At 37.4% G+C, this 57,671-nt stretch carries 52 protein-coding genes (1 of these 52 cut by a window edge); 50 read left to right on the top strand and 2 right to left on the bottom strand.

The window, feature by feature from the left end; genetic code table 11:
- The 41 genes from GQ46_RS15495 to GQ46_RS15300 all read left to right on the top strand — a co-directional run.
- Nucleotides 1-588, top strand: partial view of an efflux RND transporter periplasmic adaptor subunit gene (locus GQ46_RS15495; RefSeq protein ID WP_044403690.1) — the 3' portion only. Its footprint begins 612 nt before the window's first position; 588 of the gene's 1,200 nt are visible here — the last part of the coding sequence; its start codon lies beyond the left edge, outside the window; it ends in the stop codon at nucleotides 586-588.
- A 33-nt stretch (nucleotides 589-621) separates the two neighbouring features.
- Nucleotides 622-837: a hypothetical protein gene (locus GQ46_RS15490; RefSeq protein WP_044403688.1), complete on the top strand. Its 216-nt coding sequence runs from the start codon at nucleotides 622-624 to the stop codon at nucleotides 835-837.
- Nucleotides 838-890: 53 nt separating this feature from the next.
- Nucleotides 891-1,580, top strand: coding sequence for a HupE/UreJ family protein (locus GQ46_RS15485; protein ID WP_044403686.1), 690 nt, complete (start codon nucleotides 891-893; stop codon nucleotides 1,578-1,580).
- 12 nt (nucleotides 1,581-1,592) lie between these two features.
- The gene (locus GQ46_RS15480; protein ID WP_044403684.1) at nucleotides 1,593-2,225 is read left to right on the top strand and encodes a hypothetical protein; all 633 of its coding nucleotides are present in this window, start codon (nucleotides 1,593-1,595) and stop codon (nucleotides 2,223-2,225) included.
- A 106-nt stretch (nucleotides 2,226-2,331) separates the two neighbouring features.
- Complete coding sequence (locus tag GQ46_RS15475; protein ID WP_044403682.1) at nucleotides 2,332-3,564, top strand: MFS transporter; 1,233 nt, start codon at nucleotides 2,332-2,334, stop codon at nucleotides 3,562-3,564.
- 4 nt (nucleotides 3,565-3,568) lie between these two features.
- Nucleotides 3,569-3,817, top strand: a complete 249-nt coding sequence (locus GQ46_RS15470) for a (2Fe-2S) ferredoxin domain-containing protein (RefSeq protein ID WP_044403680.1) — start codon at nucleotides 3,569-3,571, stop codon at nucleotides 3,815-3,817.
- 967 nt (nucleotides 3,818-4,784) lie between these two features.
- Entirely contained in the window at nucleotides 4,785-5,120 is a 336-nt protein-coding gene (locus tag GQ46_RS15465; RefSeq protein WP_044403678.1) for a single-stranded DNA-binding protein, read from the top strand.
- A gap of 82 nt (nucleotides 5,121-5,202) precedes the next feature.
- Nucleotides 5,203-5,583 (top strand): DUF6876 family protein, encoded by a 381-nt coding sequence (locus GQ46_RS15460; RefSeq protein ID WP_044403677.1) that lies wholly within the window; start codon nucleotides 5,203-5,205, stop codon nucleotides 5,581-5,583.
- Between the two features lie 11 nt (nucleotides 5,584-5,594).
- Complete coding sequence (locus GQ46_RS15455; RefSeq protein ID WP_044403675.1) at nucleotides 5,595-5,792, top strand: hypothetical protein; 198 nt, start codon at nucleotides 5,595-5,597, stop codon at nucleotides 5,790-5,792.
- Nucleotides 5,793-6,323: 531 nt separating this feature from the next.
- Nucleotides 6,324-6,872 carry a BfmA/BtgA family mobilization protein gene (locus GQ46_RS15450; protein ID WP_044403673.1) on the top strand — a complete coding sequence of 183 codons (549 nt, stop codon included), beginning with the start codon at nucleotides 6,324-6,326 and terminating at the stop codon, nucleotides 6,870-6,872.
- 1 nt (nucleotide 6,873) lies between these two features.
- Complete coding sequence (mobB, locus tag GQ46_RS15445; protein WP_044405205.1) at nucleotides 6,874-7,902, top strand: MobB family relaxase; 1,029 nt, start codon at nucleotides 6,874-6,876, stop codon at nucleotides 7,900-7,902.
- Between the two features lie 2 nt (nucleotides 7,903-7,904).
- Entirely contained in the window at nucleotides 7,905-9,344 is a 1,440-nt protein-coding gene (locus GQ46_RS15440) for a type IV secretory system conjugative DNA transfer family protein (protein WP_369793450.1), read from the top strand.
- A 61-nt stretch (nucleotides 9,345-9,405) separates the two neighbouring features.
- Nucleotides 9,406-9,819 carry a hypothetical protein gene (locus tag GQ46_RS15435; protein ID WP_044403669.1) on the top strand — a complete coding sequence of 138 codons (414 nt, stop codon included), beginning with the start codon at nucleotides 9,406-9,408 and terminating at the stop codon, nucleotides 9,817-9,819.
- 119 nt (nucleotides 9,820-9,938) lie between these two features.
- Complete coding sequence (locus GQ46_RS15430) at nucleotides 9,939-13,718, top strand: efflux RND transporter permease subunit (RefSeq protein WP_044403667.1); 3,780 nt, start codon at nucleotides 9,939-9,941, stop codon at nucleotides 13,716-13,718.
- The gene (locus GQ46_RS15425; RefSeq protein ID WP_044403665.1) at nucleotides 13,715-14,950 is read left to right on the top strand and encodes a TolC family protein; all 1,236 of its coding nucleotides are present in this window, start codon (nucleotides 13,715-13,717) and stop codon (nucleotides 14,948-14,950) included. Before GQ46_RS15430 ends, GQ46_RS15425 begins: the two co-directional genes overlap by 4 nt.
- Nucleotides 14,951-14,952: 2 nt before the next feature.
- Entirely contained in the window at nucleotides 14,953-15,519 is a 567-nt protein-coding gene (locus GQ46_RS15420) for an AraC family transcriptional regulator (protein ID WP_044403664.1), read from the top strand.
- A gap of 68 nt (nucleotides 15,520-15,587) precedes the next feature.
- On the top strand, nucleotides 15,588-18,008 hold the full coding sequence (locus GQ46_RS15415; RefSeq protein ID WP_044405202.1) for a multicopper oxidase domain-containing protein: 2,421 nt from the start codon (nucleotides 15,588-15,590) through the stop codon (nucleotides 18,006-18,008).
- 42 nt (nucleotides 18,009-18,050) lie between these two features.
- Nucleotides 18,051-18,674, top strand: a complete 624-nt coding sequence (locus GQ46_RS15410; RefSeq protein WP_044403663.1) for a DUF3347 domain-containing protein — start codon at nucleotides 18,051-18,053, stop codon at nucleotides 18,672-18,674.
- Entirely contained in the window at nucleotides 18,675-19,130 is a 456-nt protein-coding gene (locus GQ46_RS15405) for a heme-binding domain-containing protein (RefSeq protein ID WP_044403662.1), read from the top strand.
- Between the two features lie 88 nt (nucleotides 19,131-19,218).
- Nucleotides 19,219-20,442: a permease gene (locus GQ46_RS15400; protein ID WP_044405199.1), complete on the top strand. Its 1,224-nt coding sequence runs from the start codon at nucleotides 19,219-19,221 to the stop codon at nucleotides 20,440-20,442.
- A gap of 11 nt (nucleotides 20,443-20,453) precedes the next feature.
- Nucleotides 20,454-20,747, top strand: coding sequence for a hypothetical protein (locus tag GQ46_RS15395; RefSeq protein WP_044403661.1), 294 nt, complete (start codon nucleotides 20,454-20,456; stop codon nucleotides 20,745-20,747).
- A gap of 1 nt (nucleotide 20,748) precedes the next feature.
- Nucleotides 20,749-23,250 carry a heavy metal translocating P-type ATPase gene (locus GQ46_RS15390; RefSeq protein ID WP_044403660.1) on the top strand — a complete coding sequence of 834 codons (2,502 nt, stop codon included), beginning with the start codon at nucleotides 20,749-20,751 and terminating at the stop codon, nucleotides 23,248-23,250.
- Nucleotides 23,251-23,269: 19 nt separating this feature from the next.
- Nucleotides 23,270-23,752: a DUF305 domain-containing protein gene (locus GQ46_RS15385; RefSeq protein ID WP_044403659.1), complete on the top strand. Its 483-nt coding sequence runs from the start codon at nucleotides 23,270-23,272 to the stop codon at nucleotides 23,750-23,752.
- A 68-nt stretch (nucleotides 23,753-23,820) separates the two neighbouring features.
- Nucleotides 23,821-25,611: an efflux RND transporter periplasmic adaptor subunit gene (locus tag GQ46_RS15380; protein ID WP_044403658.1), complete on the top strand. Its 1,791-nt coding sequence runs from the start codon at nucleotides 23,821-23,823 to the stop codon at nucleotides 25,609-25,611.
- Between the two features lie 77 nt (nucleotides 25,612-25,688).
- Nucleotides 25,689-26,060: a hypothetical protein gene (locus GQ46_RS15375; protein WP_044403657.1), complete on the top strand. Its 372-nt coding sequence runs from the start codon at nucleotides 25,689-25,691 to the stop codon at nucleotides 26,058-26,060.
- A gap of 117 nt (nucleotides 26,061-26,177) precedes the next feature.
- Nucleotides 26,178-30,593 (top strand): CusA/CzcA family heavy metal efflux RND transporter, encoded by a 4,416-nt coding sequence (locus GQ46_RS15370; RefSeq protein WP_044403656.1) that lies wholly within the window; start codon nucleotides 26,178-26,180, stop codon nucleotides 30,591-30,593.
- Nucleotides 30,594-30,609: 16 nt separating this feature from the next.
- Entirely contained in the window at nucleotides 30,610-31,866 is a 1,257-nt protein-coding gene (locus GQ46_RS15365) for an efflux RND transporter periplasmic adaptor subunit (protein ID WP_026775393.1), read from the top strand.
- 196 nt (nucleotides 31,867-32,062) lie between these two features.
- Nucleotides 32,063-32,401 (top strand): P-II family nitrogen regulator, encoded by a 339-nt coding sequence (locus GQ46_RS15360; protein WP_026775392.1) that lies wholly within the window; start codon nucleotides 32,063-32,065, stop codon nucleotides 32,399-32,401.
- 16 nt (nucleotides 32,402-32,417) lie between these two features.
- A complete protein-coding gene (locus tag GQ46_RS15355; protein ID WP_026775391.1) occupies nucleotides 32,418-32,834 on the top strand; it encodes a Fur family transcriptional regulator in 417 nt (138 codons plus the stop codon).
- Between the two features lie 50 nt (nucleotides 32,835-32,884).
- Complete coding sequence (locus GQ46_RS15350) at nucleotides 32,885-33,232, top strand: STAS/SEC14 domain-containing protein (RefSeq protein ID WP_028281653.1); 348 nt, start codon at nucleotides 32,885-32,887, stop codon at nucleotides 33,230-33,232.
- A 9-nt stretch (nucleotides 33,233-33,241) separates the two neighbouring features.
- Nucleotides 33,242-35,749, top strand: coding sequence for a heavy metal translocating P-type ATPase (locus GQ46_RS15345; protein WP_044403645.1), 2,508 nt, complete (start codon nucleotides 33,242-33,244; stop codon nucleotides 35,747-35,749).
- Nucleotides 35,750-35,785: 36 nt separating this feature from the next.
- Complete coding sequence (locus GQ46_RS15340; protein WP_026753622.1) at nucleotides 35,786-36,220, top strand: Fur family transcriptional regulator; 435 nt, start codon at nucleotides 35,786-35,788, stop codon at nucleotides 36,218-36,220.
- 80 nt (nucleotides 36,221-36,300) lie between these two features.
- Complete coding sequence (locus GQ46_RS15335; RefSeq protein WP_027126743.1) at nucleotides 36,301-37,617, top strand: APC family permease; 1,317 nt, start codon at nucleotides 36,301-36,303, stop codon at nucleotides 37,615-37,617.
- Between the two features lie 9 nt (nucleotides 37,618-37,626).
- A complete protein-coding gene (locus GQ46_RS17890; protein WP_164674149.1) occupies nucleotides 37,627-37,803 on the top strand; it encodes a hypothetical protein in 177 nt (58 codons plus the stop codon).
- 23 nt (nucleotides 37,804-37,826) lie between these two features.
- Nucleotides 37,827-38,186, top strand: a complete 360-nt coding sequence (locus GQ46_RS15330) for an STAS/SEC14 domain-containing protein (protein WP_027126742.1) — start codon at nucleotides 37,827-37,829, stop codon at nucleotides 38,184-38,186.
- Between the two features lie 459 nt (nucleotides 38,187-38,645).
- Nucleotides 38,646-39,188 carry a hypothetical protein gene (locus GQ46_RS15325; RefSeq protein WP_027126741.1) on the top strand — a complete coding sequence of 181 codons (543 nt, stop codon included), beginning with the start codon at nucleotides 38,646-38,648 and terminating at the stop codon, nucleotides 39,186-39,188.
- Between the two features lie 33 nt (nucleotides 39,189-39,221).
- Complete coding sequence (locus tag GQ46_RS15320) at nucleotides 39,222-41,180, top strand: heavy metal translocating P-type ATPase (RefSeq protein WP_027126740.1); 1,959 nt, start codon at nucleotides 39,222-39,224, stop codon at nucleotides 41,178-41,180.
- Nucleotides 41,181-41,686: 506 nt separating this feature from the next.
- Nucleotides 41,687-42,538, top strand: coding sequence for an RteC domain-containing protein (locus GQ46_RS15315; protein WP_027126739.1), 852 nt, complete (start codon nucleotides 41,687-41,689; stop codon nucleotides 42,536-42,538).
- Nucleotides 42,539-42,814: 276 nt separating this feature from the next.
- Entirely contained in the window at nucleotides 42,815-43,093 is a 279-nt protein-coding gene (locus tag GQ46_RS15310; RefSeq protein WP_025743375.1) for a helix-turn-helix domain-containing protein, read from the top strand.
- A 99-nt stretch (nucleotides 43,094-43,192) separates the two neighbouring features.
- Nucleotides 43,193-43,786, top strand: coding sequence for a hypothetical protein (locus tag GQ46_RS15305; RefSeq protein WP_231567362.1), 594 nt, complete (start codon nucleotides 43,193-43,195; stop codon nucleotides 43,784-43,786).
- A complete protein-coding gene (locus tag GQ46_RS15300) occupies nucleotides 43,783-44,445 on the top strand; it encodes an ATPase (RefSeq protein ID WP_110355858.1) in 663 nt (220 codons plus the stop codon). The genes GQ46_RS15305 and GQ46_RS15300 overlap by 4 nt, the downstream gene beginning before the upstream one ends.
- 2 nt (nucleotides 44,446-44,447) lie before the next feature.
- On the opposite strand, the gene GQ46_RS15295 is transcribed toward GQ46_RS15300, so the two are convergent.
- Nucleotides 44,448-44,873, bottom strand: a complete 426-nt coding sequence (locus GQ46_RS15295; RefSeq protein ID WP_027126737.1) for a hypothetical protein — start codon at nucleotides 44,871-44,873, stop codon at nucleotides 44,448-44,450.
- A 235-nt stretch (nucleotides 44,874-45,108) separates the two neighbouring features.
- Between GQ46_RS15295 and GQ46_RS15290 the strand changes: the two genes are divergently transcribed.
- From GQ46_RS15290 to GQ46_RS15280, 3 genes are read left to right on the top strand one after another with little or no spacing between them, the layout of a single operon-like run.
- Nucleotides 45,109-47,223, top strand: coding sequence for an ATP-dependent endonuclease (locus GQ46_RS15290; RefSeq protein WP_027126736.1), 2,115 nt, complete (start codon nucleotides 45,109-45,111; stop codon nucleotides 47,221-47,223).
- Nucleotides 47,220-48,995, top strand: a complete 1,776-nt coding sequence (locus GQ46_RS15285) for an ATP-dependent helicase (RefSeq protein ID WP_044403641.1) — start codon at nucleotides 47,220-47,222, stop codon at nucleotides 48,993-48,995. The genes GQ46_RS15290 and GQ46_RS15285 overlap by 4 nt, the downstream gene beginning before the upstream one ends.
- A gap of 60 nt (nucleotides 48,996-49,055) precedes the next feature.
- Nucleotides 49,056-50,765: a hypothetical protein gene (locus GQ46_RS15280; RefSeq protein WP_027126734.1), complete on the top strand. Its 1,710-nt coding sequence runs from the start codon at nucleotides 49,056-49,058 to the stop codon at nucleotides 50,763-50,765.
- 72 nt (nucleotides 50,766-50,837) lie between these two features.
- Here GQ46_RS15280 and GQ46_RS15275 read toward each other — a convergent pair whose 3' ends face one another.
- On the bottom strand, nucleotides 50,838-51,440 hold the full coding sequence (locus GQ46_RS15275) for an N-acetylmuramoyl-L-alanine amidase (protein ID WP_231567375.1): 603 nt from the start codon (nucleotides 51,438-51,440) through the stop codon (nucleotides 50,838-50,840).
- A gap of 229 nt (nucleotides 51,441-51,669) precedes the next feature.
- Here GQ46_RS15275 and GQ46_RS15270 point away from each other — a divergent pair, with 229 nt between their 5' ends.
- The 6 genes from GQ46_RS15270 to traM all read left to right on the top strand — a co-directional run bounded on the left by GQ46_RS15270 (nucleotide 51,670) and on the right by traM (nucleotide 57,665).
- On the top strand, nucleotides 51,670-51,957 hold the full coding sequence (locus GQ46_RS15270; RefSeq protein ID WP_025743366.1) for a hypothetical protein: 288 nt from the start codon (nucleotides 51,670-51,672) through the stop codon (nucleotides 51,955-51,957).
- Between the two features lie 270 nt (nucleotides 51,958-52,227).
- On the top strand, nucleotides 52,228-54,630 hold the full coding sequence (locus GQ46_RS15260) for a TraG family conjugative transposon ATPase (protein ID WP_044403639.1): 2,403 nt from the start codon (nucleotides 52,228-52,230) through the stop codon (nucleotides 54,628-54,630).
- Between the two features lie 35 nt (nucleotides 54,631-54,665).
- The gene (locus tag GQ46_RS15255) at nucleotides 54,666-55,223 is read left to right on the top strand and encodes a conjugal transfer protein (RefSeq protein ID WP_339917541.1); all 558 of its coding nucleotides are present in this window, start codon (nucleotides 54,666-54,668) and stop codon (nucleotides 55,221-55,223) included.
- On the top strand, nucleotides 55,223-56,062 hold the full coding sequence (locus GQ46_RS15250; RefSeq protein ID WP_034230060.1) for a hypothetical protein: 840 nt from the start codon (nucleotides 55,223-55,225) through the stop codon (nucleotides 56,060-56,062). The genes GQ46_RS15255 and GQ46_RS15250 overlap by 1 nt, the downstream gene beginning before the upstream one ends.
- A gap of 21 nt (nucleotides 56,063-56,083) precedes the next feature.
- Nucleotides 56,084-56,710, top strand: a complete 627-nt coding sequence (locus GQ46_RS15245; RefSeq protein WP_025743362.1) for a conjugal transfer protein TraK — start codon at nucleotides 56,084-56,086, stop codon at nucleotides 56,708-56,710.
- Nucleotides 56,691-57,665 (top strand): conjugative transposon protein TraM, encoded by a 975-nt coding sequence (gene traM / locus GQ46_RS15240; RefSeq protein WP_025743361.1) that lies wholly within the window; start codon nucleotides 56,691-56,693, stop codon nucleotides 57,663-57,665. The genes GQ46_RS15245 and traM overlap by 20 nt, the downstream gene beginning before the upstream one ends.
- Nucleotides 57,666-57,671: the final 6 nt, after the last annotated feature.

Raw genomic sequence — 57,671 nt, 5'->3', positions numbered from 1 at the left:
AATCTTTATGCACCAATTTCAGGTTTTATAAAAGCGAGTAATGTAAATATCGGTGATTATGTTTCCCCACAGGATGTGCTATTTGAACTGGTCGATTTAAACGATATTCATTTGGCATTGAATGCCTTTGAGAGAGATTTAGAAAAGTTAGAGATTGGCCAAACCGTTAAATTTTCGCTTTCTGATGACAATACCTTCAATCGTACTGCCGAGATTTTCTTAATTGGAAAAGCGACTGGTAATGACCGTATGACGCCAGTTTATAGCCATTTAAACAAAGAAGACAAAAAAGGATTATTACCAGGAATGTACGTAAAGGCTTGGGTAGAAAGCGGCACAAATAAGCAAAATGCAATCCCTTCAGAAGCTTTAGTTCAATATGAAGGAAAAGATTTTGTAGTTCTTCAAACCGAAGAAACCGAAGGTGGTTATACATTCAAATTAGAACAGGTTAAAAAAGGAATTGAGCAGGAAGGGTACACGGCTATAACATTTGCTGATGGTGCTACTGTTCAAAATTTTAAACCTGTTGTTAAAAACGCATATTCCATCTTGTCTGCATTAAGAAATTCTGAAGAGGAAGAATAATTTAAAAATCAATAACAATATAAATTAAACATTATGAAAAAAGTACTTTTTATCGCAATCATTAGCTTAACGCTATTAGCATCTTGCAGAGAAACCAATAAAAATAAGGACGTAGAAACTCAAAATACTGAAATAACCTTAAGCCCAGAAGAAATGAGCCAAAGAGAAGATAGCTTGAAAATGGTAAGGGAAGAAAATCGCAGATTGGACAGCATCCAACAAGTCAAATCCCACGGGCACGCCCATTAATAATCAAAGTCCCATTGTGCTGCAATGTGCAATGGGATTTAAATAAGTAAACTATGAAAATCAAAAAAATATATGCCTTTCTCATTCTTTTTCTATGTGGAGCATTTGGTTCAATGGCGTATGCTCACGGAGTAGATGAAGACACACAAACATTTTTATTAGGAAACAGTGGCGTGGCATTCGGCCCCTTTCTTTATATAGGAGCTAAACATATGATTACAGGTTATGACCATCTGTTATTTTTGGTCGGCGTTATTTTCTTCCTGTATAAACCGAAAGAAGTGCTTTTATATGTTAGCTTTTTTACCATTGGCCATAGTACAACGTTACTGTTAGGTGTTTTAGCCGATATAAATATTAATGCATATTTAATAGATGCTATCATTGCGCTATCCATTGTTTATAAAGGATTCGACAATTTGGGTGGCTTTAAACGTTTCTTTGGCAAACAACCTAACACGAAAGCAGCAGTTTTGATATTCGGTCTGTTTCACGGTTTTGGTCTTGCCAGTAAACTGCAAGAATTTAAATTTGATAAAGACGGCCTTTTTACTAATCTAATTGGTTTCAATATAGGTGTAGAAATAGGACAATTTATTGCTTTGGCAGTTGTGTTAATCCTTATTACAATTTGGAGAAGACAACCCAGTTTTATGAAATTTTCAACAATTACAAATACAGCACTTATGGCAGCAGGGTTTTTATTGCTCGGCTTCCAATTAACAGGCTATTTTACATCTTAAAAAAAAATTATTATGTCAGAAATGAAACATCCAATCTTGGAAAAAAGTAAAATTATAAAGGCAACCGTCATAGCATTAGTTGTTGGAGCACTTCTTTTGGTTGTAGCAGTATTACCTGCGGAATATGGTATAGACCCAACAGGAGCAGGTAAAGTTTTAGGGTTTAGCAAACTCTATATGCCTGAAAGCAATCAAACTGATGATTTGGGAATGATGGTCTCAACATCAAATCTTCCATTAATAAAACTCGAAAAAGCTGGGTCGGGACCCGATGTCGCTCGACCCGTTGAGGCAGATTTTCCAGCACCCGAAGAGCAATTAGCTGCACGCGAGGATGAAACTACAGTGATAGTTCCGGCAGGAAAAGGCATTGAATTTAAAATAAATATGCTCAAATACGGAACAATGAAATATGAATGGACAACAACCAATAACGAAGTTCTTTACTTTGATTTTCACGGCGAGGTAAAACAAAAAGAGGAGGTTAAAGAAGTTTATTTTGAAAGTTATACGATTTCAAATTCCCATAATATGGTTGGCACTTTTTTAGCCCCTTATGAAGGCAAACACGGTTGGTTTTTCAGAAATACGAGTAATGAAGATGTAACAGTAAACTTGAGGCTCAAAGGTCAGTATACATTATAACCTAAAGTCCTGCAATGGAAGGTCAATTTCTACGCCCAATTGAAATACCCTTCCATTCAGCAGGCACAAATTAAACTTTTGAACTCAATTAATATTTAGAGAATTAATGAAACTGTCAAAACTATTAGAGCCATTCCAAGCTTTAAGTAATCGTTTATTCGCAAAACTTTATTTGGCACAGACCATCAGTTTATTGGGCGATGCCTTTACGTGGGTCGGATTGGCTCTTTTGGCATATCAGTTTGGCGAAGAAAGGGCTGCGGTCATATTGGCAACAGCTCTTACTTTACGAGTTACTGCATTCATTATATTTTCGCCTTTTGCAGGTGTATTGGCAGATAGGGTAAGCCGAAAGAAAATTCTTTACATTACACACTTCATCAGAATGGCCATCGTAGGCTGCTTGCCTTTTGTAACTGAAGAATGGCAAATTTATGTGCTTATTTTTTTGATGAATATTTTCAATGCGTTTTTTAGCCCCACATACAGGTCTATCATTCCACAAATCGTTGATAAATCAATTTATAGACAAGCCATAGGCTTGTCGGCAGCCACGTATCAGCTTTTAGGTGTGTTGGGTCCCGGATTGGCAGGAATTTTAGCCATTTGGTTAGGTGCAAGGGAAATATTTTTTGTTGATGCTGCCACATTTGTTATCGCAGGTATTTTATTGTTAAGCCTTCCAAAAAGTAAGTTGGATGTTGTTCCAGACGAAATCGAGGGTAAGATAAAGCCAACCACTTGGCAAGATGTTTTAAAGGGAATGAAGTTATTATTTTCCAATCAATATGTGCGTTTCGCACTATTTATAGAATTGGTTTCTGCGGTTGCAGGTGCTCTTATTCTGGTCAACACTATAGTATTGGTAAAAGGCGGTTTGCAACTAACAGATAAGGATTACGGAATCATTATGGCAGCTTTCGGAATAGGTGCAACCGTAGCGGCATTTGTTTCCGGAGCAATTGATAAATCCAAATCAAGACGCATCTCACTTATTATTGGCGCACTTGTATTAGGAGTTGCTATTAGTGCTGCCAACTATTTGAATTTTTCAATGCTCTTCATAGTGTGGATTGTCGCAGGACTTGGTCAAAGCCTCGCAGAAATACCGTCCGAAACACTTATAGGCGAAACAGTTCCAGTTGAAGAACAAGGCAAGGTTTATGGTTCTCATTTTGCATTTTCCCATCTATGGTGGGCGTTTGCATATCCACTTGCAGGATTTTTAGGAACTACATTTCCCAATCAAAGTTTTTTATATGGTGGTATAATTACATTAGCAATATTAGTGCTGGTGGTTATTTTTTTAAGACCTAAAAACATTCATCGTAAACAATAAAATTATGGCAGATTCTAAAAATAACAAAATCATCATATATCGATGTGACGGCGTAAATTGCCGAAAGAAAAAAGGAAAGCTTTTAGATTATTATATAAAGAAATACAAGTTAAAAAATAAAATTGAGGTTGACGATATGGACTGCAACAACAAGTGCGAACAAGCACCCGTTATGCACCTTCATCCAGAGAATATATGGTTTTCGGAGAAAGATTTAGGAACAATAGTTAAAAGGCATATTTTAAATAAATAATCGGTTTAAATTCTGGAGCAAAAACATCTTCTTACTCTGGTAGGGAGGTTTTTTTTATGCTATCAAATTCAAAAACCCATTCAGCCCATTCCCCTGCATTTCGCGAAAAAGCTTCATTTCGGAAAATGAGCTGCTCTCAAAAAAGGTCTTGGACACAACTTCAAAGATTCCGATTTCCATTCCACTTGCCCACTCATTCCCGAGAAAATTCGGGAAGTGGTCAAACTCTATTCCAATCTACATCTTTAAAGTCAAGTCCGCTTTAAATCCTACTTCAAAAGAATAATTTGGTTCTATAAACCGTTCAGCACTTTACCGCTACATTTCGCGAAAAGCTACATTTCGGGCAAAGAGCTTCTCTATAAAAAATCTTGGACCCAATCCACGGTTTTGGTTTTTCATTCCGCTTCCCCTTCCCGCTTCGCTGGGAAGGAACGCTACATTCCCAAACCAAAACCGTGAATCCAGTCCGCTTGTAATCGGAAAGTCAAAGCATCAATTTTCTTAACAGAATTAACGGCAAAGCCTACTTTGGTCTTTGCTCGATAATTCTTAAAAACCGAACCTTTGCCTTACACATTTTAAGGGGTTTATAATAGATGAAGCCTTTATTGTTTTTCGGGACAGCGAAAAACAGGTATGGCATAACCAATTCTAAAATAAAGCCATTTGCTCTGTTCGCTTAACTGTCGGTACGCTCTCGCCACAAATGGCTTTATAAGAATTGCTAATACCATTATGGAACTTGTCAAGACTGTACAAGTTTTAGGCAAAAATAAGGTTTCTACTTCCTTGAAAATCCAAGGATTTTACTACGTCGCAAACACACCAGATTTATTCCCTAAAAGTCTTGACAAAACCCACTTCATCCATTGTGCGGAGCACGAAAGAAATCATACAAACACCCCTTAAAATTTAATTAAGTTTAAATCCAAAAGGGAAATATTAATCTTTTAAATCTTTTATTATGAGTACTATTAAAAATCACGTACAGTTAATCGGAAATGTTGGGCAAGAACCAACTATTACGAACCTTGAAAGCGGTAAGAAAGTAGCACGTTTATCATTGGCAACCAATGAATACTACAAAAACGGCAAGGGCGAAAAGCAAACGGACACCAATTGGCACACCGTTGTCGCTTGGGGAAAGACTGCTGAAATTATCGAAAAGTATGCCGAAAAGGGAAAAGAAATCGGAGTTGTTGGAAAACTAAAGACCCGAACCTATACCACGGACGATGGCAACCAACGCTATGTTACCGAAGTGGTAGCCGATGAAATCCTATTGATGGGTAGTAAGTAAAAAGTAAAGAGGGCACTAATACCAGTTTTCAATTAGTTTGTGCCCTCTTCTTTTCATCATTAAATCTAAAAAAGACATTACAATGAAAGCACAAGTTAACGAAATAAAAGAAGGATTGCAACATTTTCAAGGTTCTGAAATGTTATATCAAATCCCATTGATACGCACCCGATTTACAAACGGATTGAAATATTTAGCCAATGTGGCGGAATGCTTTTGGTTGATTACCGATACTTCTGTAATTGCCAAAAGTTTGCTGAACCGAAGCCATTTTATCACAATAGATTTTAAAAGGCTATCGGAAGATGAACAAGATTATACAGGCTATGAAGCTGAAATAATTTACAGCGATGGAAATGGAAATGTTTTTGAAACGCATCAATACAACTTTACTGATTTTCCTTTAGATGAATTGCGTTTATATTTTGTGGATAATACGCTGATGTTACCAAGTGAATACTAAAAACAAAGGCGATGATTTATCTAAATTATAACAATCTCGATGACGAAACCCAACAGCATCTACTTTCCGTTTCAAAAGAAGATATAGAAAGTAAATTTGGGAACGACCTTAAAGCCTACGCCAATAAACACCACATAGATTATGATAAAATATTGGACGAAGAAGCGATAAAAAACCTATACACTTATACCTATGTTTTTAATATCTAAATTGAAAACAAGAAATTGGACCTTTGAACTTTCAGAGGTCTATTTTTGTGCCTTATTTTTTCAAAATTTCAAGAGCCAATATTCCAAAACTCGACGTCCTAAATTTACATTTTCATAAAAATCCTATTTTTTGGTATCAAAACCTACCATTTGAAAACAATCCGTATTTGAATATTATTTGCAAATAGAATATCTTTAAAAGGCTTTTAAGCAGTACCATTTTAAGTATCGTTATCCCATTTTGATTTGACTTTCGCAGATAATGATACCCATCAAAAATTAAACATATCGGAATTTTTTATTCCGAAAAAAAGCAACTGACTTTTTAGTCAGGTTGTTTGAAAAATTTTGTCCCTGCGGGATGAATTTGGAGAAGCAAGAGGGTAACACGCCAAGGCGGTGTTAACGATTGGTTTTTAGTTGTAATTATTTGATATTCAAATAATTACTGTTTATATGAAATAGAGAAACAATAAAGTTTTACAGTAAATCCTTTTGAAACCCCTATAAAACGGCAATTTTTTACAGTAAATGAGTTCAAACCATCAAAAGAAATACAGTTTTTCTGCCATTAGTATCAAACCTAATGTGGCAACTCGTTTTCGGAAATTTTCCAAAAGAATTTCACGTTCGCATACCGATACGCTGGAAACAATGATGAACTTTTTTGATGTGAACGAGCTATCCCCAAATGAATCTTTGGGTGCGAATATGAGAACTTTGGAGAATAGCTTAAAAAAACGAATCAATGCCCTTGTAGCCATTATTAGGGATATTGAAAAAAACCAGACCAAGCCCACCAATGCAATGTTGGAATTGCTTTTCCAAGAAAACCCAAATGAGGAAGAACCCCAAGAAGAACTATATGAATTTGAGCAACAGGAACTGATTACGGAAAACGAGGAACTGAACCATTACCGAAATCGGTACGAAGAAGTTCGGCAACAATTCCATTCGGTAAAATATGATTTAGAAAAAATCATCAGTAAGACCACTTATGTAAAAGGCAGTTTTGGAGGAGGCTATTTAAAAGTGGATTTGAGCAAAGATGAATTTGAAAACATTAAACAAAAAATATAAAATGTATATCACGGTAACCAAACAGACATTAGACGGTAATTATGCACAGAGCGCTTCCGATTTTGTCGCATATCTCGAAAAAGAGAATGACGGAAAATCCATTGATGAAATGGAACATTTTTTCAATCAATATGGCGAAGAAATATCAGGAAAGGAAGTCGTCAAAGAAATCGACGGAAATACCGCTAAACTCAAAAAGACCGAACCCAAGTTTTATTCCATCACGGTTAATCCAAGTGCTTATGAATTGAAGCGATTGCAAAATCATTCCGAAGAACTAAAACAGTACACCCGAGAATTGATGAAAGAGTACGCTAAATCTTTTAATCGGGAAATAAACGGACGAGCTGTAACCGTAGATGACATTAAATATTACGCGAAGATTGAACATCAACGCACCTATAAAGGAACGGACAAGAAAATTCAGGAGAACCAACCTTATGCCACCAAGATACTTCAAATTAAGAACGATATCCGAAAAATTGAAAGTGGCGAATTAGAGGGAAATATTAAAAAATTACAGCAAACGATGTCCCGATTGGAGAAAGAAGCACCACATCAACAAGACGGAAAACGCATTGTTAGAGGGATGCCAAAAGATGGCTCTCAAAGCCATATTCATATTATTGTGAGCAGAAAGGATATGTCTAATAAATACAGTTTATCCCCAGGAAGCAGGTACAAGGCTTCGGAAACAGTTTTTAATGGCAAACCTGTAAAACGTGGTTTTGATAGGGACAAATTCTTTAAGGCATCCGAAAAGACCTTTGACACTTTATTTCAATACAAAAGAAATTATGTTGAAACCTATAAGGCACGCAAAACATTCCTTAAAAATCCAAAATTGTATTTCTCAATTCTTTCGGGATTGCCAACAAATGAAAAAGCTACAGCCTATAAAATACTTGCTAAAGCAGGTGTGCCCATAATGAATATTCCAACGAACAAAGTACAGTTAGCATTGAAGATAATTAACAAGTTTAAAAAAGGGATTGACCGAGCCATACAGTCGGGTTCTATTGGGATATGAGTATGTCAATACCACATATCATCCTTTTTATTGTTGTTCCGGTATTGTTTATCAGTACGGTTTTATATGTGTTTCTTCATCAAGAAGAGCCCAAAAACGGAGATAAGAAATATCAGGTACGCTTTAAACTTCGTCGTGGAAAATTTCAAATCGAAAATATCAAGCGAGGTGCATCGATTATTGGCTCTGCGGGAAGCGGTAAAACAGAAAGTGTTATCTATAATTTTTTACAGCATTTTAGTACCCATCAATTTTGTGGTATCATACACGATTACAAGGATTTTGAGCTTACGGAAATTGCCTATCCATTATTTAAAGAAAAGGATATTAAATTCTACACCATTGCCTTTGACCAAATCCATTATCGTGTAAACCCAATTGCCCCAAGATATTTGCCCAATGAGGAAAGTGTGAATGAATTATCCAAGGTACTCATTGAAAATCTTTTGGAGTTTAACGAATCCGATACAAACAGTACCACAAAATTCTTTAGTGATGCTGTTGAAGGTTTGATGGGTGGAATGATTTGGAAACTTAAAACGTCCTATCCTCAATATTGCACTCTGCCCCATTTGATTGCTATTTTTCAATCGATGACCACCAAGCAATTGATTTCTTTTTTGAGCTCAAATATCACATCCAAAAGTATGGCAAGTGCTTTTATCAATGGAATGGACTCTGACAAGCAAACAGCAGGTGTAAAAAGCACATTGGCCAATGCTTTTAAAAAAATAAGTTCACAGCAGTTGTTTATGGCGTTGTCAAAAGATGAAGTACCATTAAATATAAATAATCAGGAAAATTCAGCGGTAATTTCGATTGTAAATCATCCCAAATATGAATCGGCTTATTCGCCTATAATCGCAGCAATTATGCACACAGTCATCAAACAAATGAGCGTCAGAGATCAGCAGTCGTCATTTTTAATGATGGAAGAAGCCCCAACCATTAAACTACTCAATATGCATCGCATTCCAGCAACTTTACGAAGCTATGATATTGCCACAATTTACGTGATGCAAGATAAAATCCAGAATGATATGCTATATGGCGATAAAGCGAGTAAGGCTATTTTAAGCAATCTTTCCTATCAGTTTTTTGGTAAAGTTAATGACCCAGATACCGCCAAATACTATGAACGATTTTTTGAGATTGTCCGCAAGGAAACAACAAGTATCAACCGTGGCCATAACCTGAATTTTGATACAAGGATTACTACAGGCGAAAAAGAGGTTTCCAAACGTAGAGCAGATGTATTTTTCCGTTTAAAACAGGGCGAATTTATCACTTTTGCAGATGGTAAGGATAAAAGAGTTCAATTTAAACTACAGTATATTAAAAGGGAGATTCCTAAAATACAGCAACAATACACAGAGAATGAATTGAAACTGAACTTTGAAAGAATCTATCGAGAAGTTAAATCCCATTTCAAACTGAACTAAATTTCGATTTAACAAATTTTTTAACATAAATTATTTGAATTTATTTAACTTTGCAAAATTGATGAAACAAGCATTTTATAAAATATCATCCTTTTTAATGGCGATTGTAGTCCTGTTTTCTACGTTGTCATTTACTGTTGATATGCATTATTGTGGAGACACTTTAGTTGATACTTCAATTTTCCATAAAACAAAAGGTTGTGGAATGGAAATGCAAAACCCTTCCACCGAAGATTGTTCAGTTAAGGTAAAAGATTGTTGTTCGGATGAACAGCTTGTTGTTCAAGGTCAGGACGATTTGAAACTATCTTTTGACAAACTTACGTTTGACCAACAATTGTTTGTTGCATCATTTGTTTACACTTATATTAACCTTTTTGAAGGTTTAGAAGAAAATGTAACTTCATACAGAGATTACGTCCCCCCACTCGTCATAAGGCAAATCTACAAACTTGACGAGAGTTATTTAATTTGATTTTTAAACAGTAAAATTTTTGCCCTGCGGTACTTCCGTGTTGGGCTTGTTTTGTTGTGTTCAATTTCTTGAATTCAAGCTAAACAATCATTTTCATAACTGTTTAATTATCATAGTTTATGCTAAATAAAAGCATCAAATTTCTTATAGAGAACAAACTCGTTGCCGTTATATTGCTCGTCGTATTTGTGGGTTTTGGAACGGTGTACGCACCTTTTAAATGGGACACTGGATTTTTACCGACGGACCCCGTGGCAGTTGATGCCATTCCCGATATTGGCGAGAACCAACAAATCGTTTTTACCAAATGGGACGGTAGGTCGCCACAGGATATTGAGGACCAAATAACATATCCGCTAACTACGACCTTATTAGGTATTCCAGGAGTTAAAACTATCCGCAGTTCTTCAATGTTTGGCTTTTCGAGCATTTACATCATTTTTGATGAGGATATTGAATTTTACTGGAGCCGAAGTCGGATTCTGGAAAAACTCAATTCCTTGCCAAGTGGTCTTTTACCTGAAGGTGTTAACCCAGCTTTGGGTCCCGATGCTACGGGATTGGGTCAAATATTTTGGTACACGCTTGAAGGTCGCGATAAGGACGGCAACGTCACGGGCGGATGGGATTTGCAAGAACTACGAAGCATTCAGGATTATTACGTGAAATATGCCCTTGCTTCTGCGAGTGGCGTTTCCGAGGTGGCATCGATCGGTGGTTATGTAAAGGAATATCAAATAGATGTAAATCCAGAATTGATGCGCCAGTACAACATAGGTCTCAATCAAGTTGTAAAGGCGGTTAAGGAAAGTAATAAGGATATTGGTGCACAGACTTTGGAAATCAACCAAGCGGAATATCTCGTGCGTGGCTTGGGTTACGTAAAGTCCATTGAAGATATTGAAAATGCCGTAGTTACTTCCGAAAATTATACATCCATTAGATTAAAGGACATAGGAAAAGTGTCTTTGGGCCCAGCCACACGCAGGGGAATTTTGGACAAGGAAGGTGCGGAAGTAGTGGGCGCAGTTGTGGTCGCCCGATATGGCGCAAATCCATTAGAGGTCATAAATAATGTGAAGGAAAAAATTGCCGAGTTGAGCAAAGGGCTACCTTCCAAAGTGTTGAGTGATGGCAGGACTTCGCAATTGACAATCGTCCCTTTTTATGACCGAACAGAACTGATACAAGAAACCTTGGGAACGCTCAACGAGGCGTTAACCTTGGAAATCCTTATTACCATTTTGGTCATTATCGTAATGGTATTTAATCTTCGGGCATCCATACTTATATCTGGGTTATTGCCAGTTGCGGTGCTGATGGTCTTTATTGCAATGAAATTTTTTGGTGTGGATGCCAACATCGTGGCACTTTCGGGAATTGCAATTGCCATTGGTACTATGGTAGATGTGGGTATCATACTTGCCGAGAACATCATCAGGCATTTGGACGAAGACGATAAAAAAACACCAATAAATACCGTAGTGTACAATGCCACTGCGGAAGTTTCGGGGGCAATTGTTACCGCAGTAATGACCACCATCATCAGCTTTATACCTGTATTTACAATGATAGGTGCAGAAGGCAAATTGTTCAGACCCTTGGCGTTTACAAAAACCTTCGCATTGACGGCATCCATAATTATAGCTCTTTTCTTAATTCCACCGTTTGCGGCATTTTTCTTTAAAAACAGAAATATCCGAAAATCCACAAATTATGGTATCAGCAGTTTGTTGATTTTAGCTGGTTTTATTGCAGTCATTTTTGGCCATTGGATTGGTCTTATCCTTATTGGCTTTGGTTTTGTGGCTTTGGCGGTACTTAAGGAAAAACTTTCAAAAGAAAGGTCAAACAAATTCAATATTTATCTTTCCGCAGCTGCCATTGTCTTTCTATTAGCAGAATATTGGCGACCATTAGGTGTTGATAAAAGCGTTATCTGGAACCTTATTTTTGTGGGCATAATCTGTTTTGGCTTATTGGCAAGTTTTTCTCTTTTCAAAAACTATTACACCCAAATATTAAAATGGGCATTGGCAAATAAACTTCTGTTTTTGACCATTCCCACAGCCTTGCTAATTTCAGGTTTCATCATCTATAAAAATACCGGCAAGGAATTTATGCCTTCGTTGAATGAAGGCTCATTCCTCTTGATGCCCACTTCAATGCCACACGCTGGTATTGAGGAAAACAAAAGAGTGTTGCAACAGCTGGATATGGCCGTGGCAAGTATTCCCGAAATAGAAACTGTAGTCGGAAAATCAGGTAGAACGGAATCTGCCTTGGACCCAGCGCCACTTTCAATGTATGAAAATGTCATTCAGTATAAATCTGAATATATGTTGAACAGCGATGGAAAACGGCAACGCTTTCAAGTTGATGACAATGGATTTTTTATTCGGAAGGATAGCACGTATATCGCTAATCCAAGTACAGAAATAAGTTCAAGCACCATCGAGAACTACCGTGAAGATGGTAAAAAAGTTGTAGAAACCGTGGATGTTCCTTCCGAAAAATTAATTCCCAATGATGATGGCGAATTTTTTAGGAACTGGCGACCCGAAGTCAATTCGCCCGACGATATTTGGAACGAAATCGTAAAGGTTACCAAATTGCCTGGCGTTACCTCTGCCCCAAAATTGCAGCCCATTGAAACCCGTTTGGTTATGTTACAAACCGGAATGCGCGCACCAATGGGCATCAAGGTCAAAGGTCAGGATTTAAAACAGATTGAGGCGTTTGGCGTAGAATTGGAAACCATTCTAAAACAAGCGGAAGGCGTAAAACAGGAAGCCGTTTTTGCTGACCGAATTGTGGGAAAACCTTATTTGCTTATTGATATCAATAGGGAAAAATTGGCACGTTATGGCGTGACCATTGAGGAAGTTCAAAATGTACTGAAAGTGGCCGTGGGCGGAATGGTGTTGACCCAAACCGTTGAAGGTAGGGAACGTTATGGCGTTCGGGTACGCTATCCAAGGGAATTGCGGGGCGACCCATCCGATTTACAGAATATTTATGTTCCAGTTGAAAAAGGCAGTCCTGTACCATTGAGCGAGCTGGCAACCATCCGTTACGAACAAGGTCCGCAAGTGATAAAAAGCGAGGACACCTTTTTGGTAGGCTATGTATTGTTCGATAAACTTGACGGTTTTGCAGAAGTGAATGTGGTGGAAAACGCACAGGCACTCATTCAACAAAAAATTGACAGTGGCGAATTAATCGTTCCAAAAGGCATCAGTTATAAATTCACGGGAACCTATGAGAATCAATTACGTGCCGAAAAAACACTGTCTATTATCGTGCCTTTGGCCTTGTTGGTTATTTTCCTGATTCTATACTTCCAGTTCCGTTCTGTGTCCACAACGTTTATGGTATTTACGGGAATTGCCGTTGCCTTTGCAGGTGGTTTTGTAATGATTTGGCTGTATGGCCAAGATTGGTTCTTGAATTTCAATTTCTTTGGCGAAAACCTGCGAGACCTATTCAATATGCGGACGGTCAATTTGAGCGTTGCAGTTTGGGTGGGTTTTATTGCACTCTTTGGTATTGCAACGGACGATGGCGTTGTAATGGCAACCTATCTCACACAAACATTCGATAAAAACGACCCAACGGATAAAAATGAAATCCGCAAATCAACTTTAGAAGCTGCATCCAAAAGAATCCGCCCTTGTTTGATGACTACGGTTACGACTATTTTGGCATTATTGCCAGTATTGACATCCACTGGAAAAGGAAGTGATATTATGATACCAATGTCCATTCCAATCTTTGGCGGAATGCTACTCGATACCACATCTTATTTCCTCGTTCCTGTGCTTTACAGTTGGCGAAAAGAACGACTTGCAAAAAGAAGGTTAAAGCAAGAATCACAAACCATAACTATTGAGCAATGAAAAATAAGAAATCAGTTATAAAATATATCGTGTTTGTTGGGATTTACATCTTAAGTGTCAACAGCTATGGTCAGGATTTACAGACCTATATTGACGAAGCCATTTCCAACAGTCCGGAAATCCAGAAATTTCAATTGCGATATGATATTTCTTCTGAAAAGGTCAATGAAGCCAACTGGATTCCCAACACAGAAATCAGCGCAGGATATTTTGTAAGTGAGCCCGAAACACGAACAGGAGCACAACGAGCACGATTCTCATTAAAACAGATGTTACCTTGGTTTGGTACCATCACGGCAAGGGAAAATTATGCAAGTTCAATGGCGGAAGCGGACTATGTGGAAGTTACCATTGCCAAACGTAAACTTGCACTTTCAGTATCCCAATTCTATTATCAACTATATGAAATCAACACAAAACAGCTTGTACTTGACCAAAACATTGAGTTGTTGAAAACCTACGAACGCCTTGCCCTCACTTCCGTGGAAGTTGGTAAAGCATCGGCTGTGGATGTGCTTCGGTTGCAGATTAGACAGAATGAACTGCAACAGGAAAAAGAGGTGTTGACACAACAATCAAAGGGTTTCCAAGCTGCTGTGAACAGTTTATTGAATCGTGATTTTGATAATGACATTGTAGTGGTTGACACATTGGAAATGCCCATTGAAGATATTCAGTTTTCTTATGATGCACTTTCACTAAACCCTGAATTGTTGAAATATGACAGACTATACGAATCGGTTACGCAATCTGAACTGCTCAATCTTCGAGAAGCCCAGCCAATGTTTGGCTTTGGGTTGGATTACATTCCCGTTTCGGAACGCCCGGAAATGAATTTTTCTGACAATGGAAAGGATATTATAATGCCGATGATTTCAATTACAATTCCCATTTTCAACAACCGCTATAAGTCCATTACCAAACAGAACGATTTGCGTCAACAGGAAATCAAATCCCAAAAAGACGAACGCTTGAATATTTTGGAATCAGAATTGGCAAAAGCTATTTCACAACGAAACCAAGCAAGAATCAAATTCAACACCCAACAGAAAAATCTTGAACAGGCCGAGGATGCAGAGGAAATCCTGATAAAAAATTACGAAACGGGAACGATTGATTTTAATGATGTGCTGGACATTCAGGAACTGCAATTAAAATTCCAGATGAGCCAAATAGAATCGGTCAAGAGTTATTATGTACAATCGGCATTAATCAATTATCTAATCAATTAACGATGGAAAAAACTTTTTACATAAAAAATATGGTCTGTGATAGGTGTATCAAAGTAGTGACGGACGAATTAAAAGATAAGAATATCGATTTGCTCGAAATTGAATTGGGAAGAATAAAACTGAATATCAAAGATGCCAAATATCGAGAAACCTTGGTTTCGATTTTAGAGAAAAACGGATTTTCCTTGATAGAAAGCCCCGAAAAACAATTGGTGGAACAAGTAAAAATTGAGTTGATTAAGCTATTGAAAAATTTACCGTTGGATATAAACAGGAAACTTTCCACGTATCTCGAAGAAAAACTAAACAGGGAATATTCCAAAACGAGCAAATTGTTCTCAATAAAGGAAGGTATTACAATAGAAAAATATTTTATCAAATTGAAAATCGAAAAAGTAAAAGAGCTCATTCAAAACCAAGAATTCAATTTCACTGAAATTGGCCAGATTCTTAAATATAGCAACATAAACCATTTAAGCAGGCAATTTAAAACCGAAACAGGAATGAGCCTTACCATTTATAAATCACAACAAATAAATGACCGCACATCGTTAGACCGAATTATATAACTATGAACCAAGATTATGACACAAGCTACTGAATATCAATATTAATTTTGAAAAAAATGAATAATCCAATGAAGAAAATATGTTATGCTTTTATGCTCGTATTCTTTTACGTCAATACGGCATTCACACAAAATGAAGGAAATACAGATAATTTGCCAGTTCACGAATACACATTGACCATCAAGGAAGAAATGGTCAATAAGGCTGGTAAAGAGGTTAAGGGAATGACCGTAAACGGAACGATTCCAGGACCAACTCTGGAATTTATCGAAGGCGAATATGCCGTCATTTACGTAAAAAATGAAATGAGCGTTGAGACTTCCGTCCATTGGCACGGAATCTTATTGCCCAATATTCAAGATGGCGTTCCTTATTTATCCACGCCACCCATTAAGCCAGGAACCACTTTCAAATATGAATTCCCCATCAAGCAATCCGGAACCTATTGGTATCATTCCCATACGATGCTACAGGAGCAAAGTGGAGTTTTCGGTTCATTATTGATAAACCCCAAAGAGAAAACTTTGGATTACGATAAGGATTTGGTCTTGATGTTATCCGATTGGACGAACGAGAAACCAGTAAATGTAATGCGTAACCTAAAACGAGGTAATGAATGGTATGGCATAAAAAAAGGAACATCTACGCCGCTCAATCAAGTGATTGGACGTGGTGCATTTGGCGCACAGCTCGATTTTTGGCGACAACGGATGGAAGGTGCCGATATAGCGGATGTCTATTATCCGGCATTTCTGGTCAACGGGAAGCAAAAGCCTGAATATCCAGAATTTAAGGCGGGCGAAAAAGTCCGGCTACGTGTAATTAACGGCTCATCTTCCACACAATTTTGGATGACATTTGGAGGTGGAATACCAACCTTGGTTTCTGCCGATGGAAAAGATGTTGTGCCAGTAGAGCATAATAAAACCTTCATTGCCACCGCCGAAACGTATGATTTTATAGTGACAATTCCTGATAGCGGTAAAATTGAGTTTAGGGCAATGGCACAGGATGGTTCGGGAACTGCGATGGCTTACATTGGTAACGGAGAAATCCTTCCTGCTGAAATTGTACCACGGCCAGATAAAATAAAGATGATGCAGCAAATGGCAAAAATGGATATGAAAATGGGTGCACACGCCCTAAAATTTCAACCCAAAAAAGATGAACGATTTGAAATGAAGGAAGAATATGGTATGCAGATGGACGGAATGAACCCGCCTGCTGGACGGGCAGGAATGGATGGGATGAATGGAATGAAGATGAACAATGAAAAGATGAATATGCCAAAGGATTCAATGATGAACAAAAAAATGGCCCACTCTAAAATGGACCATTCAAAGATGGAAATGAAGAAGGATTCAACTGCAACTATGGATGAAATGAATATGAAGAATGATGATATGAAAATGAACCATTCAAAAATGGAAGGAATGAAAATGGACGATATGCAAATGGATGGAATGGATATGAATGCGGAATACAATTACGATTATTTGAAATCGCCAGAGAAAACAAGTTATGATAAGAGTCTTCCAGTAAAGGAAATATTGCTCAATCTTACCGGAAATATGCAACGTTATATTTGGAGTATGAATGGTGTCCCATTAAATGAGGCAGACAAAATAAAAATCAAAAAAGGAGAAATTACAAGAATTACCCTCAATAATCTCACGATGATGCACCATCCAATGCACCTTCACGGACATTTCTTTAGGGTTATCAATAAGAATGGGGAGTATTCGCCTTTAAAACACACCGTGAATGTTCCACCAATGAAAGAAGTAACCATAGAATTCAGCGGTAACGAAGGGGATGAATCTGGAGATTGGTTCTTTCACTGCCATATACTTTACCATATGATGAGCGGAATGGCCCGAATTTATAGTTACGATACCCCACGCGACCCAAGAATGGCAAATTATCCCGTTTCAAAGTTAATTAATGAGGGCGACAAATTTTACGCTTGGTCAATGGTTGATGCCGCTTCGCATATGACGGAATTTAATTTTGTGGCTTCGAATATTCGAAATCAATTTAATGTGATGGCAGAATACGGATGGAACCAAAATCTGGAAGCCGAAGTAACCTACGAACGCTACCTGCACGATTATTTAAGGGTTTTTGGTGGTGTGAACATTGAAAATGAAATGGAAGATAGTTTAGATGAAATTTCTACCACAGCCATTGCGGGTGTACGATTCTTAACCCCATATTTATTCAATCTCGATGTGCGAATGGATAGCAAATTACGGCCGCAAATAAGTTTGAGCCGTGAAATCATGATTTTCCCAAGAACGGCAATTTTCGGGATGTACGAGTACCAAGCAGATTTCGGGTGGGTAGATGACCTTCCAATGGGAGATAATTTCAGCAAGGAAGTCACTTGGAACGCAGGAATCGAATATTTTTTATCAAGAAACTTCTCATTGATGGCAAGCTACGACAACCGTTTTGGTGCAGGTGGTGGGCTTTCTGTGAGATTTTAAAAATAAGTTAAACACAAATATTAATCTTAAATGTAAATCAAAATGAAAAAAGTACGAGTAACAACAGTAATTATGCTAATGGCTTTTGTAAGCCTAACAGCAATGTCCTGTAAGGACAGTAAAAAAGAAGATTCGCAAGATGCAATGCATTCGGAAATGAATGAAGACGCACATCACGATGATTCGGCAATGGACCACGATAAAATGAGTGCGTCCGATGGTATGATGGATTCTAATGCACAGACTTCTGATGCAAAACAAGTATTGACAGATTATATGGCACTTAAAAATGCATTGGTGGCAACCAATAAAGAAGATGCCGCAAAAGCCGGAACGAAATTGGAAAGCACTTTGAACGGTTTTAATATGAGCAGCTATACTTCCGAAGAACAGAAAGAATTGAAAGACATTATTGCAGATGCAAAGGAACACGCAGAACACATAGGCAAAAGCGAAATGGACCACCAGCGCGAACATTTCAAAACATTGAGCAAGGATATAACCGATATGGTTGCCATTACTGGAACAGAAAATACGTTGTACCAACAATTTTGTCCAATGTATGATAAAGGCAGTGCGTGGTTAAGTATGGAAAAAGAAATCAGAAACCCCTATTATGGAAGCAAAATGATGGCTTGCGGAAAAGTGCAAAAGGAAATCAACTAAATGAAAATTGTAAAAATCATAGCATTGGTTTTATTGGTGGTCTTTGTGGGCATACAGTTTGTGACCACAGAGCGTAACCAAAGTGATGTCATACCAAAATCAGATTTTGTGATGGTCAACAAACCACCAAAAAATGTCAGTATGATATTGCAAGAATCCTGTTATGATTGCCACAGTAACAATACAGATTATCCTTGGTACAATAAAATTCAACCTGTTGCTTGGTTTTTGGAAGACCACATTAAAGAAGGCAAGGCCGAACTTAATTTTAACGAATGGGACTCGCTTTCAAGCCGAAGAAAATCAAGTAAACTTCGTTCAATTATCAAACAGATAGAAAGCGGAGAAATGCCTTTGTATTCTTACACTTTGATTCACAGGGATGCCATTTTATCAACATCTGAAAAAGAATTGGTTATAAACTATATGAAGCAAATAAAAGACAGTTTACAATAAAGTCCTGATGTGGGAAGGGAATGATTTTTTTTTCATTGATTGGTTAGTTAAAACCCTTCCCAAGTCAGGCACAAATAAATATAACGATATGGACAATTTTCTCAAACAATGGGCAGAAGCTGCATTTACCACCACAGGCTTTTTTTGGATGGCACTTTGGGCATTTGCACTTGGTTACATTATTAGTAGTATGATTCAGGTTTTTGTAATCGAAAAAAAGATGCAGGAAACAATGGGAGAAAATGAAGGCAAGGGTGTTTTGCTCGGTACATTTTTTGGCTTTATAAGCAGTTCGTGCAGTTTTGCTGCACTGGCATCCACAAAATCCCTATTTAAAAAAGGAGCAAGCTTTGTATCTTCCATTGCCTTTCTTTTGGCGTCAACAAATTTGGTCATCGAACTCGGAATTATCATTTCAATTTTCCTCGGATGGCAGTTTGTGGTTGGCGAATACGTTGGTGGCATTTTGTTGATACTGTTTTCTTGGCTATTGATACGGTTGATAAATCCAAAAAAACTCATAGAAAAAGCAAGAAAGAATTTAAAGGACAAGGATGATGATGAAATGGACGATTCCAAATCGTGGAAAAAGAAAATCCAATCTGAAAAAGGCTGGGCAAAGGTTTCCAAACAATACGGTATGGAATGGAAAATGGTGTGGAAGGACGTAACGGTAGGTTTTACAATTGCCGGAATTGTGGCAGCGTTTGTGCCAGATTCCTTCTTTCAAACCTTGTTCATCAATAGCGGTAACGGCAATACAGATTTCACTTTTTTTGAAATCCTCGAACATATAATCGTTGGACCTATCGCAGCATTTTTGACCTTTATTGGCTCAATGGGTAACATCCCGTTGGCAGCTTTGCTTTTTGGGAAAGGCGTAAGTTTTGCAGGTGTAATGGCATTTATCTTTAGCGATTTGGTCGTCTTTCCAATCCTACGTATCAATGCAAAATATTACGGCTGGAAAATGTCACTATTTATCCTCTTTTTGCTTTTTACGGCACTTATAGGAGCATCCTTGATTTTGCATTATTCTTTTGATTTGTTGAGCATTCTGCCAGACCCATCACAGGTAAAAATTCAGGATAGCGAATACTTTAAGTTGGACTATACATTCTATTTGAACATTGCCTTTTTAGCACTTTCTGGGTTTTTGATTTACCTCGGATTTTTCAAAAGAAAGGATGTAAAACAAATGAAGGAAATGGCACCAAAAAGCCAACTGTTGGAAAACATTTTAAAATACGCTGCATTGACGTGTTATGTTTGGCTTGCTGGCGGATTGATTGTTAAATTTTTTGTGAATTAATAACATAAAAAATGAAAAATTATGATACGCTTTCAGAAGCAATCACAGGATTACAGGCTGATGGCTACGTTTACGATTTTAACCTAAAATCGCATTGTTTGGAATGTGCAACATTAAAGCTGGAATTGAATCCAGAAGATTTTGAGGTCGATGGTATGTTTCGTTTTGAAGGAATGAGTAGCACAGATGACAATAGTGTACTATATGCCATTTCTTCCAAAAACGGAATAAAAGGTTTATTGGTGGATGCTTACGGAGTTTACGCCGAAAATATTTCTGAAGCAATGCGAAAAAAATTAAGATAAAATGAAACACACATATCATATTCACGGAATGACCTGCAACGGATGTCGCAGTCACGTAGAAGCCACACTTTCTAAAGTTGAAGGTGTACAGAATGCATCTGTAGATTTGGAAAAAGCCAACGCAGCTATTGAGATGAAAACCCATATTCCCATAGAAAAATTTCAAGAAGCCTTAAAAAAGGATGGTGGAAATTATAGCATCCACAATATGGGCGAACATCATCACGATTCAGAGGTAAAAGTAAAAGAAAAGCCTAAAGGGAAAGGAACTGGCACTTTCTATTGCCCAATGCACTGTGAAGGCGACAAGACCTACGACAAACCCGGCGATTGCCCAGTTTGCGGTATGGATTTGGTTGAGGAACAAAGTATTTCTTCGGGAGCATCACACCAATGGACTTGCCCAATGCACCCAGAAATTGTTCGCGATGAAGCTGGAAGCTGTCCCATCTGCGGAATGGATTTGGTGCCTATGCAACCAGACCTATCCGCAGAGGAAAAAACATATAAAAAACTATTAAAGAAGTTTTGGATAGCGGTTGCCTTTACCTTGCCCATTTTCCTGATGGCAATGAGCGAGATGATTCCGAACAATCCGTTGTACACTTTGATGGAACAAAAATATTGGAATTGGGTACAGTTTGCACTTTCAATTCCCGTTGTTTTTTATGCTACTTGGATGTTTTTTGAACGTGCCTACCGTAGCATCAAAACTTGGAACCTTAATATGTTCACACTTATCGGAATAGGTGCAGGTGCAGCGTGGCTTTTCAGTGTATTTGGAATGTTTTTCCCTGATTTTTTTCCACAGCAGTTTAAAACAGAATCAGGTGCTGTGCACGTTTATTTTGAAGCTGCCACAGTAATCCTAACTTTGGTTTTATTGGGACAAGTATTGGAAGCGCGTGCCCACAGCAAAACAAATTCCGCAGTTAAGGAATTGTTGAAGCTCGCACCCAATAAAGCAATTCTTGTAAAGGATGGCAAAGAGGAAGAAGTAATGATTGATACAATTCAAAAAGGCGATATACTTCGTGTAAAACCCGGCGATAAAATTCCCGTCGATGGAATAATAACCGACGGCCAAACTACTGTTGATGAATCGATGATTACTGGAGAACCCATTCCTGTAAATAAAAGTATGAATGACAAAGTAAGCAGCGGAACAATCAACGGCAATCAATCCTTTTTAATGAAAGCCGAAAAGGTAGGTTCAGACACCTTGCTGTCGCAAATCATCCAAATGGTCAACAATGCGAGCCGCAGTCGTGCGCCAATTCAAAAGTTGGCCGATACTGTTTCGGGTTATTTCGTTCCCATTGTAGTGCTTGTTTCTGTAATCACATTTATTGTATGGGCTATTTTTGGCCCAGAACCCGTTTATGTATATGCCTTTGTAAACGCCATTGCAGTCTTGATTATCGCCTGTCCGTGCGCCTTGGGATTGGCAACGCCAATGTCCGTGATGGTAGGTGTTGGCAAAGGCGCGCAAAATGGTGTGCTAATCAAAAATGCAGAGGCTTTGGAAAAAATGGATAAAGTGGACACACTTATTATTGATAAGACAGGTACAATAACCGAAGGAAAACCAACGGTTGAAAAAGTTGGTGCTTTTGGTACTGATTTTTCTGAAAATGAGGTTCTGCAATATATAGTGTCCCTAAACAAATCAAGCGAGCATCCACTTGCCGAAGCGACCGTTAAATATGGTAAAGAGCAAAAAGCAGATTTTTTGGATACTAAAAATTTTAGTGCCGTAACAGGAAAGGGCGTTGAAGGAACTATCAACGGAAAAAAAGTGGATTTGGGTAACGCCAAAATGATGGAATATGCCAAGGCTAAATTGACTTCAGAAATGGAAACTGAAGCACAAGCTTTTCAAAAGCAAGGGAAAACAGTTTCCTATTTATCCATCGATTCAAAAGTTGCAGGCTATGTTGTAATTGGCGATAAAATAAAAGCCACAAGTGCTAAAGCAATTAGAGAACTTCAAGATAAAGGTATCGCAGTGATTATGCTTACAGGCGATAATCACGACACCGCCCAAGCGGTAGCAAAGGAACTTAACCTTGCCGATTTCAAAGCAGGAATGTTGCCCGAAAACAAACTTCAGGAAGTAGAAAAATTACAGAACAGCGGAAAAGTTGTGGCAATGGCTGGCGATGGCATCAATGATGCACCAGCTTTGGCAAAAAGTGATGTGGGTATCGCAATGGGAACAGGAACTGATGTCGCCATAGAAAGTGCAATGATAACCTTGGTAAAAGGCGATTTGCACGGTATTGTAAAAGCTCGAAATTTAAGTGATGACGTAATGAAAAATATTAAGCAAAATTTATTTTTTGCTTTGGCATACAATGTTCTGGGAATACCAATAGCTGCGGGAGTATTATTTCCCGTTTTCGGATTGTTATTATCCCCAATGATTGCAGCCTTGGCAATGAGTTTTAGTTCCGTTTCAGTAATTATGAACTCATTAAGATTAAGAAATGTAAAAATTTAACCAACAAAAAATAAAAAAAATGGAACATTCAAATCAACACACAGGAAAAGGCAATTACACAAAATTTATTTTGATGCTCGCCGCATCATTTATTGCAATGTACATCACGATGTACCTCAATACATATTCAATCGACCACGTATATTTCAGTTTAACACGGTTTTATATGAGTTGTTTGGGCATCGCAGCAATGGCAGTAATAATGTGGTTTTTTATGCGAAAAATGTATCAGAATAAGAAAAAGAACATCGCCATTTTATTGGGAAGTTTGGTGCTTTTTGTTAGTGCACTTGGTTTGGTTAGGGCGCAAAGCCCAATCATTGGCGACATACTTTGGATGAAAGCAATGATTCCACACCATTCTATTGCTATTCTAACAAGTGAAAGAGCCGATATAAAAGACCCGGAAGTACGAAAATTAGCTGATGATATTATCGAAGCACAACGAAAAGAAATCGGCGAAATGAAAGAAATGATAAAGCGTTTGGAAGCAGCTAAATAATATTGAAAATCAATCCTGCAAGGTGTTTCCGCCGCAGCGGACACTTTGTAGGTTTAAACAAGTTAATTATGAAAAAATATATCATCTATATCGCCATATTGGTATTGGGCTTAATCTTGGGCTACGTGTTTTTCGGCAGTTCTACTGATAGTCTCGAAAACACCAAAAACGTTTCCGATATGAGCGAGAATTCAGCGACCCAAAAACAAATGTGGACCTGCTCAATGCATCCACAGATTATGCAACCCGAACCAGGCGATTGCCCTATTTGTGGTATGGATTTGATTCCTGCGGAAACAGGCGCAGACGGATTGGCAATGAACGAAATAAAAATGTCCGAAAACGCAATGGCATTGGCAAATATCCAAACAACAATCGTTGGGAATGTTTCCGGAACAGATGACAATACAATGCAACTTTCAGGAAAGATTATGGCAAACGAAGAAGCCAACGCAGTACAGGCAAGTTATTTTGAAGGCCGTATTGAAAAGCTGAATGTCAATTTCACGGGAGAAGAAGTTCGCAAAGGGCAATTGTTGGCAACTATTTATGCACCCACACTTGTTGCTGCACAACAAGAATTATTGACGGCAGCCTCAATGAAGGAATCCCAACCTGCACTTTACAATGCTGTTAGGAATAAGTTGAAACTATGGAAACTCTCTGAAAGCCAAATCAACCAAATTGAAAGCTCTGGGAAAGTGCGGGAAAATTTTCCCATTTACGCCACAGTTTCGGGCACGGTTTCGCAAAAAATGGCAGAGGAAGGTGACTACGTAAAGCAAGGACAACCCATCGTAAAAGTAAGCGATTTGGGAACGGTATGGGCAATGTTCGATGCCTATGAAAACCAAATTTCACAACTCAAGGAAGGTCAAAAAATAAAAGTGGCCACCAATGCCTACCTTAATAAAGAATTTGAGGCAACGGTATCGTTTATAGACCCAACCTTAAACACAAAATCAAGAACAGTTGCGGTTCGTGCCACATTGAACAACAAAGAAGATTTGTTGAAACCCGGAATGTTCGTTACTGCGAAAGTGCAGATGTCAAAAGGCAATGCCAACCAATCACAGATAACAGTTCCAGCCACAGCGGTTATGTGGACAGGCGAACGTTCATTGGTGTACGTAAAGACCAATCCCAACGAACCCGTTTTCGAAATGCGAGAAGTAACCTTGGGAACAAAAAACGGAAATGTTTACACCATTGATGAAGGATTGAACAACGGCGAAGAAGTAGTGACCAATGGTACATTTACAGTGGATGCAGCTGCACAGTTACAGGGCAAAAAAAGTATGATGAATGCCAGTGGTGGCAAGACAATGACAGGCCACGAAGGGCATTTGGGTATGGAAAATACAAATGACAGTACATCAAAAGACCATTCCTCAATGAACAAAAGACTGGAAGTTTCCAAAAAATTCAAGGAACAGCTCAACACTGTTTTTGAAAACTATGTTTTAATTGACCAAGCACTTGTAAATGATGATGCAGAAAAAGCGAAAAAATCTGCAAATGGGTTGCAGAAAAGTTTGGAAAAAATGGATATGAAGTTATTAAAGGGCGATGCGCACAACCATTGGATGACCCTTGAAAAGGAATTAAAAGCATCCACAAACGCAATGGCCAACACTTCTGACATCAAAAAACAACGGGGACATTTTGTCCATCTTTCGGCACATTTCATTAACACATTAAAAACTTTTGGCATCAACGAAAAAGTGTATGTGAATTTCTGCCCAATGGCAAACAATAATGTAGGAGCTTATTGGTTGAGCAAAGAAAGGGAAATTCGCAATCCGTATTTTGGAAAAGAAATGCTCGATTGTGGGAGTGTAACTGATGAAATTGAATAGACCTATCTTTGCACAACCTGTGCATCGATTAATTTGTATCTTTGTGAAACTTTATGAAAATATTCTTTTCCATATCAATGTCGTTTCTATCCTTTTTTCAAGGAATTAGCATTGATATGGATTTTTGTGGGCCAATTAAAGAAATTTCAAGCATTATTACCCATTATCAAGACCATAAAGTTTATGGAGACTCTTTCCTTGAATATGTAGTTGAAGATTACATTGACAATGATGCAAAAAATGAAGGGCATCATAATAACCCAGATAAGGAGAATACACCAGTCCATTCCCATCATCAATGTTGTCACCCTCTAGTATTAATTATTGCGAACAACAATTCGGCTTTAACCAATCAACTAAAGTTTGAAGGGAAAAAACAGTTTACCTTACATAAAGTAAACTTCACTTCCAGATATCTGGAATCGCTTTTCCAACCCCCTAAAGTATAATTCAGTTTTTTAAGGATAGCTATATCCTTACGTGATGCTTTTCAAAGTAAGCATCCCATTATAAACGCATTGCATCTAATTGCATTGCGAGGTTTAAACTGAATTAATACTTTTTCTATGATTAACAAAATCATTTCATTTTCCATTAATAACAAGTTTATTATTGGGCTCTTTATAGTGGCACTTGTAGGTACGGGCATTTGGTCTATGGCCACTATAAATCTGGGTTCTGTACCCGATATTACCAACAACCAAGTACAGGTTATTACAGTTGCCCCAAATTTAGGTACTGAAGATATTGAGCAATTTGTTACCTATCCGGTAGAATTGGCAATGGCAAACCTTCCTGATGTTATCGAGCTGCGTTCAGTATCCCGTTTTGGGCTGTCCGTGGTTACCATTGTATTTAAGGACGAGGCAGGCACATATCTTCCCCGGCAATTGGTACAAGAGAAATTAACCGAAGTTGCTGGAGAAATCCCCGAAGGCTTCGGCACGCCATTTATGGCACCAATAACTACAGGGCTTGGCGAAATCTACCAATACACCTTAAAATTAAAAGAGGGCTACGAAGATAAGTACGATGCAATGGAGCTTCGTACCATCCAAGATTGGATTGTAAAACGTCAAATGGCATTAGTCCCCGGAGTGGTCGAGGTCAATGCTTTTGGAGGTTATGTAAAACAGTATGAAGTTGCAATAAATCCTAATAAGCTGAAAAGTTTCGGTATTACAATGAATCAGGTCTTTGAAGCCTTGAAAGTCAACAATGCCAATACTGGTGGTGCTTACATTGAAAAAAACCACCAAGCCAATTTTATCCGTGGCGAAGGATTGGCACGAAGTATCGAGGATTTGGAAAACACAGTTGTGACGACTCAAAATGGAAGTCCTGTTTTAATCCGGGATGTCGCCGAAAAAGTAGGCTTTGGTAATCAGGTACGTTATGGTGCGTTTACCCAAGATGGACACGAAACTGTTGGTGGACAAATTTTAATGCTGAAAGGCGAAAGCCCAGGCAACGTAGTCGAAAATGTGGAGAAGCGCATTGTAGAAATACAAAAATCCCTACCCGAAGGCGTTTACATAGATACATTTTTAAGCCGAAGTGAACTCATTGGAAGAACCACAAGCACCGTTGAAAAAAACCTTATTGAAGGTTCATTGATTGTGATTTTTGTGCTTGTCTTGCTTTTGGGAAGTTTCCGTGGTGGCTTGATTACCGCTTCGGTAATCCCTTTATCATTACTCTTTGCATTTATCTTGATGAAACAATTTGGTGTATGGGCAAACTTAATGTCCTTGGGTGCAATCGATTTTGGAATCATCGTGGATGGTGCTGTAATCATTGTAGAAGGAATGGTATTCCACATTCATCAACGGATGAAAAAAACCACAACCGCCATAGACCAGTCTGAAATGGATGAAATAGCCTATGAATCGGCAAGTACGATGATGAATTCGGCATTTTTCGGACAGCTTATTATCCTTATCGTCTTTACACCAATTCTCTTTTTAACGGGTGTAGAAGGAAAAATGTTCCGTCCAATGGCATTTACCTTTGGATTTGCAGTTTTAGGAGCGATTATCCTTTGTCTTACGTATGTTCCAATGATTTCTGCAATGTTCCTAAAACCTGCTAAAAATCAGAATAGTTGGTTTGCCAAATTTGAAAACAAGATTGATAGGTTTAGTGATAGAATAATGTCCGGTTTAAACAGAGGTTATGTACCATTGCTCAATTTTGCACTTCGCTTTAGGGCTGGAGTCGTTATGGGCGCTGTTGCCCTGCTATTGATTGCGGGATTTATTTTCAGCAATATGGGTGGCGAATTTATTCCAAAATTTGATGAGGGCGATATTGCGTTTCAAGCGTTGATAAAACCGGGGAGCAGTCTAACAGAGTCCATTGAAGCTTCAAAAAAACTTCAAAATCTAATTAATGAATTTCCAGAAGTAAAAACGGTAGTTTCAAGGATTGGTGTGGCCGAAATACCAACAGACCCAATGCCTATGGACATTGCCGATAGTTACATTATTCTTGAAAAAGATAAGAGTAAATGGACTTCCGCAGATAGCAAAGAAGAACTCATAGAAAAAATACAGGAAAAAATTTCAGTCGTTCCCGGCGTAAATTTCGTATTTACCCAACCCGTAGAACTTCGTTTTAATGAATTGCTTACCGGTGTTCGTGAGGACGTGGCAATTAAATTGTACGGCGAGGATTTAGAAGTGTTAGCCGACAAGGTACAGGAAATCGCAGCGGTCATCAGAACCGTTCCCGGAGCGGCTGACCTCAATGTGGAAGCTACAAGCGGTTTACCTCAAATGACGGTGGAATATAACCGTGCAAAAATGGCCCAATATGGTGTAACCGTTGACAAGTTGAACGATTATGTAAGTGCATCATTTGCAGGCGAACAGGCAAGTGTGATTTTTGAGGGCGAAAAACGATTCGATGTGGTCATTCGTTTGGCAAAGGAATTTAGACAGGACATCAACAGCCTTAAAAATCTTTATATCGATTTGCCAAACGGAGCGCAAGTGCCTTTAAAGGAAGTGGCAGATATCAGCTACAAACCCGGGCCAATGCAGATTTCAAGGGACAATACCTCTCGTCGTATTTCGGTTGGTGTAAATGTTCGTGGGCGCGATGTGAAATCGATGGTCGAGGAAATACAGCAAAAATTGGAAACGGACGTGAAACTACCGCCAGGTTATTTTGTAACCTACGGAGGTTCGTTTGAAAACCTTCAACGTGCTTCAGACCGATTGATGATTGTAGTGCCTATTGCACTTTTCCTAATATTCATATTGCTCTATTTTGCATTGAGTTCGTTCTCACAATCCCTAATGATTTATATGGCAGTGCCCTTGGCGGCTATTGGTGGCGTGTTTGCCCTTTGGATAAGGGGAATGCCTTTTAGTATTTCTGCCGGAGTAGGTTTTATTGTGCTCTTTGGAGTTGCGGTTTTAAACGGGTTGGTACTGATAAACAAATTCAATGAACTAAAAGAAAGTGGAATGACAGACTTAAAAAAACGAATATACGAAGCAACGCACGAACGTTTACGACCAATTCTGCTGACGGCAACAGCGGCCATTATGGGCTTTATCCCGATGGCGATTTCTACCTCTGGCGGTGCGGAAGTGCAACGGCCTTTGGCAACAGTGGTTATTGGCGGTTTGATAACCGCAACATTTTTAACGCTTGTGGTCCTTCCTGTATTGTATTATTGGCTCGAATCGAGAAAGAAACGAAACAATAACGATGGAGATGTAAGTTATGTCAACAAATCAACGAACATTGTAACTGTATTATTGATGGTTGGAGGTTTGATGGCTTCTGGAACTGCGTTTGCCCAAGACATTAATCAAGATGGTACAATTCCAAAGACATTGACCATTGATGAGGCCATTGCTCTGGCAAAACAGAATTATCCATCCCTTAAAGAGAGCCAAGCTTTTATTGAACGGGAAAAAGCACTAAAGGGAACGAGTTTTGACCTTGGTAGCACCCAAGTTTTCACAGGCAAAGAAGAATATGGTAATAATCTTCCTGGAGTACAAACAACCGTTGGTGTGCAACAGGGCAATATTGATTTGCTATCCGGATTTTCAAAATCGAAGTTTTATAAGGAGCGTATTGCCTTGGGAGAAAAGTTTTATGTGGCCAGTGAACAACAATTGGTGCGTAATGTGATGCAAGCGTATGACCAAATAAATTATTATAAGGCGCAGTTGCGCTTTGCAGACCAACTGGACAGTATTTATGCCAATTTTAAGACCGCTGCCCAACTTCGGTATGATACGGGAGAAACAGGCAAATTGGAATTTATTTCAGCCTCTTCCGAATTTCAACAGATTCAAGTATTAAGGCAACAAGCCTTTGATGATATTGAAATAGCCAAACGTGCCTTAAAACAATATTTGGGAACGGATGAATCCATTGAAACGATTAGTGAACCATACAAAACATTGGATTTTATGGCGACATTAGATTCCACTTCGGTAGCGAATAACCCAATGTTGCAATATGCCTTGCAAAATGCCGAAGTAAGTAAAGCAAACGTGGGCGTTGAGAAATCACAATTCCTACCGAAATTCAGCTTATCGTATGGCAGACAGGTTGTGGATGAAGTGTCAGGCTTCAACACCTATCAGGCAGGTATTAGCATTCCGTTATGGTTTTTTCCCCAGAAGTCGAGGGTCAAGGCAGCCAAGGCAGACGCAATGGTAGCAGAGAATCAATATTTGGAACAAAAGGCGGTCACGGAAAGTCGTGTGTCGCAATTGACCAAATCCCTTGAAAAAACAAAGAAGATTTTGCAATATTACGAAGAAGGCGCACTACTCTTGGCAGAAGAACAAATTACCACCGCACAATTGGCATCTAAAGAAGGCGAAATAGATTACGTCAATTACATCACGATTCTCAATAGTGCCATCCGCATTAAACAAAACCATTTACAATACATCAATCAGTTTAACCAGCAGACCATTGATATGCAATATCAATTGGGCAATTTATAACCTTAAAAAAAGAGAAATGAAGAATATACTATTAGTAAGTACCGTATTATTTACACTTATGTTTATGAGTTGTAATGATGCCCCAAAATCTGAACTTGGGCATAACGAAGCCGAAGGCGTATCAAAAACCAATGAAGCTGGAGAAGATGCACACGGCGAGGAAGGCCACAGTGAAGGAGAAGAAGAAGGTCACAGCGAGGAAGAAGGCGTTGTGGAACTCACAAAGCAACAGGCCGAAACCATAGGTTTGGAAATGAAACTTTTGGAGGAACGCAATTTAGGGAACAACATTAAGGTAACAGGAACGCTGGAACTTTTCCCACAGGACAAGGCGAACATAAGTCCTTTTGTTGGTGGAAATGTGAGTTCCATAAAAGTAATACCCGGAGATAACGTAAGCAAAGGACAGGTGTTGGCATATATAGAACACCCTGATATCATTGCAATGCAACAAGATTATCAGGAAAAAAATGATGAATTGGTCTTTTTGAAACAGGATTTTGAGCGCAAGCAGACTCTTTATGATAAAGGTGTTTCTTCTGGCAAGGAATTTCAAATGGCACAGTCAAAATTTCGTTCTACAACATCCAGCGTCAATGGTTTGCGGTCCCAATTGAGACTGTTGAGCATTAACCCGGACAAAGTGGCGGAAGGACAGATATATTCCGCTGTTCCCATTACCTCGCCTATAAGTGGGTATGTGGATGAAGTAATGATTAGCCTTGGCGATTACGTGGCACAACAATCCAAAATGTTCTCGATAAGCGACAACTCAAAAATTTATGTCAACTTCAAAGTATATGAGAAGGACATAAAGCAAATCAAGCAAGGGCAACAGATATATTTTTCCACGGCCTCTCGTCCAGATGAACTGCTTAAAGCAACCGTTCGGTCTGTTGGTAAAACCTTCAATACAGACCCAAAAGCTTTGGAAGTTCTGGCAGATATTGAAAACAAGGATAAAAACCTATTGCCGGGTATGTATGTGGAAGGGCGAATAGTGCAAGGCGAGAAAAAGGGTTTTGCCGTACCGGAAGCTGCCATTATAAAAGAAGGCGAGCAATCCTTTATTTTTATTTTGGATGAAGATGAAGAAATGGAAGCGGACAAAATGAAATTTAAAATGATACCCGTAACGGTTGGTATTACTGATTTAGGCTTTGTTGAAGTCAACCTGCCTGCCGAAGTTTCAAAGGATGCCAAAGTCGTGATAAACGGAGCTTATAACCTGTCTTCGGAAATGGTCAAGGGCGAACTGGAACACGGACATTAATTCAATAACAATCAAAGATTTTGATTCCGAGTTTGTTTATCGTCTTAATTAGTTAGTTAAAAATTAAAAAACAGGCTCGGTTCAAAATCGATTAAAAATTTAAAAATATGAAATGAGCTATAACAATGTGGATACCAACCACAATGTTGATTGGGGAATTACATATGACCATTAAAAAACAAATAAATATCAACAGATGAAAGAAATAAAAGCATTTATAAAACCAAACCGAATCCAAAGAGTCATTGAAGCACTTTCTGACAATGGATTTGAAAGTATGACCCTTTCACAAGCAGAAGGCACGGGCGCATTCAAGGCAAAAGGTGCAAGACCGTCGCTAGATTTTCACGTAACAGATAGTCCTGTGGTAAAATTGGAATTGGTCTGTCAAAATGAGGAAGCCCAAGCGGCCATTGAAACAATTATAGCCAACGCCAAAACCGACGGGCCTGGAGATGGTATTATTTATATAGCAAATATTGAAGATGCCTTTCAGATTAAAACAGGAGATTCCTTAAAACGGCACGACCTGTAAATCTCTTTTTAAACAAATGGAAAAAATAGTTCAATTTTTAGAAAGCAAAGGAATACGACCTACAGCTATGCGCCTTATGACATATAAGCGGTTGGCAGAGTTGAATGTGGCCATCAGCCTTGGCGACTTGGAAAAGGATTTTAAGGTCAGTGAAAGAAGTACCCTATTTAGGACTATGAAAGCGTTTGAAGAAAAAGGTATTGTGCATCAAATCGAGGATGGTACGGGAGTTATAAAATACGCCCTTTGCGAAGAAAATTGTGAATGCGAGGTCGGCAACGACCTTCATTTGCACTTTCATTGCAACAATTGTAATGAAACGGTCTGTTTAACAGAGCATAAAATCCCTCACATCAACTTACCTGATGGTTATATTACCGAGGATATCAACTTGGTGGTAAAGGGCATTTGCGAAAAATGCAGTGGCAATTAGGATTAAACGTTTGGTTTTTAAATTTAATTATCATTTATAAATAGTGAGTAATGATGTCAATCTATAAAAAAGAAGCTACTGTATATATGGTGGCAGAGAAAAAGCTGGATGCCAAGGATTATGAAAACTTGATACCAGTCTTAACAGAACATATAACTGCCCATCCGGAAGTTTTCTGGTACATCGAGATGGAAAATTTTGAAGGTTGGACAGCAGAGGCACATTGGAAGGGAATTGAATTAGACCTTCCGAATGAAAAGCATTTAAAGCGTGTTGCTTTGGTGGGTAGCGTTAAATGGCAGGAGCAATTTACCGAGGTATTGCTTCCTTTTTCAGAAGCTCATATAAAATTTTATAAGACCGAAGAAAAAGACGATGCCAAAGAGTGGATAAAATAAAAATAAAAAATGGAAAAACTACAACTAAAAATACCGGTCATCCTTCCGCAAGTTCCTAACGAAAAAGATTCTTGTGTTGAAAGGCTTATTCAAAAACTACAAGCTAAAGAGGGCATCGAAAAAGTGCACATTGCCGATGCAAACGGAGATGATGTGCCGCAGCTCTGTTTTCATTATGACCCAGATATCATTTCCATTGACCGCATTCAATCCCTCGCCGAAAGTACTGGTGCCGAGATTACCGAAAAATACGGGCATTTGCTCATTGAAGTTAAAGGAATCAGACACACAAGGCAGGCTCGTTCCATAGAGAAAAGCCTTTTGACAATCAATGGAGTTTTGGAAGTTTCCGTTTCAGGCTCTGGAATGGTACGACTTGAATTTGATAAAAAGCAAACGAATTTTGATGAAATAAGTAAACAAATTGAAAAAGAAGAGCTTCAGATTCAGCGGAGTTCTTCAAACGAAAATGATTACACCAAAGCATCCAAAAAACAGGAGCGTTCAAAGAAGGAAGATACTAAAGAACAAACTTCCACAGAGGGCGAGACCCACGATGAAGGAGAAGATCACGCCCACGGTGGTATTTTCGGTAAAAATACGGAGCTCATTTTTTCCATTATCTGTGGGGCACTTCTCGGAATAGGTTTCGGACTTTCCTATGTAGAATCCATCCCAGATTGGGTCAGTCTTACTTTATATATTGGTGCTTACTTTTTCGGTGGTTTCTTTACGGCCAAGGAAGCAGTACAGACCGTCGCCAAAGGCGGTTTTGAAATTGACTTCTTAATGCTTGTTGCAGCCATTGGGGCAGCCATTTTGGGAGAATGGGCAGAAGGTGCCTTGTTGCTGTTCCTGTTTAGTTTGGGTCACGCCCTTGAACATTATGCAATGGAAAAGGCCCGAAAGTCCATTGCGGCACTGGCAGATTTAGCACCAAAAACGGCATTGCTCAAAAAAGATGGCAAGACCGAAGAAGTTGGAATTGAGGAATTGAGTATTGGCGATATTATAGTGGTCAAGCCCAATAGTAAAATATCCGCAGATGGCGTCGTGGTCAATGGAAAAAGCAGCGTCAACCAGGCACCTATTACCGGGGAAAGTGTACCCGTGGACAAAATTCCCGTGGAAGATACGAGCAGGGACTATTCCGCAGATGATGATATAAATGATGAAAACCGCGTGTTCGCCGGAACTATCAACGGTAATAACACGCTGGAAATAAAGGTAATCAAAGAAGCCAAAGACTCTACGCTGTCCCGACTGGTCAAATTGGTCAACGAGGCACAGACCCAGAAATCCCCAACCCAACTGTTGACCGACAAGTTTGAAAAATACTTTGTACCATCCGTACTGATATTGGTGGGTATCCTACTCTTTGCCTTTTTGGTCATCGACGAGCCATTTAGTGCCAGCTTTTATAGGGCGATGGCGGTATTGGTCGCAGCAAGTCCCTGTGCATTGGCCATTTCAACACCAAGCGCCGTATTGAGCGGTGTGGCACGGGCAGCACGGGGCGGTGTACTTATTAAAGGTGGGCGACCTCTGGAAGACTTGGGCGAATTGACCGCCCTTGCTTTTGACAAAACAGGCACGCTTACCGAAGGAAAGCCTAAACTTACCCAAGTTGTTCCACTTGGGGATATAGAAGAAAATGAACTTATAAAAATAGCCGTAGCTGTTGAAAATTTGAGCGACCACCCTTTGGCAAAAGCCGTTGTAAGGGATGGAAAAGAACGTCTGGAAGGCACTTCAATACCCGATGCGACCGATTTGGAAGCTGTTCTTGGAAAAGGTATCAAAGCTTCTTTGGGCAAGGATAAAATCTATATTGGAAACCTTGACTTGTACGAAGACCTCGATGAAGCAAAACCACCCGAAGAAATATCGAATAAAGTAAAAGAACTTGAAGGTGGTGGAAATACCACAATGCTCATAAGAAGGAACAAAGAATATATCGGTATCATCGCCCTGATGGATACCCCACGGGAAGCGGCCAAGGAAACACTGAAAAAATTAAAGGAAATCGGCATCAAACGGATGATAATGCTAACCGGGGATAATCAAAAGGTTGCCGATGCCGTTGCTAAAGAAATTGGGTTGACCGATGCCTGGGGAAGCCTGTTGCCAGAGGAAAAGGTTGATGCCATTAAAAAATTAAAAGAACAGGAATCCAAAGTCGCAATGGTAGGCGACGGTGTGAACGATGCCCCTGCAATGGCAAACAGCACCGTAGGAATCGCAATGGGTGCTGCGGGCAGTGATGTAGCATTGGAAACAGCTGACATTGCCCTAATGGCCGATAAACTGGAAACCCTGCCCTTTGCCATAGGTTTGAGCAGGAAGGCAAAAACCATTATTAAGCAAAACCTTTGGGTAAGCCTCGGTATTGTGGCATTGCTCATACCATCGACCATTATGGGTTGGGCCAATATCGGTATTGCAGTGGTCATCCACGAAGGCTCAACGTTACTTGTGGTTTTTAATGCGTTAAGGCTTTTGGCTTATAAAAAATAAATTTAATAAAAAAGGGTTGCTTTTGAAAAGGTTAAAATGACCAAAACGGAAAAGATACTATCATATCACGGGATTCGACCTACTAAAATGAGGTCGAAGATATACAAGTTCCTAAAAAGGAAACAAAGTGCCGTGTCCTTTTCCGATTTGAAAAAGGCCTTTGTTCAAAAGAGCGAAACCAATAAAACAGCAAACAGAACGACCTTTTATCGCAATCTCAAGATTTTTGAGGATAAAGGGTTGATTCATCAGATTAATGATGGGGTCGGAGTGGCAAAATATGCGATTTCTGATGAAAACGCCAAAGGTAAATACGGTACAGATTTACATATGCACTTTCATTGCACCGATTGTAGGAAAACAATCTGTTTACCAAATAAAATATCGGAAGAGAGCTTGCCAGACGATTATGAAGTGAACGATGTGAACCTTGTATTGAAAGGAATATGTGAAAAATGCAGGAAAAAATAACAGGTGGGAGTACTTGAACCTTGAACCTTTGCGCCCAATGGTCCAGTTCAGGTTTTTTCCACCCTCTTTAACTAAAAAATATGGCAGAACTAAAAAAATCTTTGGGTACGCTTCGACTTACCTTTTATGGCGTTGGCACGATTGTGGGTGCAGGAATCTATACCGTGATTGGTGCAGCTGCTGGACAAGCGGGCACAGACCTTTGGTTGAGTTTTATTTTTGCAGCAATTGCGGCTAGTGTCTCTGCAATGTCCTATGCAGAGTTGTCCTCTACCTATCCCAATGCTGGTGCGGAATTTATTTTTGTACGCAAGGCATTTCCAAAAATTGATATTCCGTCTTTTCTCACGGGTTGGACGATTGCGTTTCATAGTTCGGCCACCATTGCAGCCGTGTTACTTGCCTTTTCGGGGTATTTCAATACGTTTTTTAATATGCCCTCTCTTCTAATAAGTTATGGCATTTTATTGGTGTTGTCATTAATTAGTATTACAGGCATCACAAAATCGTCGACAGCAAATATTATTATGGTCAGCATTCAACTTTTGGGATTGTTATTATTGATAGTATTTGGACTTTTGGAAACTGGTCCACCCAAAGCAGAATTTTTTAAAATTGAATCGATTTCTGGAACTTTGGCGGCCACAGCTACACTGTTCTTTATCTATACTGGTTTTGAACATATGGCAGCTTTGGGTTCGGAAGTTAAGAACCCAGGGAAAACAATTCCCCGTGCATTTTTAATGACTATGGTAATAACTACAATAATTTATTTATTTATTGCTTTTACGGTTTTGAATATTGCAGACCCTTCCGCTTTGGCAAACGTGGATTCGCCACTTTCTCTTGCAGCTTCCAATCTCAACAATTGGTTGCCTGTGGTATTGGCTATCGCTGCACTTTTTGCTACGGCTAATGCTGCTTTTAGTGGTATCATATCCATAAGTAGGCTGCTTTTTGGAATGGCCAGTGTCGGAGAACTTCCAAAGTTTATGACCAAAACCAATGCACAGAAAGTACCGTGGGTTACTACTATTGTAGTTATGGCAGCAGTTGCGGGATTTTTATTGTTGGGCGATATTAAGATTGTAGCAGGTATGTCTTCTTTAGGCGCTTTACTTGTTTTTGTTGCCGTAAATGTCGCACTTATCGTGCTTCGGTTTAAAGCACCAGAGCAAGAACGACCATTTAAAGTTCCTTTGGCTATAGGACGAGTGCCGATTTTACCCATTTTGGCGATACTTATAAGTCTATCATTGATAATCCAATTTAATTGGCAGGTTTATTCAGCGTTCGTAGGTGCTGTTATCGTGGGTATTGTGCTTGATTATTTTTTGGACAAAAAGTCAAAAGATGAAATAGACCCTGAAAAAGAAAAGGAACTTTTTAACCATTAAAATGAAGCTATGGACTGGATGTTTGAAGATTTTAAAACTGACCTAGATACCTTAAATCCTATTGTACGAGAAAAAGCCCTGTCCATAGCAAAAGAACTAATTGAAAAAAAAGATATTTCAGCAAAAGAAGCTTTATCAGAAGGCATCATAAGGGCGGAAGAATGGTTTTACGATTTAGAAGGATAATTATTAATTAAAAACTATATAAAATGTTACAGATAATCGAATTAAAAGAAAAAAATATTGTTGCAACAAAAGCTTCGGGCAAATTGAGAAAAGAAGATATAGAAAAAATCCATCCACTTATCCACGCCATACTGGACAAAGGAATGAAAGTCCGGTGGTATTTTGAGATGGTCAACTTTACAGGTTGGGATTTACCTGGTTTATGGGAAGACCTAAAAATGGACACAGCCCACGCCACGGACTATGAAAAAATAGCAATGGTAGGAGATAAAAAATGGCAGAATTGGATAACCCAATTTATGAAGCCTTTTACCAATGCCGATATTAAGTATTTCAATATAGACCAAAAGGAAGATGCCAAAAATTGGATTGAGAGCCAGTAAGCTTACTTCCGTAAAAGACAGACGATGAATAAAAAAAGCATTCTTATTACCATTTTAATTGGGTTTGCCATAGGTGTTTTTATCCTTCAACCTTTTGGGATAACAATTTTCACGTTTAGCAGCCAGAATTACGAAATCAATTGATGGCAATATTTAATAAATAATTTCATTGAAATTTTAAATATCAATGGGAATCAAATTTTTGAGAACACTCTGTTTGGCTTATTAGGTGCAAGTGTTGCGCTAATTTATTATTTCGGTAAACGAGAAAAGGATATAGATAACAAGTAGCGGTAAATCGTTATAGGAATGAGCGAAATTTTTTATTTAAATAAGTTAAGTGAAAACTTAATTAATAGCAGGCAGCTTTTATGATGCTTTTTAAAGCAAAATGATTAATAGTATTAAAAGCAAAAGTAGAAGCTGCTTTTTTAAATTATACAAGTAAAGATGCGCATTATGAATATTAAACATTGTTTTTTAATAATCTTGTTGGTTAGTTATTATAAGGTAAATGCCCAAAAAGTTTATACAACTGAAGAAGGTCATATTATGATGATGACTTTGGTTGATGATAAACCCATCAAGGCAGAAAGCCATAAATTGGCACTATATCTTGATTATGATTCCAAAGTGGTCAATGGTGTACTCGACCTTAAGACTTTATCAACATATAGTCCTAAAATCAATGCCCTTTTAGAACAGCGGGAAGACCCTTTAATACTTCGGTTTACTGGCACTATTCCATCACAGGATTTTTTATCAAAACGGCACGACCCTATCAACTTTAATTGGCTGATAGATGTTACTTATCAAGGGAAATCCTTTAAATCACAATTTAAAGCAACCATTACCCATATAGAACAAGGAGTAAGTATGTCCTGCCTGATAAGTGCAACCGGACAATTATTGGTTTCAAATACTGGTTTGGATTCCTTAATAGAGGGTATCGATGATACCATAGAGGTGCAGTTTGCCCAATTGGTGTTGAGATTGGAATGACTGTGAATTTAAATAAAATTATAATTGATATAAATGAAAAAAAAGAAACTGAATTTAAGAGATTTAAATAAAACTTCATCCGATAATCACAAGCGCAATGATGGCCACAACCATAGCAGTCCGGAAAGTATAGGGAAATTTAAAATTTATGTACCAGCAATTTTCAGCTTTGTAATGCTGATTATTGGTATTGCGATGGATTATTTTGACGTAGCTTTTTTTAAAGATTGGATACGTATTGTCTGGTATGCAGTCGCATATCTTCCAGTAGGTTTTCCTGTGATAAAGGAAGGTTGGAACAGCATCAAAAATGGCGATTTCTTTACCGAGTTTTTATTGATGTCCATCGCAACCATAGGTGCATTCGCCATTGGCGAATATCCCGAAGGTGTGGCAGTAATGTTGTTTTATGCGGTAGGCGAATTGTTCCAAAGTGCCGCCGTTAAAAGAGCCAAGAGAAGCATCAAGGCATTACTAGATGTAAGACCTAATGAAGCCTTGGTCTATAGGAACAACAATTATGTTTCTGTAAATCCCGAAATCGTTGCTATTGGCGAAAAAGTGCAAGTCCGTGTGGGCGAAAAAATTCCTTTGGATGGTATTTTATTGTCCGAAAAAGGCTCGTTCAATACCGCAGCATTAACGGGCGAAAGCAAACCTGACACCATTGCAAAAGGAGAAAAAGTATTTGCAGGAAGCATCAACCTTGATGGCGTTATTGAAATCGAAACCACCAAGGAATTTAAAGACAGTTCCATTGCCCGAATCCTTGATATGGTCCAGAATGCCACGGCTCGTAAATCAAAAACCGAATTGTTCATTAGAAAATTTGCAAGAATCTATACACCTATTGTGGTATTCTTGGCGATTGGATTAACATTTTTGCCCTACTTTTTTGTGGATGATTATGTGTTTAACGATTGGTTATATAGAGCATTGATATTCTTGGTAATTTCCTGTCCGTGTGCCTTGGTTATCTCTATTCCGTTGGGTTATTTTGGTGGATTGGGAGCAGCTTCAAAAAATGGAATTCTCTTTAAGGGAGCATCTTTTTTAGATGAAATGACAAGGATAACCACAGTGGTAATGGACAAAACCGGAACCGTGACCAAAGGTGTTTTCAAAATCAAGGAAATAAAAACCATTGATTGGGATGAACCCGAATTTATGAAATACCTAATGGCAATGGAAGAACAATCCACCCATCCCATTGCCAAGGCCATAATGGAATATAAAGCCGATGGCGAAGATTTTCAGGCAAAAGAAGTAACCGAAGTCGCAGGAAAAGGATTAAGGGGAATGGTCAATGGCAAAACTGTTTTAGTTGGGAATAAACCATTGATGACTTCAAATAATATCGAAGTTCCATCTGAAACCGACAACATTGTAGAATCCATCGTAATGGTTTCCATTGATGGTAAATTCGCTGGCTATGTCATCATTGCAGACGAATTGAAAGAAGATGCCCACGAAGCCATCAAACAAATTAGAGAATCTGGAATTTCCAAAATCATAATGCTTTCCGGCGATAAGGATTCCATAACCCAACAAGTGGCAAAAGAAATGGGTATTGATACTGCAAAAGGCGGTTTGTTACCAGAAGATAAGCTCAACGAAGTTGAGCATTTGAAAAAACAATTTAATACTAAAGTAGCCTTTATAGGCGATGGCATCAACGATGCACCGGTTTTGGCAGCGAGCGATGTTGGCATTGCAATGGGTGGTTTGGGCAGCGATGTGGCGATAGAGACCGCAGATGTAATCATCCAAACAGACCAACCAAGTAAAATAGCTAGAGCCATAAAAATAGGACGTTCTACAAGACGCATCGTTTGGCAGAATATTGGGTTGGCCTTTGGTGTAAAAGCAGTGGTTTTGGTTTTGGGCGCAGGTGGTCTGGCAACGATGTGGGAAGCAGTTTTTGCCGATGTAGGCGTGGCCTTGTTAGCCATTCTGAATGCGGTTCGATTACAGAAGATGAATTGGAAATAGTATAAAAGAATGTCTCAAAAAAGAAGAAATAGAAGAAACAAAAAAAATCGGAAATCATCGAATACCGACATCACAAAAAGAGATAAGGTCAAAGGTATTCTTATGATAATCCTTATGGTAATAGCCGCATTTCTGCTTTATTTTTTTGTGCTAAAAGGAAATATTCATAAGCATTAATGAATTAAGATAATAAAATATTCCAAGTGGTTTGTGTGGCTACAAAAATTGAAGTGGAAATGATTGATATATAGTAAAAATGATATTCTATGTCGGAAAATAGACGGAATAGACGAAATAAAAAAAGCAATAAAGTACCCTCTGTAAAAAATAGTATTACCAAAAAAGATAAAATAATTTGGATTAGTATTCTAATCGTTGTTATTGTGTTAATCTTCTTTGTACTGTTCTTGCAATTCCTAAAGTACTTTATATCTATTTAATTAATTACAATTTTAAATGCAACGTTATTGCAGAAGATTAAGTGAAAATAATGATACCCAGAATGAATGACGACAAATTACGACGATATATTAAAAAAATTAGACAATAAATTAGATATTCTTGAAATAGAAGAACAAGATATTTTACTCAAAGCTGAAAAAGGGATTAAACTTGCAAAACAGACCCTTAAATCAGTTAGAAGTATCGTAGTTGATTATGAATTTGAAACCAAATTAGAGGAAATTCATTTCTTTAAATGTACTAAACCAAAAATTTATAGCAAACTTATTTATTACGTAAAATTATTTAACATTGAAAGTAAAAGACCCAGGGGAAGCAATAAATCGCAAGTAAAGTATTTGAACAATTATATTGAGAAACTTCAAACCTACTTTAACGACAATCTTGATTTTTACCATTATTACCGCAGGGAAGCTACTGTATTTGATGAGCAATATTTTTTAAGAGGCAAGGCAGATATTCGGTTGTTCCCAGACTCATTTCACTTTTTTGTTGATGAAGAATTTGCAACAAGCCACGATAGTACCGTGGCCTCAATTTTAGCCTACGACCTTTTGATTGTACACTTAAAACGGGAAATTGATAAATTGGAGAATAATGGAAATTATGCAAGTTTAAGATTGTTACAAAGTAAAACCAAAATTACCTGGACAGCCCACAAAATATATTTAATTGAACTGATATACGCTTTGCACAGTACAGATGTCATTAATAATGGTACTGTTGACATTAAAGATATTGCCTATTTTGTTGAAAAAACATTTAAAGTGGACTTGGGCGATTATTACAGAGCTTTTTTGGAAATACGGATGCGTAAAAATGGCAGAACCAAATTTTTGGATATTCTGAAAAAGCAGTTGACCAAACGGATGGATGATACTGATAACGTAAAATAAAACACCCAAGATGCTTCAACTTGGGTGTTTCTTGTTTTATGGAAAATCTCATTTTATTTGGTGGTTTTTAGATAGGGTATTTTTTCTGAAGAAGTACCAAAACCCTCTATTGTATTACATTGAAAATGAGAGAAGAAAAACACCCAAGTAGGCCTAACTTGTGAATAAAATCCAGCAAACTACCCCAATTTTGTAGAACGAAAGTCAAATCAGGTCAGGGGCTATCATTTTAGATGAAAGCAAAACGGTAGTCCCTTTCTTTTAATCCGTTCTATTATGCCCACAAGTATTATTACCACAGACGACCTTCGAGAATTCAAAATGGAACTGCTCGATGATATCAAGGAACTACTCAATAGCCAATCTGGTCATATTACCAAAAGGTGGCTAAAATCCCCTGAAGTAAAAAAGCTTTTGGGAATCTCTTCTGGCACGTTACAGAATTTAAGAATTAATGGCACATTGCCCTACACCAAAGTAGGGGGTGTACTCTATTACGATTACGAAGAAATAATTAGCGTAATGGAAAATAATAAAGTTCATAACAAATTCTAAATCGTTTTGGAGCAGGTCAATTACATTAAGCACCTAAACGCTGTATTCTTACAATTCTCAAAGGATAGCCGTTTAAATCCCACGCACATAAGTTTGTACGTGGCATTGTTTCAATTATGGAACAACTATCACTTTCCGACAGAATTCTATATCAATCGAGAAGAAGCGATGCGGTTTTCCAAGATTGGTTCAAAAACTACCTACCATCGCTGCATCAAAGAACTACATCATTGGAAATACCTATTATACGAACCCTCACATAATCCATTTAAAGGCAGCAGAATCAAGATGTTCAATTTTGGGACAAGTGATGGACAAGCTCTGTACCCAAACCCTACCAATATCGGGACAAGCAATGGACAAGCGGTGGTATCTATAAACAAACATATACAAACAGGAAAAAACAAAGCAAATGATACTAAACTTGACAAGCCAAAAAATGAAAATGAAGTCATTGATTTTTTTGAAAAGGAAAATTGGCCAGAATTGGAAGCCAAAAAATTTTACAACCACTACCAAGGCATCGGTTGGAAAGTAGGTGGAAAAACAAAAATTGTCGATTGGCACGCCACAGCTCGAAACTGGATGATAAAGGCCGAAGAGCTAAAAGAAGAAAAAACAATGGTTGCAGTTAGCCAAAATACGGACAACCTAAAGACAAGTTCCAACAAAAATTATAATGAACCATTATGAATCCCCACAAACCACATATCATTACCGAGGGTAGCGTTCAATACACCTTGGGAGAACTGAAAGACAATCAAATGCTTTATGATTTTGATAAAATGCTAATTTATCTCAATGCCAAAGGAAAACTACTTTTTGGCAAGAAATTCAAAATTTTTGAAGAAGACCGTGATATTATATTCAAGCTCTGTAATTATTTTATCAGGGATGAAGCTAATTGCAAAAAATTAGACATCGACCGCGATAAAGGGATTTTGCTTTCTGGTCCTGTTGGTTGTGGAAAAACCAGTTTAATGAAACTGTTACGCCATATTGTGCCACATCAGAAATCGTATGAGGTTATACCCACACGAAACATTGCCTTTGCCTTTAATAATATTGGGTACACCATCATTGAAAATTACGGCGACAAAAAGTTTTATTGTTTTGATGATTTGGGTGTAGAACCCACCGGAAGGCATTTTGGAAAAGATTGTAATGTAATGGGCGAAATCTTACTTTCACGTTATGATTTATTTTTAAGTCATAAAACTAAAACACACGCAACTACAAACCTCAATGCTAAAGAACTGGAGGAACGTTATGGGAATAGGGTACGTTCAAGGATGCGACAACTGTTCAATTTAATTGCCTTTGATAAAAGCAGTCGTGATAAAAGGGATTAAATCTAATTTTGGTTTTCTTCCTCTAAAAGAAGTAGTTCGTGTATCATATCGCTTTCATCCAAATATTGAGCCAACCATTCTTGTTGGGAAAGCCAATTGATATACTCTTTATCAGATTCCCAAATAGCTTCAACATATTCCCCTCTATATTTACCGAAACTAAATTTCGTTCCAGAATCTTGTCCCTCAACTTCAGTATCGAACAATTTGTAATAGGTTTCTAATAAACCTTCTTCTCTACACCTGTAATACAGCCATTGTTTTTTATAGCCTTTGTATTGCCTTCTTTTTTCAAGATATTTTACCATTTCAACATCAGATAAGGCCTTAAATGAATTTCGTTTGGTTTTTGGTTTAAACAACCATCCAAAAGTCATCCCCAAAGTATTTTGAAGTACGTTCAAAAAGAAAATTGCAATTGCTCTCATTTTATTTGCACTAGAGTTTATAACACTCTAATTAGGCTTAATTTACGAAAAAAAACCAAAATTTTGACTTCCAGAAGTAAAGATATATTCTTAATAAAATTTTAACAATTTGTAGGAAACCGTAAGAATTTAAAAAGACATTTCAGTATATTTATAGGCGATTACGCTTAAAATATTAATGTTTAAAAAGCTAATGGGAAATCATTGGCTTTTTTATTGTTTCAAAATAATTATTATGCATATAAGTTCACTATCCATTAGGAATTTTAGAAATTTCTATAAATCAAAATTCATTTTTAAAAAAGGTATAAATACTATTTTAGGAGAAAACGGTTCAGGTAAAACCAATCTCTTTTTTGCTTTACGAGTTTTAATTGATGATAAACTTCCAAGATATATAAGATTTAATGAGTCTGACTTTAACCGAGGTCTGGGTAAATGGGCTGGACATTGGATAATTTTATCGGTTACTTTTGACGAACTGGATGCGAGTGAAGAAGCACAGGTACTGGCAGTACAATCTTCGGGAGATATGGAAGGCAGCAAAAAGACTGGAAGTTACTCGGTGTACTTTAGACCAAAATATCAGTTTAGAAAAGAATTATATGATTATTCACAAACCGCAGGTAAAAGTGTAGCAGGGCTTCAGCTTTTTTTTGATAAACTTACGATTGATGATTATGAAACGTCTTACTTATGCAGAGGCTCTGGAGATTTTAGTGATGACACTACCTATAAAAAGTATGTTGGCGATTTTGATGCTGTTGAATTCCCAAACCCAGATGATAAAGAAGAATTGATTTTTGGAACGTTTCTGCCGAGGGAAATAAGTGTGCACAACGAGGTTTCTTGTACGTTCATTAAAGCACTTCGAGATGTCGAAAGCGACTTACGTTCCTATTCTACTAATCCATTGATTAATTTATTACGAGGAAAGGAAAAAACTATTGAAGTTTCAAAACAAACGGACATCATTGATAGCGTTAACAAACTTAACGACCAAATTAGTTCTCTCAAAGAAGTAAAGGATGTGAAAGATGGAATTGACAAAAGTATTAAGGAAGCTGTGGGTACTACTTACGGCCCTAATATAGATGTCAAATCAGAACTTCCAAATGATATGGAAAAACTACTGCAATCACTCAAACTATGGGTTGGCGACCCAGATGAAGAAGGTTATATGGGTAAAATATGGGAGTTGAGTTTGGGAGGTGCAAATATGATTTACCTATCACTAAAGCTATTGGAGTATGAAAAAATCAGAACGGATAGAATTGCAAATTTTCTTTTAATAGAAGAACCAGAAGCACATATTCATACGCATATTCAAAAAACCCTTTTTGATAATGTGCAAACCAATAAAACACAGGTTATTATTTCAACGCATTCTACTCACATTTCATCTGTAAGCCGAATAAGTTCAGTAAATATTTTAAGCCGAGGAAATATGCAGACTTTGGTATATCAACCATCTAACAATCTTGATGATGATTATATAACAAGAGCCGAAAGGTACTTGGACGCCATAAGAAGCAACTTGCTTTTCGCGAAAGGCGTTGTTTTGGTTGAAGGCGATGCAGAACAGATTCTCATTCCTCAAATGTTTAAAAAAGTCTTTGGAATTTCGCTCGATGAAATTGGGATAAGTCTCGTAAACATTGGAAGTACAGGTTTTAAAAATGTTGCAAGGCTTTTCCATAAGGATAGAATTCAGAAAAACTGTGCCATACTAACTGACTTGGATGCCAGTATTGTCAATTTACCTGCAAATGAAGTTGATGATTCTGCTTATGAAAAACATTGTAGGGCATCGCAAATTAGTGGAGCTGAAAGAAAAAAGGAATTGGATAAATTTTGTGACAAAAACGACTTCTTGATTCCTTTTTACTCTAAATACACCTTTGAAGTTGATTTCCTTTTGAATGGGAATAGCCACGAATACGTACAATCACTTCCTGAAATTTTCAAACAACAAGCAGCTATTGATTCTTCAAAGAAAAAGTTAGAAGAAAAATCAGTTTCGATTGCAGGTGTAGAAGTTTTACGATTGGCTGATAAAAAAGGCAAAGGTTGGCTGGCGTTGGTTGTTGCAGATAATTTAGTTTACAATACTTATATTCCTGAATATATTTTGAAAGCCGTTGCTTTTGCATCTTCGCATTTAAATAATGCCTCTAAAGCTAAAACCGCTAAATACAGGTTACGAAAAATTAGTCGTAGTAAAAATGATAGTTATTACGATGTAGCAACAAAAATTAGTTTTAAGGATAAAGAAGACCAACAGGTTATTGATGACTATATAGCCAACTTTCCTAATGACCAATTTACTAAATTTTTATCGTTTATATGATTTTAGATACTTTAAGCGACCAACAAAAAGATGCCGTTGTTAAAGATGGAAATGTACTTCTTACAGCTTGCCCAGGAAGTGGAAAAACACGAGTGATTATTCATAAACTCGCTTATGCTCTAAAAAATATTGATGTAAACAGTAAACAAAGGATTGTCGCTCTAACTTTTACCGTAAGGGCTTCCGAAGAAATATATCGCAGATTAAACGCAATGGGAATTAATAGTAATCGGGTTTGGTCTGGCACTTTGCATTCATTTTGTCTCGAATGGATTATAAAACCCTATTCCTGTTATTTACCTGAACTTGAAAACGGCTATTTAATTGCCGATGAAACTTATGCCTCGGATATCATAAGTGAACTTAAAGAAAAGCATAAGTTAAAACCTATTGACCCGATTAATTTCAGATTCGATAGGGACGGCACATTTGCCGAACCAAAAACAATTCAAAAAAGAGTCCTTAAGGATTATCACGAAAGGCTACAAACAGAGAAGTTAATTGATTTTGAGCTTCTACTATACTATTCATACAAACTCTTAACCAAGCATCCTAAAATAAAAAAAACGTTATCGAACATTTTTAGCCTTATATGTGTTGATGAATATCAAGACACGCAAGATTTGCTTTACGCAATTATTTCGTCGATTGTAACAACTGGGGAAGGTAGCTCAAATCTATTTTTAGTAGGAGATACAGACCAAGCAATTTATGCATCTTTGGGTGGCATTGCCAAAAGTTTGGAAGAAATACAGGAAGAGTTAAACACTTTACCTATTGAGCAACTTACGCTTTCTGGAAATTATAGGTCCACACAAAGAATTATCGACTTTTACTCTATATTCCAGACAAACCCAATTAAAATTGAAGCTATTGGTACTAATAAAGACGTTGATAGTATAATAACGTACAATAACACCATTGACAAAGGATATTTAGTAGATGAAATTGGACGACTTATAGAGCATAGTTTAGATAATGGAATTCCAGAAGATGAAATATGCGTATTGGTTCCGCAATGGTGGTTAATAACTACTATCACAAAACAGTTGAGAGCTAAACTACCAGATGTAAATTTTGATGCTTCAGGTTTAGCACCAATGTCAAAAAATCGAAATAACATTTGGTATAAGTTATCGAGGTTGTTCTTAACGCAGCCACAACCAAAAATATATTCATTGCGATACAAATGGTGTTCTGAAGTAATTGAAAACTTTAAAGAACATACCAATACTGAATTCAGCGAACAATATCAAACAGAGCGAAATGTATTGAAATTGATTAACTCGATAACATCCAATGAAACTGAAGGTATCGATTATCTTAATGATTGTTTTGACCAGTTTTTAGAGGCTGTTGGGATTGACCAAACTATTTACGCACAACTTCTTATAAATAGGAAGACCTTTTTCGATGTAATAAAGAGCCGTCTTGAAGACCCAACGTTTCAAGTTCCAAGTGACATAGCATCATTTATGAGTTTTTATAGAGAAATGTCAGGCGTCGTCATCAATACTTGCGTTGGTGTTAAAGGAGAAGAATTTGAAACCGTTATTGCTTATGGTTTGCTAAATGGGTATATCCCACATTGGAATGACATTTTTACTGGAGACCCTGTTGCCGCTTCAAAAAAACTACTTTATGTTATCTGTTCAAGAGCCAAAACCAATTTACACTTGATATCAGAAACTGGCAGACAAACCAAAAAAGGAAACCCGTTAGAGATTACCCCAGAATTGCAAAATCTTAATTTTGAATTTGATGAAATATAAAAAATGTTGTAATCCATTTGTAACGATTTGAAAAATTAAGGATAGTGTTTTTAGGATAAAATGAAGAAAATAGATTTAGAGAAAAAATCATTAGAAATTCAAAAAATAATCTCTCGTTATACAAAAGAGAGCTTTGTATGTTTTTTTGCTGATTTTATTAGACACCATCCAGAAAGAAGCAATATTGGATTTTCAAAAAAATTCAAGTCAAAATTAAAAGATTCTTTATATCTGATAATGTTAAGACTCTCTACACCATTGGCAGGCAAGGAAGAACTTCATTATTCAGAAAAAAATGATTTAGTACTTCAGCAAGTTGCTGACATTCTTTTAGAGATAGTTAGTTTCTATTTATCAGAAAATTATGAGGGAAATGAATTTGATGAGATTTCTGATAAAAGACAAAAATTACTTGTTCACGAATTAGCATTCAAAAATTACTTTCAAAACGGAATATTAAATTATAGAGAACAAGAGGTAAATAAGGTTATTAGGATGTTTAAACCTTATCAAGATAAAATACAGGAAAGATTAGAAATCGATTTAAAAACCTTAATTAATTTATGCAATCATTCTGAATTAATTTATCGTGCAAAGTCAATAAATTCAAAGTCATTTATTTTAGACAAAGGCTTTGACAAACTGGCTCGACAATCTGCAAATGGATTATTAGCAGAGAATGAGTTTACAGATAAGCTGTTAGAACTTTCGAATGAGACCCAAGAAAGTTTTTTGAATTTTTTTGAGAAACCCCACCAATGTTTACTTTTTGCCAAACAAGATTTTCACCTCTCTTTTGAAGAAAAACATATTGATATTTTCTGTGGCTTATTTTCAATTGATATTAAAGATAATCATAGTAATTTATTTTATTCCCAACAAAATCCTTTAGAAAATAAACCGATTATAAGAATTAGTGATAATCAGTATTTAAACGTATATCAAAAACAATTGCCTTCAGCTCTATATGATTTACTTTATACCACGCTTACTCAAACAAAAAAGGAAAAAGAACAAGTAAATTTCCGTAGAGGAAAAGTTGTTTTGGAAAGCCATACTTTGGATATATTTAAAAAATTCTTCAAAAAATCAAAAAGGATTAAAATTTTCACCAACTATTACATAAACAACGAGCCAGAAGAAAAAGATATATTAATCCTTGTGGATAATAACGCCTATATCATTGAATGTAAGGCTTCAAGATATAGAGAACCACGAAGGGTTACGGAACAAGCATACCAAAGAATTAAATCTGACTTTAACGACTGTATTCAAAAAGGTTATGACCAATGCTATCAGGTTGAACAGGAATTGTTAAACAATGAAAAGGTTATTGTTAGCTTGAAAAATAAATCGGAGGTAATTATCACGAATGAAATTCACGAGATTTTTTGCATTGTAGTTACTTCAGAAAGATTTGCTTCCATACAAACCGATTTAGGATTAATGCTTAAAAGGAAAAATAATGAAGACCCTTACCCTTGGTCAATATATGTCGATGATTTAGAAACTTTTTTGAAAGTGCTTTACAATAGTTTCAGTAATCCATCCAGAAAGATTTTTAACTTTTTGGAGCATAGAGAATTACTACACGGAAGATTAATAACCAATGATGAATTGGATGTATGTGCTATGTTCCTAAAAGACCCAAAGAACTTCAAAGAAATATGTGAAAGTGAATATGTTGTTTTTACTGACCCAACCCTACAAAATTATTTTGACAAGTTATATTTTGACAAAAAACTAAAATTTAGGATTGAGGATTTTTAGTTTTAATTATCTCTTTGAAGATAGTTATAATAATCTTTCTAATGCTTTTTACAATTTCCATAAATATTTCCTTCATAACCCAACATTTAAATAGTTATACAATCCCATTAAAATGGCCAATGCCATTGCTCTTATATTTTTGGGCTTTAAAAAATAATCTGCTTCATCGGTGCTCGAAATAAAGCCCATTTCGATGAGTATAGCAGGGCGAATTTCGATATTTTCACGTAGCACTTGAAAATTTGCGAATCGAACTGCTCGTTTTTTAAAGTCCAATTTCAGAGTGCTTTCTTCCAAAATGGACAATCCCATTCCGATAGATTTCTTTATAAGTACTTCTTCATCGTTGGTATTATGCACGTAAATGTCCATTCCTTTTGCCGATGTGTTAGAGGCATTGCAATGTAACGATACAAACACATCAGCCTTTAAGCTTTCAGCTAATCGACTTCTATCGGATAAAGAAATTAAAGTGTCCATATATCTGGTCGAATACATATCAAACTCGTTATTTAAGAGGGTTTCATTTAGCCTTATAATCTCTTTGGCAATACTTAACGATACATCCTTTTCTTGAATACTATTTGTACCGATTGCACCAGTATCTTTTCCACCGTGTCCAGGGTCGATGATAATGACTTTTTGTTGACCGAAAATCACACAGAATTGTAGCATCAAAATCACAAAACTGACGTTTTTGGGCGTTACCCACTTCCAAAATTTTAGAGTTATCAACATCGCACTTTTCAATTTTCATAAAATTTGATACCAATTCGCATCAAATAAAAACAATTGACATCAAAACTTATTTTATTCACAATTTACTGATTATCAGTTCTTTGTATTGCAATATACACTATTTTTCAAATATCAAAATTGACGTAAAATCTAAATCACTTTGATTATGAAAAAATCACATTATGTAACCATCTTATCATTACTTATTTCAAGTACAACTTTTGCACAAATTGGAGGTATCGAAGATTCCGTAAACGATGTTTCTGATACTATCCGAACCATTTTCCCCATTATTTTGGGCGTTATCTTTTTAATTGGATTCCTATTTAATGCTGGACATTTCTTTGGCGAAAATGCCGATTTAAAAAAAGGGATTACCCGCGTACTGGTCTTTGTATTGATTGCGGGAGCAGTCGTGGGCATCTTTACGTACCTCATTAGCATCGTAGTGTAATGAAACGATTCGAGGTCTATAAAAACATACGCAAGCGAGCCGTGATTATGGGTCTGCCCATATCATTGTTCGCTTTAATGATGACCGTTGTTATCGGTTCATTGCTGTTCATCATCTTTTCGTTCAGCTTTACTGTTATCATTTCAGTATTTCTATTGAACGGTGCACTGTATATCGTATTGACTCACATTACCAAAAACCCTGCATTGATGCACATCAAAAAGGTATTCCCACAAACAATTAGTAACAAAAAAGGAAGTCGTCTGTACTATGAAGAAAATTAACCTATCGGCATATCATCCTATTTTGGATATTCAAGACCATATCGTGTTCGCTAATAACGGCAATGTGGTATTGGGCTATCAAGTGGACAATCCTGAAATCTATTCCCTCGCGGAAAAAGATTTTGAGGATATTCACGGTTCGTGGTTTCAAGCGTTTAAATCATTGCCTATTGCCACGGTTATCCACAAACAGGACATCTATCAGAAAGCTGAATATTTGGCGGAAGAACTTCCGAACAAAAGCTTTTTGCAACGTGCCACACACGATTATTTTAAAGGTCGGGAATTCATTAAACATTCTTCTTACCTATTCTTTATACTTCCGCACAACAAAGCTTTGAACGCACCGAAGTTTACCAACCCATTCCGCAAGGTCGAAAAGGGTATTCATAAGCAAATGGACCATAACGTTCAGGAATTTATTGCTTCTGTTAACGATGCCGTTTCCTTTGTAAATAACAGCCGGAAAGTGTCATTGATACCTTTGGGTATCGATAAAGTCTTGTCATTGACCAATGCTTATTTTAATGGATTCAACGAAGGATTTGATACCGACATTCTATTGAAAAAAGCGAATATTGAAATTGGCGACCATCATTTTGATGTGCTGGCCATCAATAGCGAATTGTGTTATGGCGATGTGGTTCAGAGTAGCAAGACCAATGATAAATTTACTTCGGACGACTTTGTATTCCACCAAGGATTTATTGACGGATTAGGGTTGAATCTCAATGAAAATCATATTGTCAACCAAATCATTTATTTGGATGATAAGCACAAATGGCGAAAGCTGTTGGACAAGAAAATTGAAGAACTCAAAAAGAGTTCCAATTTTGGAACACAGAACAAAGTCATCTTAAAGAAGATTGAAGACATTGTTACCAAAATCAATGAGGACGATAGTTCAAGAATTATTAGGGGTCATCTAAATATTATATTCTGGGATAAAGATGAAGCACAATTAGAAAGAATTGCTTCCAAAATAAAAACCGAATTCAAAGAATTGGATATAGTGCCTTATTATCCAAAAGACGAAGAACGCAAGCAATATTTCTTAAACTCATATTGCTGTTTTACTTCCAATTTTTCTAATGAGGATTTATACGTAACCGATTTAAAACACGCTCTTTGCCTGTACATTAACAATACCAACTATCAGTCAGATGCCACAGGTGTCATCTTTAATGACAGACAACATAACATTCCTGTACTTAAAGATGTCTGGGATGAAAAGAAGAAACGCATCAAGGCAAGGAACTTTGCCATTTTCGCACCTACTGGAGAGGGAAAATCTTTTTTGGCAAACAATATTCTACGCCAATATTTTGAACAAAATGTTCGATTGGTCATTATTGATTTAGGTGGTTCATATTCAAAATTTGCCAAGCTCTATCCAGACGACCATATCATCCTTCGCTATGAACAGGGAAAAAATTTGGGTATCAATCCATTCTATATCTCTGATGTCAATGATTTGACACCAGAGCGATTGGAAGATTTGGCAATCTTCCTTTTAGAGCTCTTGGCTTCGGGCAAAGCAACGACTAAAGCTGAAGAAGTGGCGGTCAAAAAAGTACTTCGGTACTACTATCTACAAAATGTGGGTGGTACACATTCTTTGGAAAATTTATACCAGTTCGTTGATACAAAAAAAGACACCTTTTTAGAAGAACTACATATTCAAGAGCAACATTTCAACATCTACGATTTTCTGCACATTCTCTCTGAATATGTGGATGATGGCTTGTACAGCTTCCTGTTCAATGTAAGTGAAGACCAGACCTATAAAATTGAGGATAAAAGACTGATTGTTTTTGAACTTGATGAAGTAAAGGACAATAAGGAAATCCTTTCCGTAATGTTGAAGCTGATTAAATCTGCCATTCAAAGAACCATTTGGAGAAATAAAGCCGAGAGGGGAATCATCCTATTCGACGAGTTTGCCAAACAGCTCAAATTTGGAAATGTACTCGAAAGTGTAGAATTCTATTATCAAGCCATTAGAAAACAAAATGGAGCGATTGGGATTATACTGCAATCCATTAACCAATTGCCCAACAATTCCACATCGGCGAGTATTCTTGAAAACACCCAAGTAATTTACAGCCTTCGTAATGAAAAAGGCTATGCCGAATTAAAAAACAGGCTCAACCTTACCAGTCACGATTTAAACCAGTTAAAATCCATTCGTAACAACCTTACAGGAACACGAAAATATACCGAAATGTTCATCAAAATCGGAAAGGAAAGCAACATTTTCCGATTGGAAGTACCGCCCGAAGTCTTTGCTGCTTACCTCACGGATGGCAAAGAAAACGAAGACATTATGAAACATTTTGAAGAACACCAAAATATGGAGATAGCCATTAAAATATTTATTAATTCTTAAAAATAAAAATTATGAGACACACTATCAGAAATCTAATGTTATCCGCACTATTTGTAGTGCTAATTGGAAGTAAGGCTTCGGCCCAGGGGATGCCTGTGTATGACAACACAAACTTTATCTCTTTTGTAAAATCATTATTGGAATCAGGTAAACAAACCGCCAATTTAATGAAGACGGTAAAATTCCTTAAAACCCAAAAAGAGAATATCGATAAGGTAAACAATGTCATCAAACAACTTCAAGCAGTCAGGGAACTGGCAAGAAACAACCAACGATTGTTTGATGTTGTACAGGATGATTTGAGGGAAATCCTCAATTCCCCTTTTATTAAACCAAATGAAGTTACACGCATTTCAGATTCCTTTGATGCCATCCTTCAGAACTCTATGGCTGGTATGGAATATATCGACCAAATATTGTCCAGCGACAATCTGAAAATGACCGATGCCGAACGTGCCGAAGTCCTTAAAGAAAAAGAGCTGGAATCCAAGGAAATGGTAGCGGAAATTGAGGCAAAAACCAGACGCTATCGAGAGATTATTCAATTTCGAGAAATGCAGTACAAAATCAATAACCGAGAAACCGATTACTAATGTCAGGTATTTTTTTAGGCATAGGGTTAGAGTTTGTGGACACTATTTTTCAAACGATAAAAAATAGTGATTTCTCACAATACACTATTGTAGGAATGAAGACACTCGCCCTCTTGTTTTTTCTCATCAACATCCTAAAAAAGTACAATGAAGGTGTAGCCAATAATGAGGGTTATACGTGGGGATTGACCCCTGCGGAACTGGCCAAAAACTTTGCAATAGTGATTTTAGTCATTTTTTCCACACAGGTATTAAGTGTTTTCGACACCATTTTGGTGGCCATTGAAAACCAATATCGGGACACGGCACCCGCACTTCTTCCTTTACAGATGCAAGATATTGACATCGAACAGGATGTAAGTGCTTGGGATGCCACCAAAAAAGCAATGGCAATGCTTTATGAAGCATTAGTAACACCTTTATACGGCTTAAAAATACTATCCTTTATTGCCGGAATATTTCTCTGGCTATTGGATTTGTTTATTTACCCCTTATTCCTTGCAGAACGATTCTTTTTGCTGGGCATAATGCAAGCCTTTTTCCCTTTGGTCATCAGCTTGGCGGTTTTTGAAAAGTTCAGGTCGTTGGCATACAACTTTTTTAAGCTTTACGCTGGCGTATATATGTTAGTTCCTGCCTTCTTTCTGGTCAATGTTTTCGTGAATAATCTTTATACCGAAATCAATACAAATTTCTGGAGCGACTTATTTGGTACGGATTGGGGGAGTAATTTTTTCGCACCGCTTTTACAGTTAGGGTCTATCGGATTTATTGTATTGCTGAAATTCAAATTATATAAACGAGCGACCTCGTTCACTTTTAAACTCTTTACAGGCTGATAAAGCAATAATAATTTACAGATGAAAACACCATATAAGAATATTTACAACATCTTAAAGCTCAATCGCTTTATAGTATTGACCGTCGTTATTGGAGCTGTGCTCACGTGCGTCATTTCCGTTTTGATGGTCATAAAGCTGCATAAAGAAACAGTTAATAATGCTTTTGTAGTCAATTCGGACGGAAGTGTTATTCCCTTGAAACTGGTATCTCAACAAGAAAATTTAAAAGTAGAAGTCTTGGCACAATTGGAGTTGTTTCACACTTATTTCTATAACATTGATGCCAGCAATTACGAAAAGAACTTGGAGAAAGCCCTTTGGTTGGGTAATAGTTCTGTAGATGCTCTGTACCGACAGAAAAAAGCCGATGGAGTTTATAACCGTTTGTTGCAATACTCGTTGGTTCAAAAAGTATTGAATATCGAATCCAAAGTTGATATTCAAAACGAACCCTACAAGTTTGAAACGAAAACCATTTTTGAAATCAATAGAGGTACTATCACAGATACTTATGAGTTGACCACTATTGGAAATTTGATTCACGTAGATAGAAACTTTCCAAACAATACCCACGGACTGCTAATTACCAACTTTTTTGAAAGCACATTACGAAAATTAGAAAATTATGAAAGTAGAAAAAAATAAAATAGTCTTTGCCATCGTGTTGGTATGCATCCTGCTTTTTATAGGTGGCTATGCAATGCTTATATTGGGCGAGGACGAAGAACCGACCATTGAGAACAACCAGATTCCTGTACCGGAACTGGAAGACGACCAAAAGGAATACGATTCCAAATTGGATGCCCTAAACGACTTAAAGGAAGTTAGGGAAACCAACGCACCCAGCATTTATGATGAACGGCTGTTGGATTCCACAGGCGTATATGACCCTGATTTATTGGACAAGAAAAAAATGCAGATGGTAGATAGCATTTACCAACAAGGGCAGATTCGATATTCAGATAGAACGTTTGAAAATATTAATCCAAGATACTATCCACCAAAACCACCTGTTAAGAAGGAAAAAGACACAACGGATGCTATTGAAGAGCAAGAAACGAACGTGGAAGCCAAAGAACGTGCTTTGGAGCATCAACTCTTTTTTGCTTCGCATCCTATTGAAAATGAGGATTTGAATTCAAAAAATACCGATGATTTCATTTATGTACGAGTAGATGGCACACAAACAGTTAAAACCAATTATCGCTTACAAATGCGGTTGATAAAAGATGCTACCATTTATGGACAACGCTATTCCAAGAATACGCCTATTTATGGATTTGTCAATTTTAAACCCAATCGCACCATCATAGACATTGAGAATATCAATCATCAACCAGTAAAATTGAAAGCCTATGATTTTCAGGATGGTAGCGAAGGCATTTATGTTGAAAACAGTTTTAGAGCAGAAGTTACCAATGAAATTGTTGGCGATATGGTGGACGACATTAATATTACTGGTGTTCCGCAAGTAAGCGGTTTCAAGAAAATATTCCAACGTAACCATAAAAACGTAAAGGTTACGATAACCGATAATTACAAACTCATTTTAAGACTTCCTAAAACAAAATATCAAGGAAAGCCCATAATGGGCAATTAATAAACT

Origin of the sequence: Lacinutrix sp. Hel_I_90 (assembly GCF_000934685.1) — a bacterium.
Taxonomy (GTDB): Bacteria; Bacteroidota; Bacteroidia; order Flavobacteriales; family Flavobacteriaceae; genus Lacinutrix.
Note: the sequence above shows the minus strand (reverse complement) of the source record. Positions and strands in the feature narration are given on the sequence as shown.

Coding starts and splice junctions, on each gene's coding strand:
- GQ46_RS15480 (WP_044403684.1), top strand. CDS start 1,593: ATGTCAGAAATGAAACATCCAATCTTGGAAAAAAGTAAAATTATAAAG.
- GQ46_RS15465 (WP_044403678.1), top strand. CDS start 4,785: ATGAGTACTATTAAAAATCACGTACAGTTAATCGGAAATGTTGGGCAA.
- GQ46_RS15330 (WP_027126742.1), top strand. CDS start 37,827: ATGTTACAGATAATCGAATTAAAAGAAAAAAATATTGTTGCAACAAAA.
- GQ46_RS15415 (WP_044405202.1), top strand. CDS start 15,588: ATGAAGAAAATATGTTATGCTTTTATGCTCGTATTCTTTTACGTCAAT.
- traM (WP_025743361.1), top strand. CDS start 56,691: ATGAAAGTAGAAAAAAATAAAATAGTCTTTGCCATCGTGTTGGTATGC.
- GQ46_RS15275 (WP_231567375.1), bottom strand. CDS start 51,440: ATGCTACAATTCTGTGTGATTTTCGGTCAACAAAAAGTCATTATCATC.
- GQ46_RS15390 (WP_044403660.1), top strand. CDS start 20,749: ATGAAACACACATATCATATTCACGGAATGACCTGCAACGGATGTCGC.
- GQ46_RS15455 (WP_044403675.1), top strand. CDS start 5,595: ATGATTTATCTAAATTATAACAATCTCGATGACGAAACCCAACAGCAT.
- GQ46_RS15290 (WP_027126736.1), top strand. CDS start 45,109: ATGCATATAAGTTCACTATCCATTAGGAATTTTAGAAATTTCTATAAA.
- GQ46_RS15470 (WP_044403680.1), top strand. CDS start 3,569: ATGGCAGATTCTAAAAATAACAAAATCATCATATATCGATGTGACGGC.
- GQ46_RS15310 (WP_025743375.1), top strand. CDS start 42,815: ATGCCCACAAGTATTATTACCACAGACGACCTTCGAGAATTCAAAATG.
- GQ46_RS15435 (WP_044403669.1), top strand. CDS start 9,406: ATGAAACAAGCATTTTATAAAATATCATCCTTTTTAATGGCGATTGTA.
- GQ46_RS15295 (WP_027126737.1), bottom strand. CDS start 44,873: ATGAGAGCAATTGCAATTTTCTTTTTGAACGTACTTCAAAATACTTTG.
- GQ46_RS15280 (WP_027126734.1), top strand. CDS start 49,056: ATGAAGAAAATAGATTTAGAGAAAAAATCATTAGAAATTCAAAAAATA.
- GQ46_RS15460 (WP_044403677.1), top strand. CDS start 5,203: ATGAAAGCACAAGTTAACGAAATAAAAGAAGGATTGCAACATTTTCAA.
- GQ46_RS15250 (WP_034230060.1), top strand. CDS start 55,223: ATGTCAGGTATTTTTTTAGGCATAGGGTTAGAGTTTGTGGACACTATT.
- GQ46_RS15410 (WP_044403663.1), top strand. CDS start 18,051: ATGAAAAAAGTACGAGTAACAACAGTAATTATGCTAATGGCTTTTGTA.
- GQ46_RS15315 (WP_027126739.1), top strand. CDS start 41,687: ATGACGACAAATTACGACGATATATTAAAAAAATTAGACAATAAATTA.
- GQ46_RS15355 (WP_026775391.1), top strand. CDS start 32,418: ATGGAAAAAATAGTTCAATTTTTAGAAAGCAAAGGAATACGACCTACA.
- GQ46_RS15345 (WP_044403645.1), top strand. CDS start 33,242: ATGGAAAAACTACAACTAAAAATACCGGTCATCCTTCCGCAAGTTCCT.
- GQ46_RS15285 (WP_044403641.1), top strand. CDS start 47,220: ATGATTTTAGATACTTTAAGCGACCAACAAAAAGATGCCGTTGTTAAA.
- GQ46_RS15430 (WP_044403667.1), top strand. CDS start 9,939: ATGCTAAATAAAAGCATCAAATTTCTTATAGAGAACAAACTCGTTGCC.
- GQ46_RS15300 (WP_110355858.1), top strand. CDS start 43,783: ATGAATCCCCACAAACCACATATCATTACCGAGGGTAGCGTTCAATAC.
- GQ46_RS15425 (WP_044403665.1), top strand. CDS start 13,715: ATGAAAAATAAGAAATCAGTTATAAAATATATCGTGTTTGTTGGGATT.
- GQ46_RS17890 (WP_164674149.1), top strand. CDS start 37,627: ATGGACTGGATGTTTGAAGATTTTAAAACTGACCTAGATACCTTAAAT.
- GQ46_RS15485 (WP_044403686.1), top strand. CDS start 891: ATGAAAATCAAAAAAATATATGCCTTTCTCATTCTTTTTCTATGTGGA.
- GQ46_RS15420 (WP_044403664.1), top strand. CDS start 14,953: ATGGAAAAAACTTTTTACATAAAAAATATGGTCTGTGATAGGTGTATC.
- GQ46_RS15320 (WP_027126740.1), top strand. CDS start 39,222: ATGAAAAAAAAGAAACTGAATTTAAGAGATTTAAATAAAACTTCATCC.
- GQ46_RS15350 (WP_028281653.1), top strand. CDS start 32,885: ATGATGTCAATCTATAAAAAAGAAGCTACTGTATATATGGTGGCAGAG.
- GQ46_RS15340 (WP_026753622.1), top strand. CDS start 35,786: ATGACCAAAACGGAAAAGATACTATCATATCACGGGATTCGACCTACT.
- mobB (WP_044405205.1), top strand. CDS start 6,874: ATGTATATCACGGTAACCAAACAGACATTAGACGGTAATTATGCACAG.
- GQ46_RS15365 (WP_026775393.1), top strand. CDS start 30,610: ATGAAGAATATACTATTAGTAAGTACCGTATTATTTACACTTATGTTT.
- GQ46_RS15380 (WP_044403658.1), top strand. CDS start 23,821: ATGAAAAAATATATCATCTATATCGCCATATTGGTATTGGGCTTAATC.
- GQ46_RS15260 (WP_044403639.1), top strand. CDS start 52,228: ATGAAGAAAATTAACCTATCGGCATATCATCCTATTTTGGATATTCAA.
- GQ46_RS15245 (WP_025743362.1), top strand. CDS start 56,084: ATGAAAACACCATATAAGAATATTTACAACATCTTAAAGCTCAATCGC.
- GQ46_RS15475 (WP_044403682.1), top strand. CDS start 2,332: ATGAAACTGTCAAAACTATTAGAGCCATTCCAAGCTTTAAGTAATCGT.
- GQ46_RS15375 (WP_044403657.1), top strand. CDS start 25,689: ATGTCGTTTCTATCCTTTTTTCAAGGAATTAGCATTGATATGGATTTT.
- GQ46_RS15400 (WP_044405199.1), top strand. CDS start 19,219: ATGGACAATTTTCTCAAACAATGGGCAGAAGCTGCATTTACCACCACA.
- GQ46_RS15405 (WP_044403662.1), top strand. CDS start 18,675: ATGAAAATTGTAAAAATCATAGCATTGGTTTTATTGGTGGTCTTTGTG.
- GQ46_RS15440 (WP_369793450.1), top strand. CDS start 7,905: ATGTCAATACCACATATCATCCTTTTTATTGTTGTTCCGGTATTGTTT.
- GQ46_RS15270 (WP_025743366.1), top strand. CDS start 51,670: ATGAAAAAATCACATTATGTAACCATCTTATCATTACTTATTTCAAGT.
- GQ46_RS15450 (WP_044403673.1), top strand. CDS start 6,324: ATGAGTTCAAACCATCAAAAGAAATACAGTTTTTCTGCCATTAGTATC.
- GQ46_RS15335 (WP_027126743.1), top strand. CDS start 36,301: ATGGCAGAACTAAAAAAATCTTTGGGTACGCTTCGACTTACCTTTTAT.
- GQ46_RS15370 (WP_044403656.1), top strand. CDS start 26,178: ATGATTAACAAAATCATTTCATTTTCCATTAATAACAAGTTTATTATT.
- GQ46_RS15490 (WP_044403688.1), top strand. CDS start 622: ATGAAAAAAGTACTTTTTATCGCAATCATTAGCTTAACGCTATTAGCA.
- GQ46_RS15325 (WP_027126741.1), top strand. CDS start 38,646: ATGAATATTAAACATTGTTTTTTAATAATCTTGTTGGTTAGTTATTAT.
- GQ46_RS15360 (WP_026775392.1), top strand. CDS start 32,063: ATGAAAGAAATAAAAGCATTTATAAAACCAAACCGAATCCAAAGAGTC.
- GQ46_RS15385 (WP_044403659.1), top strand. CDS start 23,270: ATGGAACATTCAAATCAACACACAGGAAAAGGCAATTACACAAAATTT.
- GQ46_RS15395 (WP_044403661.1), top strand. CDS start 20,454: ATGAAAAATTATGATACGCTTTCAGAAGCAATCACAGGATTACAGGCT.
- GQ46_RS15255 (WP_339917541.1), top strand. CDS start 54,666: ATGTTATCCGCACTATTTGTAGTGCTAATTGGAAGTAAGGCTTCGGCC.